The organism is Actinacidiphila yanglinensis (assembly GCF_900107965.1).
GTDB classification, from domain to species: Bacteria; Actinomycetota; Actinomycetes; order Streptomycetales; family Streptomycetaceae; genus Actinacidiphila; species Actinacidiphila yanglinensis.
The window spans coordinates 57,672-114,190 of the sequence record NZ_FNVU01000029.1; the positions used below are offsets into that span (position 1 = coordinate 57,672).

At 71.1% G+C, this 56,519-nt stretch carries 54 protein-coding genes and 3 pseudogenes; 34 read left to right on the plus strand and 23 right to left on the minus strand.

The annotated features are described in order from the left end of the window. Positions 1–152: 152 nt before the first annotated feature. Positions 153–356 (minus strand): hypothetical protein, encoded by a 204-nt coding sequence (locus C4U44_RS41330; protein ID WP_146088442.1) that lies wholly within the window; start codon positions 354–356, stop codon positions 153–155. A gap of 630 nt (positions 357–986) precedes the next feature. Beyond that, positions 987–1,238 carry a hypothetical protein gene (locus C4U44_RS41335; RefSeq protein ID WP_146088443.1) on the minus strand — a complete coding sequence of 84 codons (252 nt, stop codon included), beginning with the start codon at positions 1,236–1,238 and terminating at the stop codon, positions 987–989. Positions 1,239–2,212: 974 nt separating this feature from the next. Here C4U44_RS41335 and C4U44_RS38140 point away from each other — a divergent pair. Next, complete coding sequence (locus tag C4U44_RS38140) at positions 2,213–3,010, plus strand: MIP/aquaporin family protein (RefSeq protein WP_103890712.1); 798 nt, start codon at positions 2,213–2,215, stop codon at positions 3,008–3,010. A 169-nt stretch (positions 3,011–3,179) separates the two neighbouring features. Here C4U44_RS38140 and C4U44_RS43070 read toward each other — a convergent pair whose 3' ends face one another. Next, the gene (locus C4U44_RS43070; RefSeq protein ID WP_235032651.1) at positions 3,180–3,476 is read right to left on the minus strand and encodes an SGNH/GDSL hydrolase family protein; all 297 of its coding nucleotides are present in this window, start codon (positions 3,474–3,476) and stop codon (positions 3,180–3,182) included. A 203-nt stretch (positions 3,477–3,679) separates the two neighbouring features. Between C4U44_RS43070 and C4U44_RS41340 the strand changes: the two genes are divergently transcribed. After that, positions 3,680–3,874, plus strand: a complete 195-nt coding sequence (locus tag C4U44_RS41340; protein WP_146088444.1) for a DNA ligase-like domain-containing protein — start codon at positions 3,680–3,682, stop codon at positions 3,872–3,874. 283 nt (positions 3,875–4,157) lie between these two features. After that, positions 4,158–5,189, plus strand: a complete 1,032-nt coding sequence (locus tag C4U44_RS38150; protein ID WP_103890714.1) for a cation diffusion facilitator family transporter — start codon at positions 4,158–4,160, stop codon at positions 5,187–5,189. Between the two features lie 61 nt (positions 5,190–5,250). Here the strand turns inward: C4U44_RS38150 and C4U44_RS38155 are convergent, their stop codons facing one another. Then, positions 5,251–6,027 carry an ATP-dependent DNA ligase gene (locus C4U44_RS38155; RefSeq protein WP_103890715.1) on the minus strand — a complete coding sequence of 259 codons (777 nt, stop codon included), beginning with the start codon at positions 6,025–6,027 and terminating at the stop codon, positions 5,251–5,253. Positions 6,028–6,046: 19 nt separating this feature from the next. Next, positions 6,047–6,331 carry a hypothetical protein gene (locus C4U44_RS41345; protein WP_146088445.1) on the minus strand — a complete coding sequence of 95 codons (285 nt, stop codon included), beginning with the start codon at positions 6,329–6,331 and terminating at the stop codon, positions 6,047–6,049. Between the two features lie 283 nt (positions 6,332–6,614). Here C4U44_RS41345 and C4U44_RS38160 point away from each other — a divergent pair, with 283 nt between their 5' ends. Continuing rightward, positions 6,615–7,373 carry an alpha/beta fold hydrolase gene (locus C4U44_RS38160; protein ID WP_103890716.1) on the plus strand — a complete coding sequence of 253 codons (759 nt, stop codon included), beginning with the start codon at positions 6,615–6,617 and terminating at the stop codon, positions 7,371–7,373. Between the two features lie 534 nt (positions 7,374–7,907). On the opposite strand, the gene C4U44_RS41780 is transcribed toward C4U44_RS38160, so the two are convergent. Continuing rightward, positions 7,908–8,138 (minus strand): ATP-dependent DNA ligase, encoded by a 231-nt coding sequence (locus C4U44_RS41780; RefSeq protein ID WP_160145197.1) that lies wholly within the window; start codon positions 8,136–8,138, stop codon positions 7,908–7,910. A gap of 163 nt (positions 8,139–8,301) precedes the next feature. On the opposite strand from C4U44_RS41780, the pseudogene C4U44_RS43075 reads away from it, so the two are divergent. The 5 genes and pseudogenes from C4U44_RS43075 to C4U44_RS41785 all read left to right on the plus strand — a co-directional run. Beyond that, positions 8,302–8,463, plus strand: a pseudogene (locus C4U44_RS43075) ((2Fe-2S) ferredoxin domain-containing protein); the annotation flags it as partial. 236 nt (positions 8,464–8,699) lie between these two features. Continuing rightward, positions 8,700–9,641, plus strand: a complete 942-nt coding sequence (locus C4U44_RS38170) for an undecaprenyl-diphosphate phosphatase (protein WP_103890718.1) — start codon at positions 8,700–8,702, stop codon at positions 9,639–9,641. Between the two features lie 729 nt (positions 9,642–10,370). Next, positions 10,371–10,925 (plus strand): GNAT family N-acetyltransferase, encoded by a 555-nt coding sequence (locus C4U44_RS38175; RefSeq protein ID WP_103890719.1) that lies wholly within the window; start codon positions 10,371–10,373, stop codon positions 10,923–10,925. Then, positions 10,924–11,243 (plus strand): annotated as a pseudogene (locus C4U44_RS43080) (transposase); the annotation flags it as partial. The gene C4U44_RS38175 and the pseudogene C4U44_RS43080, both read left to right, overlap by 2 nt. 4 nt (positions 11,244–11,247) lie before the next feature. After that, on the plus strand, positions 11,248–11,574 hold the full coding sequence (locus C4U44_RS41785; RefSeq protein ID WP_160145198.1) for a hypothetical protein: 327 nt from the start codon (positions 11,248–11,250) through the stop codon (positions 11,572–11,574). A gap of 182 nt (positions 11,575–11,756) precedes the next feature. Here C4U44_RS41785 and C4U44_RS38185 read toward each other — a convergent pair whose 3' ends face one another. Next, the gene (locus C4U44_RS38185; protein WP_103890720.1) at positions 11,757–12,287 is read right to left on the minus strand and encodes a MarR family winged helix-turn-helix transcriptional regulator; all 531 of its coding nucleotides are present in this window, start codon (positions 12,285–12,287) and stop codon (positions 11,757–11,759) included. After that, on the minus strand, positions 12,284–13,927 hold the full coding sequence (locus tag C4U44_RS38190; RefSeq protein WP_235032652.1) for an FUSC family protein: 1,644 nt from the start codon (positions 13,925–13,927) through the stop codon (positions 12,284–12,286). The genes C4U44_RS38185 and C4U44_RS38190 overlap by 4 nt, the downstream gene beginning before the upstream one ends. Before the next feature lie 600 nt (positions 13,928–14,527). Here C4U44_RS38190 and C4U44_RS38195 point away from each other — a divergent pair. The 3 genes from C4U44_RS38195 (at position 14,528) to C4U44_RS38205 (ending at position 17,069) form a co-directional block, all read left to right on the plus strand. Next, positions 14,528–14,977 carry a hypothetical protein gene (locus C4U44_RS38195; protein ID WP_103890722.1) on the plus strand — a complete coding sequence of 150 codons (450 nt, stop codon included), beginning with the start codon at positions 14,528–14,530 and terminating at the stop codon, positions 14,975–14,977. 121 nt (positions 14,978–15,098) lie between these two features. Next, positions 15,099–15,341: a hypothetical protein gene (locus C4U44_RS38200; protein WP_146088447.1), complete on the plus strand. Its 243-nt coding sequence runs from the start codon at positions 15,099–15,101 to the stop codon at positions 15,339–15,341. Positions 15,342–16,100: 759 nt separating this feature from the next. Then, positions 16,101–17,069 carry an SGNH/GDSL hydrolase family protein gene (locus C4U44_RS38205; protein WP_103890724.1) on the plus strand — a complete coding sequence of 323 codons (969 nt, stop codon included), beginning with the start codon at positions 16,101–16,103 and terminating at the stop codon, positions 17,067–17,069. Positions 17,070–17,389: 320 nt separating this feature from the next. On the opposite strand, the gene C4U44_RS41350 is transcribed toward C4U44_RS38205, so the two are convergent. Both C4U44_RS41350 and C4U44_RS38210 read right to left on the minus strand, forming a co-directional pair. Then, on the minus strand, positions 17,390–17,740 hold the full coding sequence (locus C4U44_RS41350; protein ID WP_146088448.1) for a hypothetical protein: 351 nt from the start codon (positions 17,738–17,740) through the stop codon (positions 17,390–17,392). 276 nt (positions 17,741–18,016) lie between these two features. After that, on the minus strand, positions 18,017–18,412 hold the full coding sequence (locus C4U44_RS38210) for a hypothetical protein (protein WP_103890725.1): 396 nt from the start codon (positions 18,410–18,412) through the stop codon (positions 18,017–18,019). A 129-nt stretch (positions 18,413–18,541) separates the two neighbouring features. On the opposite strand from C4U44_RS38210, the gene C4U44_RS38215 reads away from it, so the two are divergent. Further along, on the plus strand, positions 18,542–19,234 hold the full coding sequence (locus tag C4U44_RS38215) for a hypothetical protein (protein WP_103890726.1): 693 nt from the start codon (positions 18,542–18,544) through the stop codon (positions 19,232–19,234). Positions 19,235–19,338: 104 nt separating this feature from the next. Next, positions 19,339–20,178 carry a S1 RNA-binding domain-containing protein gene (locus C4U44_RS38220; RefSeq protein WP_235032653.1) on the plus strand — a complete coding sequence of 280 codons (840 nt, stop codon included), beginning with the start codon at positions 19,339–19,341 and terminating at the stop codon, positions 20,176–20,178. A gap of 405 nt (positions 20,179–20,583) precedes the next feature. Here C4U44_RS38220 and C4U44_RS38225 read toward each other — a convergent pair whose 3' ends face one another. Beyond that, entirely contained in the window at positions 20,584–20,982 is a 399-nt protein-coding gene (locus C4U44_RS38225; RefSeq protein WP_103890728.1) for a hypothetical protein, read from the minus strand. Positions 20,983–21,263: 281 nt separating this feature from the next. Further along, positions 21,264–21,527 (minus strand): hypothetical protein, encoded by a 264-nt coding sequence (locus C4U44_RS38230; RefSeq protein ID WP_200823553.1) that lies wholly within the window; start codon positions 21,525–21,527, stop codon positions 21,264–21,266. Positions 21,528–21,640: 113 nt separating this feature from the next. Between C4U44_RS38230 and C4U44_RS38235 the strand changes: the two genes are divergently transcribed. Together C4U44_RS38235 and C4U44_RS38240 are read left to right on the plus strand one after the other, a co-directional pair. Further along, on the plus strand, positions 21,641–22,825 hold the full coding sequence (locus C4U44_RS38235; RefSeq protein WP_103890729.1) for a cytochrome P450: 1,185 nt from the start codon (positions 21,641–21,643) through the stop codon (positions 22,823–22,825). Between the two features lie 23 nt (positions 22,826–22,848). Further along, positions 22,849–24,303, plus strand: a complete 1,455-nt coding sequence (locus tag C4U44_RS38240) for an amino acid adenylation domain-containing protein (protein ID WP_103890730.1) — start codon at positions 22,849–22,851, stop codon at positions 24,301–24,303. 169 nt (positions 24,304–24,472) lie between these two features. Here C4U44_RS38240 and C4U44_RS38245 read toward each other — a convergent pair whose 3' ends face one another. From C4U44_RS38245 to C4U44_RS38265, 5 genes are all read right to left on the minus strand, one after another. Then, complete coding sequence (locus C4U44_RS38245) at positions 24,473–26,050, minus strand: condensation domain-containing protein (RefSeq protein ID WP_103890731.1); 1,578 nt, start codon at positions 26,048–26,050, stop codon at positions 24,473–24,475. A gap of 90 nt (positions 26,051–26,140) precedes the next feature. Further along, positions 26,141–29,350, minus strand: a complete 3,210-nt coding sequence (locus C4U44_RS38250; protein ID WP_103890732.1) for a non-ribosomal peptide synthetase — start codon at positions 29,348–29,350, stop codon at positions 26,141–26,143. Further along, the gene (locus C4U44_RS38255; RefSeq protein ID WP_103890733.1) at positions 29,343–31,130 is read right to left on the minus strand and encodes a non-ribosomal peptide synthetase; all 1,788 of its coding nucleotides are present in this window, start codon (positions 31,128–31,130) and stop codon (positions 29,343–29,345) included. The genes C4U44_RS38250 and C4U44_RS38255 overlap by 8 nt, the downstream gene beginning before the upstream one ends. Continuing rightward, positions 31,127–32,764, minus strand: coding sequence for a condensation domain-containing protein (locus C4U44_RS38260; RefSeq protein ID WP_103890734.1), 1,638 nt, complete (start codon positions 32,762–32,764; stop codon positions 31,127–31,129). Before C4U44_RS38260 ends, C4U44_RS38255 begins: the two co-directional genes overlap by 4 nt. 33 nt (positions 32,765–32,797) lie before the next feature. Next, on the minus strand, positions 32,798–33,106 hold the full coding sequence (locus C4U44_RS38265; protein WP_103890735.1) for a YciI family protein: 309 nt from the start codon (positions 33,104–33,106) through the stop codon (positions 32,798–32,800). 85 nt (positions 33,107–33,191) lie between these two features. Here C4U44_RS38265 and C4U44_RS38270 point away from each other — a divergent pair, with 85 nt between their 5' ends. Then, positions 33,192–34,295, plus strand: a complete 1,104-nt coding sequence (locus C4U44_RS38270) for a hypothetical protein (RefSeq protein WP_146088449.1) — start codon at positions 33,192–33,194, stop codon at positions 34,293–34,295. 193 nt (positions 34,296–34,488) lie between these two features. Here C4U44_RS38270 and C4U44_RS38275 read toward each other — a convergent pair whose 3' ends face one another. After that, positions 34,489–35,673 (minus strand): hypothetical protein, encoded by a 1,185-nt coding sequence (locus C4U44_RS38275; protein WP_146088450.1) that lies wholly within the window; start codon positions 35,671–35,673, stop codon positions 34,489–34,491. Positions 35,674–35,965: 292 nt separating this feature from the next. On the opposite strand from C4U44_RS38275, the gene C4U44_RS43085 reads away from it, so the two are divergent. Together C4U44_RS43085 and C4U44_RS38285 are read left to right on the plus strand one after the other, a co-directional pair. Beyond that, entirely contained in the window at positions 35,966–36,676 is a 711-nt protein-coding gene (locus C4U44_RS43085) for a class I SAM-dependent methyltransferase (protein WP_146088451.1), read from the plus strand. After that, on the plus strand, positions 36,673–37,467 hold the full coding sequence (locus tag C4U44_RS38285) for a hypothetical protein (RefSeq protein WP_103890739.1): 795 nt from the start codon (positions 36,673–36,675) through the stop codon (positions 37,465–37,467). The genes C4U44_RS43085 and C4U44_RS38285 overlap by 4 nt, the downstream gene beginning before the upstream one ends. Positions 37,468–37,531: 64 nt before the next feature. Here C4U44_RS38285 and C4U44_RS38290 read toward each other — a convergent pair whose 3' ends face one another. Beyond that, positions 37,532–38,245, minus strand: a complete 714-nt coding sequence (locus tag C4U44_RS38290) for a histidine phosphatase family protein (protein ID WP_103890740.1) — start codon at positions 38,243–38,245, stop codon at positions 37,532–37,534. Positions 38,246–38,271: 26 nt separating this feature from the next. On the opposite strand from C4U44_RS38290, the gene C4U44_RS38295 reads away from it, so the two are divergent. The 10 genes from C4U44_RS38295 to C4U44_RS38340 all read left to right on the plus strand — a co-directional run bounded on the left by C4U44_RS38295 (position 38,272) and on the right by C4U44_RS38340 (position 47,673). Continuing rightward, on the plus strand, positions 38,272–38,790 hold the full coding sequence (locus tag C4U44_RS38295; RefSeq protein ID WP_103890741.1) for a DUF402 domain-containing protein: 519 nt from the start codon (positions 38,272–38,274) through the stop codon (positions 38,788–38,790). A gap of 28 nt (positions 38,791–38,818) precedes the next feature. After that, entirely contained in the window at positions 38,819–40,006 is a 1,188-nt protein-coding gene (locus C4U44_RS38300; protein WP_103890742.1) for a nucleotidyltransferase family protein, read from the plus strand. Further along, the gene (locus C4U44_RS38305) at positions 40,003–40,884 is read left to right on the plus strand and encodes a hypothetical protein (RefSeq protein WP_103890743.1); all 882 of its coding nucleotides are present in this window, start codon (positions 40,003–40,005) and stop codon (positions 40,882–40,884) included. Before C4U44_RS38300 ends, C4U44_RS38305 begins: the two co-directional genes overlap by 4 nt. Then, complete coding sequence (locus tag C4U44_RS38310) at positions 40,881–41,714, plus strand: alpha/beta hydrolase family protein (protein ID WP_103890744.1); 834 nt, start codon at positions 40,881–40,883, stop codon at positions 41,712–41,714. The genes C4U44_RS38305 and C4U44_RS38310 overlap by 4 nt, the downstream gene beginning before the upstream one ends. Next, entirely contained in the window at positions 41,714–42,331 is a 618-nt protein-coding gene (locus C4U44_RS38315; protein ID WP_103890745.1) for a dTMP kinase, read from the plus strand. The genes C4U44_RS38310 and C4U44_RS38315 overlap by 1 nt, the downstream gene beginning before the upstream one ends. Continuing rightward, on the plus strand, positions 42,328–43,587 hold the full coding sequence (locus C4U44_RS38320; protein ID WP_103890746.1) for a (d)CMP kinase: 1,260 nt from the start codon (positions 42,328–42,330) through the stop codon (positions 43,585–43,587). The genes C4U44_RS38315 and C4U44_RS38320 overlap by 4 nt, the downstream gene beginning before the upstream one ends. Further along, positions 43,584–44,372, plus strand: a complete 789-nt coding sequence (locus C4U44_RS38325; RefSeq protein WP_103890747.1) for an alpha/beta hydrolase — start codon at positions 43,584–43,586, stop codon at positions 44,370–44,372. The genes C4U44_RS38320 and C4U44_RS38325 overlap by 4 nt, the downstream gene beginning before the upstream one ends. After that, positions 44,369–45,514 carry a glycosyltransferase gene (locus tag C4U44_RS38330; RefSeq protein WP_103890748.1) on the plus strand — a complete coding sequence of 382 codons (1,146 nt, stop codon included), beginning with the start codon at positions 44,369–44,371 and terminating at the stop codon, positions 45,512–45,514. Before C4U44_RS38325 ends, C4U44_RS38330 begins: the two co-directional genes overlap by 4 nt. Positions 45,515–45,637: 123 nt before the next feature. Next, positions 45,638–46,408 carry a class I SAM-dependent methyltransferase gene (locus C4U44_RS38335; RefSeq protein WP_103890749.1) on the plus strand — a complete coding sequence of 257 codons (771 nt, stop codon included), beginning with the start codon at positions 45,638–45,640 and terminating at the stop codon, positions 46,406–46,408. A gap of 173 nt (positions 46,409–46,581) precedes the next feature. Beyond that, positions 46,582–47,673, plus strand: coding sequence for an LLM class flavin-dependent oxidoreductase (locus C4U44_RS38340; RefSeq protein WP_103890750.1), 1,092 nt, complete (start codon positions 46,582–46,584; stop codon positions 47,671–47,673). Here the strand turns inward: C4U44_RS38340 and C4U44_RS38345 are convergent. Together C4U44_RS38345 and C4U44_RS38350 are read right to left on the minus strand one after the other, a co-directional pair. Further along, a complete protein-coding gene (locus tag C4U44_RS38345) occupies positions 47,647–48,408 on the minus strand; it encodes a hypothetical protein (protein ID WP_103890751.1) in 762 nt (253 codons plus the stop codon). The two genes, C4U44_RS38340 and C4U44_RS38345, sit on opposite strands and share 27 nt — an antisense overlap. Continuing rightward, on the minus strand, positions 48,392–49,846 hold the full coding sequence (locus C4U44_RS38350; RefSeq protein WP_103890752.1) for an MFS transporter: 1,455 nt from the start codon (positions 49,844–49,846) through the stop codon (positions 48,392–48,394). Before C4U44_RS38350 ends, C4U44_RS38345 begins: the two co-directional genes overlap by 17 nt. A gap of 590 nt (positions 49,847–50,436) precedes the next feature. On the opposite strand from C4U44_RS38350, the gene C4U44_RS38355 reads away from it, so the two are divergent. Continuing rightward, positions 50,437–50,781, plus strand: a complete 345-nt coding sequence (locus C4U44_RS38355) for a DUF2750 domain-containing protein (protein WP_103890753.1) — start codon at positions 50,437–50,439, stop codon at positions 50,779–50,781. Here C4U44_RS38355 and C4U44_RS38360 read toward each other — a convergent pair. Next, positions 50,778–51,606, minus strand: a pseudogene (locus C4U44_RS38360) (IS5 family transposase). The gene C4U44_RS38355 and the pseudogene C4U44_RS38360 overlap by 4 nt on opposite strands. A 121-nt stretch (positions 51,607–51,727) precedes the next feature. Here C4U44_RS38360 and C4U44_RS38365 point away from each other — a divergent pair. Both C4U44_RS38365 and C4U44_RS38370 read left to right on the plus strand, forming a co-directional pair. Further along, entirely contained in the window at positions 51,728–51,922 is a 195-nt protein-coding gene (locus C4U44_RS38365) for an integrase core domain-containing protein (protein ID WP_103890754.1), read from the plus strand. 320 nt (positions 51,923–52,242) lie between these two features. After that, positions 52,243–54,483, plus strand: a complete 2,241-nt coding sequence (locus C4U44_RS38370) for a helix-turn-helix domain-containing protein (protein ID WP_103890755.1) — start codon at positions 52,243–52,245, stop codon at positions 54,481–54,483. A gap of 289 nt (positions 54,484–54,772) precedes the next feature. Here C4U44_RS38370 and C4U44_RS43095 read toward each other — a convergent pair whose 3' ends face one another. Further along, positions 54,773–55,411, minus strand: a complete 639-nt coding sequence (locus tag C4U44_RS43095; protein WP_103890756.1) for a CGNR zinc finger domain-containing protein — start codon at positions 55,409–55,411, stop codon at positions 54,773–54,775. Between the two features lie 166 nt (positions 55,412–55,577). On the opposite strand from C4U44_RS43095, the gene C4U44_RS38380 reads away from it, so the two are divergent. Beyond that, complete coding sequence (locus tag C4U44_RS38380; protein ID WP_103890757.1) at positions 55,578–56,291, plus strand: alpha/beta fold hydrolase; 714 nt, start codon at positions 55,578–55,580, stop codon at positions 56,289–56,291. A gap of 90 nt (positions 56,292–56,381) precedes the next feature. Further along, a partial coding sequence (locus tag C4U44_RS38385; protein WP_407642949.1) for an alpha/beta fold hydrolase occupies positions 56,382–56,519 on the plus strand: 138 nt, incomplete at its 3' end.

Below are 56,519 nucleotides of genomic sequence, written 5' to 3' on the forward strand. Positions count from 1 at the left end.
GCCGCTCGAGGTTACGACGGCTGCGACGCCGTCGTCGTCCCTCTTCCCTCCCCCAGTCCCGAGGGCGGTGATCTCCGTGTCCCCTGGGGCAGTCAGTACCTCTGCCGCCGGCAAGTGGGAGTACGAACGAGTGACTGCACGGGCTGGATCGGCTACGCGTCCAGCCATTCTCCGACGCGGACTCTGGGCGGCTGGACCCGGCAGGACCCTGGTGCGGCAGCTGTGGTCTCGTAGTGGGCGGCGGCAGCGAGGACGGCACGCAGGTCTTTCGCGAAGCCCTCGGGCACGGGGAGAGTCTCCTTGCGAGCAGCTGCGGCGACGGCGCTGAGCACGCAGGCGGTGGCGTCGGAGACCATGGCGCTCCAGCGCCGGGGTGTCTGTGACAGGTTCAGTCGGCCCCACTTTGGCCATGACCGACATTCGTTCCGGCCCCATCCCCGGCGGGACGCCAGCAGCGGAGCGAGGAACGAGACGGCTGCCTCTGGCTGCGTCTTTGTCTGTGGCGCACTCCCCGGCAACGCCCGGAATTCGAACGTCTGGTGGGGCCAACTTCCGTGTCGGAGTGGGGCCCAAATCACCTGTCACGAACAGCCGGGGGATGTCGGTCAGTGCGCGCAGGGTGCGCAGGATGGTGGTGGTCTCGGCGTCTATGGTGACCGCGTCGAGCAGGGCGCGGCCGTCGGGGATGACGGTGGTGTAGGGGCCAGGAGCTCATCGGCACGGGCCTCGATCCGGACGGCTTCCCACAGTTGAGCCTCGCGTGCGGCGGCCGCGGCGAGCGCCAGCTCCGCCACGATCGACGTCGCCCGCAACATCAGCTGAGCTGAACCGAAAACAGTGGAGCCGCGCCCTTGCAGGGGCAGCTCCACTGCCTTCGGCTACGACGGGCAAAAAAGCGCGGTGGAGGCGGGTTACCAGCGGTCAGGGTCTGCCCGGAGGAGCCCTTTTCACTGGTGTGGTCCCGCCATTCCCTGGTCGGACATGGGTTAGTTATGGATGGTGAAGCACACGCTGTTCTTGTAGTCAGCCGGGGAAGTCGTGGACGCCGCCCCGCCGCAGAAGAGGGAGCCGTTGGAGAACGACCACCACACGTTGAGCGTCGCTGAGTGCTTGCCGCCGGTAGTCGTCTCCCAGTAGCCGTCATCGTCGTCTTGACCGTAGATGTACTTGGCCAGAACGCCCTTGCTGGTCGCGGCTGTGACGACCTCGTGGTCGACGTAGGTTCCGGCCCCGCTCACCGAGACGCAAACCGTCGAGTTGCACGCCGAGGCATTGAACGGCTGAACTGTGCCGGGCAGCGAAGCGTGCACCGTCCCGGATGCCGGCGAGGCGGCGGCGTCGCCCTGCCCCGCCGCGGTCGGCGACACGGCTACCGCGGCGGGTGCACCAGACATCCCGAGGGCAAATATGGCTGCTGTGCCCATTGCCGTAAGCGCGTATTGTATCGTCAACCGGGATTCCTCCTGTTGTTCCGGTGTCCTGTGCTAGCGACCCGACTGTAGGCTTCCTCATCCGCCTGGCATCGTCCCCCAACTAGATGGATTTCATGCGGTGAATGCACTATCAACTTATGGAGTGCTCAAATCCGCTTTCGTCGTCCTCTTGCGGAGTGCTCAAATCCGCTTGAGTCGTCCTCGTTGAATCCCTGCCCTGAGCGTTATTTATCCCCGGGTCCTGCAACTCAGCCTCGGTCGCGCCTCGCTCGCGTCCGGCGAGGATGCGGCCAACGTGGTCCAGCGAGACGGTCTGGGAGATGAGCCGCAGGCGCGGGTCGTCGGTGGGATCGAGCGCGGCCCGGCGCACGGGGACTGATCGGAACCCTCCAATCGCTGGCATATCCCCCCATGCCTGATGAGTCGCTTGAGCGCCGAATAACCAACTTGCCCCGTCGGCAGCCACGGAACGGACATCGTCGGGCGCCGGCCGCCGGCCCGCCCGGGGCCTCCAAGGCGCTCGATGCGGTCCTGTCGCGCCGCCAGCGATTCGCAAGCGGCTCGCCTTCTGCGTCTTGTCCGTGACATCCACTGACGTGGCGTCAGTCCCCGGGCCCCCCGGAACCGGTTCCCGGCGTGTGCGCCGGGCAATATCGGGTCGGACCGCGAGGAGCAGCGATCATGGGGAACGCGGCCGGGAGAACACCGCTCAGGCACCCCGGGACGTGTGAAACCGAGACGAGGGAGTCCTGCAACGTGCCGATCCGCCGGAGCCGCGCATGAAGAAGGCCCCTCGGCACCCGCCGATCCCGCTGCGGCGGGCCGGGGACGAGTTCGTGCTGACCGCGGCCCTGCTGTTCGTCGTGGTGACGGCGGCCCGCTGGGTCTTCAGCCCGTCCTCGGACCTGTACGTCTCGGACCTCTATGTGGCCGTCCCGATCGTCGGCGTCGTCAGCGCGGTCACCCTGGTGCTGCTCATCCTCAGCCCGTTCGGCCGCCGCAGCGGCGGGCACATGAACCCGGGCATCACCGTCGCCGTATGGCTGATGGACGTTTTTCCCGGCCGCAGCGTGCTGCCCTACGTCACCGCGCAGCTCGCCGGCTCGGTCACCGGCACCGTGCTGGCCCGGCTGGTGTGGGGCGGGGCGGTGTCCTCGCCGGCCGTCGACTACGGCGCGATCCGCCCGGCCCCGACCTGGCATCCGGCGGCGGTCTTCATCGCCGAGACCGGCTGCCTGATCGGCCTGACTCTCGTCATCGGGTTCTTCCTCGCCCATCCCCGCCGGGCGCGCCTGCTCCCGTACACGATCGGGGTGGCCATCGCGCTGATCATCGCCTTTCTCGGGCCGCGCAGCGGCGGCTCGGCCAACCCGGCCCGCCAGTTCGGCCCCAACACCATCGCCGGGGAGACCGTCGACCTGTGGATCTACCTGGTCGCGCCGATCCTGGGAGCATGCCTCGGCGCCTCGGTGCACCACCTGCTGATCCGCCGGTTCAACACCCACAAGCCCCTGACGTACAAACTGGGCGGCTCCGGGGACGGGTCCGCCGCCGGGCAGCCCCCGCACGGTCACTGACGGCCCGGGCCGAGCCGCCGCCCCGCCCCCACAGCCACTGGCGCCCCGCTCGGCCGGCTCCGAATCGCCGCCGTGATGCGGACAGTCGCCCCCCAGGTGTGCTGTGGCACCGCATCCCATGCGAGAAGCTTGCAGCGTAGGGGTGCCCAGTCCTGCCGACGGACCGTCGCTACTCCGTGATGGGCAGGGCCGCGGCGACCAGCTTGGTCATCTCGTCGTGCCCGTACCCGTTGGGGTGAGCCGCGCCCCACAGGGCATGCTCGGAGAGGATGGGAGCCGGGATCGGCCAGATCCACCGGTTGGGGGTCTGCAGCTGGGAGGGCTCGTGCCCCCTGAAGGCATCGTAGGTGTCGACATAGGCGACCTTGAATGCGGGATCGTCGGCGACATCGGCGACGGCGCCCTCGATGGCGACGTTGAACTCCTCGAATTTGCCGCGCAGCCACGCGAGGTCAGCGTGGTTCATCGGCCCGAGCTGGTTGCTCAGGAGAGGAATGGGGGATCCGTCGTACCGGCACTTCGTCTCGTCCTGGGGAATGGCAGCGGGGTATCCGACGACCGCGACCTCGGCATGCGGGGCCCGTTTGTGGATCTCCAGCAAGGCCTTCTCGATCTCTGCCGCTGCCTCGTGGATCGTGAAGTTGGCTTCGTTGCGCTCGTTGGCTGATCATGGGCCAGGTCGTGCTCGACGGTTGCGACATCTTCCCGTGGAGCGGGCACCGCGGCGGCCTGGTCGTGCTCACGCAGCGTCCGTATCGCCGTCGTCGGCGACGGATGCTCGCAGACATGACCTCGGCGTTCCCCGAAGTCACCTCGGCCGCCGCGGGATTGCCTCCCGATGTGGCGCTTGACGGCGTTATATGACCTGCGCGTGTGTCTCAGCGGTCTGTTGTCTCACGCTCAGGCCCTAAGCCTCAACGTCGCCGGCCACCAGCTCGGTCACCTGCCGCCCCACGACTGACCGACCTCCTGCCCCATCGCGGCAGCGCGCGCCCGACTCCCCAGCGTGGCACCGTCCTCACGGGGCGAAATCACCGCGGGTGAAAGTGGTAACGATCCCCACTGCAGCCTTTGGAGAAAGCCCCTCGGGCACGGTTCACTGAACGTCCCGCCGCACTGAGGAGCGCGGCCAATTCCCGGGGGATTCGTGTCTGATCACGACGACGAACACACCGATCACGTCGAGGGCGCTGACGGCCACTCCAGGCATGCACACGGGGTGTCCGCTAACGCCGACAGGCGCTGGCTGACGATCGCCCTGGCACTGATCGGGGTGTTCATGTGCGCCGAGGTCGTCATCGGCGTGATCGCCAACTCCCTGGCGCTGATCTCGGACGCCGCGCACATGCTCACCGACGTGGCCTCGATCATGCTGGCCCTGGTCGCGATGAAGCTGGCGGCCCGGCCCGCCAAGGGCATGTACACCTACGGGCTCAAGCGGGTGGAGATCCTCTCGGCACAGGCCAACGGCCTGACACTGCTGCTGCTGTCGGTGTGGCTGGCATATGAGTCCGTCCACCGGCTGATCTCCCCGCCCGACGTCACCGGCGGCCTCGTCCTGGCAACCGCCCTGATCGGCATCGCGGTCAATCTCGCGGCGACCTGGGCGATCTCCAAAGCCAACCGCACCAGCATGAACGTCGAGGGCGCCTACCAGCACATCCTGACCGATCTGTTCGGATTCATCGCCACCGCGATCGCCGGCGCCATCGTGCTGACCACCGGCTTCGCCCGCGCGGACGCCATCGCCTCCCTGCTGGTCGTGGTCTTGATGCTCAAGGCCGGCTACGGACTGGTCCGCGACTCCGCCCGGGTCTTCCTGGAAGCCTCTCCCGCCGGCGTCGACCCCGACGCCCTCGGAGACCGACTCGCCTCCCAAGACGCCGTCGTCGAAATCCACGACCTGCACGTCTGGCAGATCACCTCGGGGCAGAACGCCCTGTCCGCCCACGTGCTGGTGGCCCCGGGCAGCGACTGCCACCAGGTACGACGTCGGCTCCAGCAGCTCGTGGCATCCGACTACCGCATCGACCATGCCACCTTGCAGGTCGACCACGTCGGAGACGACGCCAACCAGCTGCACACGATCAGCGGGGCAAGCCCGGCAACCCCGGCCGGAGACGACCACTGCGAAGACGCCCACGGACCCGTCCACACCCCCCACCCCCACGAGCACTGACCCGCCCCACTTCCTCCCAGCGACGTCGTGCTCCGTTCGGGAGGTCAGGCCGATATTTCGGTCAGGGTCCGAAGCCGGTGACGTCCGCGGGGGTGAGGTCGGGTCGGTCGCGGACGATCCGCACGGGATGTCTCCACCGGCCGGCCGCGTCCAGGGAGACGTCGGCGGAGACCTCCACCACCAACTCCGATACCGCCAGGTCCACGTCGAGCGGCTCGGTGCTGCCCCAGGCGGCGGAGAAACGGCGGCCCTGCCACGGATGCCCCTCGCCTGCGGGGGTGAGCAGCGGCCCGAGACGGGCAGCGACGGCGGCGGGCACCGTGGTGGAGCGGCCGGCGTACCGCAGCCGGCCCTCGCCGTCGTAGCGGCCCAGCAGGACCGTCCGCGGCCGGCTCGGGCGGCCGGTCACCGCGGCGACGATCCCCTCCGCGGTGTGCCGCACCCGCCACTTCCTCCACCCCTGCGCCCCTTGACCCCCGGGCCGGTACCGCGCCCGGGTGTCCTTCAGGACCAGGCCCTCGATACCGAGGGGAACCCAGTCCCTCAGCCACTGCTCCGCCACGGGCGTCTCGGACGTCGACGGGCACAGGTTGAACGGCGGCTCAAGGAGCCGGGCGGCGAACAGCGCCTCCAGGTCCGTTCGGCGCCGCGCGTACGGCATCGTCAGGTAGTCGGTGTCGGACCAGCGCAGCAGGTCGCAGACGACCGCGGTCGCCGGGGCCTGGTCGGCGAGCCGGGCCACTGCGGCCGGTGTGCGGTTCAGCCGCGGCGTGAGCCGCTCGAACGCGAGGCGGCCGTCGACCCAGATGACGAGCTCCGCGTTTATGTGAACTACCACGGATGTCTCACCGAGCGGGCTACAGGCCGGGATAACAACCGTCCAGCCCCGCGTCGACCAAGCGATCGTCCACGCCTTCGAGCGGATCCTGACCGGTCAGCCGCAGCGCACCAGCGGAGCCCTCACCATCACGACGCTGTGCACCGAGGCCGGCATCTCCCGCGCCACCTACTACCGCTCGCCCCTGGTAAAGATCATCACGGCCCTGTTCAACGCGCCCGCCCCACCCCGGCCGCAAACCGGCATCCTCGCCGCCGAGATCACTCGTCTCAAGCACACCGAGCGAGAACTGCGCTCCCGCCACGCAGCCGAGCGAGAGGAACTGCGCGCCACCTCGCCACCTACGCCCAGCACATCCGGGTCCTCACCCTGCGCCTGACCGAACTCGAAGCCGCCAACGCCACCCTGCGCGGACAACTCGGCACCACCATCACGAACCTCCCCGCGCCGTGATGAACCCGACATCAGAGCCTGTTTAAACCTTCTGATTTGATGCGCTTAGGGTGGACTGTTACCGGCGTTGGCCTCCGGGTTGTTTTCTGAACCGGTGCCGATCCGTCGAACCAGCATCGCAACTGAGAGTGACCATGACACCTGACAGCCAGTTGGCGTACGACCTCAAGGGCACGGGACCGTTGCTCGTGGCAGTCCACGGCATCACCGAGAACCGAAGCTTCTGGGATCCCGTCTGCCTGCAGCAGCACTTCCGCGTGCTGCGCGTCGACCTGCGTGGCCATGGGGACTCGCCTCGGATCTCGCCGTTCGGGATTGACGAGTCGGTGGAGGACATCCATCATCTGATCGAGTCGCTGGGCGAGGATCTGACTGGGGACCAGCCTCCGTTCATCGTCGGCCATTCCCTCGGTGGAGTGATTGCGACGGCCTACGCAGCTCGTTATCCGACCCGGGGTGTGGTCAACGTTGACCAGTCGCTGAGGGTCGGCCCGCTGCCTGCGGAGATAGCCAGCGCTGTGCGGGGAGAGGGTTTCGCGGACTTCGTTCGTACGGTTTTCGCCTCGCTGCACGGTGAGCTGGACCCTGTGCTCGTGGCCGACATCGAGCGCCGCCGCATCCTCGACCAGGATGTGTTCAGCGGTTTTTGGACCCCGTTGCTTGATTGGGACGCTGACACCCTGGCAGCGTGGTCTCGACGGACCACGAGTCTTCAGCCTGGTGTCCCATACCTGTCTTTGCATGGAACGGACCCCGGTGGTGACTACGCCGACTGGCTCGCCGACCGCATCCCCGCCGCCGTGACCGAGCAAACACCGAAGCGCACGCACTATCCGCACCTGGCACAACCCGAATGGTTCGTCTCCCGCGTCCATAAGTTCTTCAGCGCCTGAGTGCCTGGTTCGATCCTGAGCTACGCGTTTTCCCGGCTCAGGATCGAACAGTGCTGGTTTCGGGTGCTTGTTGCTGGCGCATGGTGCAATGAAGTCGCCGGCAGGCTTCGTGGGCGGTGGGAGAGTGGTGCTCAGGGCCGCGGTCCGGGCTCGGTGACCTGTTGGTGGCACTGCTGACCGTCAAGGCCGCCCCCGAGAGCTGAATGCATGCCCCGGTGCCGCGCCTCGGCGCCGTGGTCATGGTGGCGAGCACCGTGATACCCGGGCCGGTGATCGGTCCTGCGGACCGATGGGCCGACGAGGCACCCGCTCCTGCGGGCGCGTCGGCCCTCCCCGGCCAGCGTCGGTGGGTCACAGGTGCTGATCGAGCAGTCCAGACTGCCCACGGCAACAGCCAGCATCGGCTCCGGCAGCGTCCACACCATGATCGACAGCGTCCACACTGGCGTTCCGCTCCCAGGCGCGGCGCGCTGACCAGTCAAGCGGGCGAGGCAGAAGTCGTGAGACGCCGAGCCCTTGAGACAGGCTCGCAGGTCACATAACGCCGTCCAGGACCGCCGGCGCCGGCAACCGCTCCAGCGGGGCGGCGATCTCCGGGAAGAACCGGGTCATGTCCGTACCGCGCCGGGAGCGCACCAGCACCGTGCCGTCCTCACGGTGCGCCAGGATCGCCCGGAACCCGTCCCACTTCGGCTCCGCGACCGTGTGGGCGTCCAGGGCCCACTCGTTGACAGGCGCGGCCAGCATCGGGTCCGGGATCTGCATGTGCCGACGCCTACCATGCCCCACCGACCGTGATCGGGGATGCCGGCGCGAGGCGATCGCGGTTCCCCTGGCCGGGCTAGCTCCGGCTCCGGCCCCGGAGACAGATGAAGCAAAGGTCCACCTCGAGCGGCTCCGCACTGCCCCAAGCGGCGGAGAAGCGGCGGCCCTGCCACGCCCGGTCTGGCTCGGCCTGGTCAACGACGCTGACGCCCCGCGGGACATCGCCGCCTGGATCCAGGCAGGCGGCCCGGGCCTGGTCACCCCGCCCGGCATCCTCGCCCTGTACACCTTCAGCCCCTCGCGGCGCGTCCGCCAGGTACTCGAGGCTGAGACCGCGAGCCGAGGTACCCCGGTGGCTCAGCAAGCTCTCCCGAAGGGAATTCACAAAGCCACCGCCATGTGTCATTCGGCTGGAATTCACCCGACGTTGCTTGTGACCCGATTCGGCGCCTCCTACTTTCACTGGAGCGTCTACAGTCGTGTAGTCGAAATTGGTCCGGCGGCGCCGCCCGCCCGTGCCGCTCACGCCCCCGTCCGCTCCAGCCCCCGAGGACTGCGCCTGTGTCCGATCTGTCCTACCTCCAAGCCGTCACCATCGGCGCCCTCCAGGGCGTGACCGAGCTGTTCCCGGTGTCCAGCCTGGGCCATTCCGTGCTGGTTCCGGCCTGGATCGGCGGCTCCTGGCACCACCTGGTGACCGAGAACGCCTCCAAGGACTCCGGGTCCTCCCCGTACCTGGCGTTCATCGTCGCGCTCCACGTGGCGACCGCCCTGGCCCTGCTGACGTACTTCCGCAAGGACTGGGTGGCCATCATCAAGGCGCTGTTCACGACCTTGCGCACCCGTACGGTGACCACGTCCACCGAACGGCTCGCCTGGCTCCTGGTGGTGGGCACCATCCCGGTCGGCATCACCGGCCTGGCCCTGGAGCACACCTTCCGCACGCTGTTCGCCAAGCCGGAGGCCGCGGCGGCCTTCCTGACCCTCAACGGCGTGATCCTCTTCGCCGGCGAACGCCTGCGCCGTGGCGCGGAGGCGCGCGCCGCGATGCCGGAGCCGGGGCTGAGCGCGGGCCCTGGCGCGGCCACCGAGGCGGACATCCGCAGCCGCGGCGCCCGGCGCCGGCTGGACACCCTCAGCTACCGCGAGGCCGGCGTCATCGGCCTGTTCCAGACGCTGGCGCTGCTCGCCGGGATCAGCCGCTCCGGCATCACCATGGTCGGCGGGCTGCTGCGGGGGCTGGACCACGAGGACGCGGCGAAGTTCTCGTTCCTGCTGGCCACCCCGGTGATCTTCGCGGCCGGCGTGCTGAAGCTGCCGAGCCTGGCGGGGTCGGCCGGCGACCACATCCACGGCCAGATCGCGGTGGGCTTCCTCACCGCGGGCGTCTGCGCGTACGCCGCCGTGCGGTTCCTGTCCCGCTGGTTCACCACCCGCACCCTGACGCCGTTCGCGATCTACTCCCTGGTGGCGGGCGTCGCCAGCATGATCTGGTTCGCCTGACGTGACGGGCCGTGCGCGGGGCACGTCAGCTTCGATCGCATCACCGACCCCTTGCGCCTCCGGCTGGGCGGTGCGGGCCGTCACGGGTGTGAAACGGGTCGAGCAGGAGGCCACGGGCGGCATCTAGGCTGGGCAGTAACGTATGCGCCGTCAGAGCGTCGGCCCGCTCACCCTGGTTGTGGAAGGGGGTGAGCGCCGATGACCGCACCACCCCTACCCGGCGCACTGGGCGACCTTGCGCCAGTGCTGAACCACTGGGGCCTTCGTCCGCCGATCCACCCCGTACGAGCGCCCCGTCCCGGCGCTGCCGGGCCTCGTCGCCTCCTTGCTCCGCCGCCCCCTGTGATTCACCATCTGTAATCAGGTGGCTACGGCACTGGGGGTGGGCGATGTCGTCGGGTACGGGCGGGGGCTATTGGGCGGACAAGGCGCTGCCCAGCGTGTTCAAGCACGATCTCCTCAAGCGGTATCTCCCGCAGTTCGGTGGCATGACGGGCACACAGTCCCGCGACCGGCGTGTCGTCTATCTCGACGGATACGCGGGCGAGGGCCGCTACGAGAACGGCGACCCCGCCTCCGGGGAGATCGCGTTGCGGGTCGCCTCGTATCTGCGAAGGTCCGGGCTGGTGCTGGCAGCCGGACTTCTGTATTTCTCCTGGTCAACGGCACCCGCAGCGGGCCGCCGAAAAGACGTCACGACGGCGGTCCGCTGTCCTACACTTCCTCCGCATGACGGTCCACATCCGCGAAGCGCGACCCACCGAATACGGCGTCCTCGGCGAACTGACGGGCCAGGCCTACCTCCAGGACGGCCTCCTCGACTTCGGCGAGAGCGACTCCTACCTCACCGAGCTGAGGGACGTGGCGAAACGGGCGGCCGCGGCCACCGTTCTCGTCGCCGTGGCCGACGACGTCCTCCTGGGCGGCGTGACCTTCGTCCCGGGCCCCGGCCCGATGGCCGACCTCGCCGCCGAGGACGAAGCCGAGATCCGCATGCTCGCCGTCGACAGCGCCGCCCGCGGCCGGGGTGCCGGGGCGGCGCTCGTCCGCGCCTGCATCGACCGCGCACACGCCCTCGAAGGCTGCGGGAAGATCGTCCTGTCGACGCAGCCCACCATGGAATCCGCCCACCGGATCTACCAACGCCTCGGCTTCGTCCGCACACCCGACCGGGACTGGAATACCTTGCCGCAGCTGGACGGCATCACTCTCCTCACCTATGAGCTGACACTCCGACACCTCCGCGACACAACATGTGGAGATGCCACCGCGGCCCGGCACTAAGGCCGTCGCGAAGATCACCGATGACCGGGACGAGCTGCTCGCGTTCTATGACTTCCCGGCCGAGCGCTGAGTCCACCCGCGGACCACGAATCCCATCGAGTCGACCTTCTCCACCGTCAAACTCCGGACCAAGGTCACCCACGGCGCCGGCAGTCCAGTCGCAGCCCTGGCCATGGTGTTCAAGCTCGTCGAATCCGCCCAGGCCCGCTGGCGGGAGATCACCGGAGCGCACCCGGTCTCACTCGTCGGGCCGGGACCCGGTTCGAGAACGGCCTGCTGGTCAAACGCACCGAGAGCCACGCGGCGCGAGGAGAATGACCGGATGACCGTCTCCGACACGTACGGCACGAACACCTACACGGCCAAGGAGCTGGCCGACCTGCTCGCCGACCGACTTGACGTGACCTTCGCCCAACGCGAGAGCGACTACCTCGGCGTGTACTTCCTGGCCACCCTCGTCGACACGACCCGCCTCCAGGTCCAGCCGAACGCCATTCCCGGAGACGACGGGGAAGACGATCTCTACGACGACGAGCACCCCGACGTGTCGGTGCTCCTGCTCATCACCTCGTCAGCCGCCGCCGAGCCTCTCAACGACGAGCTCTCGGCGGTCGAAAGCCTCACCAGGCTCCGATCAACTCGAAGCTGAGCAGCTGCCGATCCACAAGTCTTGACTGTTGCTCGTATCGGTTGCACGAGGGGACTCTCCTGATGGTGCGGGACGGGCTGGTGGGTGGTGAATACGGGCATGCCGAGGTCGACCACTGGTCTCGATCCGGAAGTCGTACAAGCTGCGCAGCACGGCGTTGCCGTGCCGGATCGTCCCCAGAATCAGGCGCGGGGCAGCCCGAGCCGCCCTTCGAGCTGGACCAGGAGCTCGGCGAGGAGGGCCGCGACCTGTCGCTGGTCGCCGTCCGGCAGGCCGGAGAGCACGGCGGTCTCGTACCGCAGTTGGTCTGGCATGACCGAGTCGATCAGCTCGCGGCCGCTTGCGGTCAGCCGCACCCGCGTCACCCTGCGGTCCCTGGTGTCGCTGCGGCGGTCCACCCAGCCGCGCTCCACCAGGAGCTTGAGCCGCTTGGTGACAGCGGCGCCGGAGGAGAAGGTTTCCCGCGCCAGCTCGCCGGGGGTCAGCTCATGTCCGGTTCGCCGCAAGGTGCCGAGAAGGTCGAACTCGGGGCGGGTGAGCTCGGCGCGGCGCAGCGGGGCGTCCTCCGCGTGCTGGAGCAGCGCGGCGCAGCGGTTGATCCGGCCGATGACCTCCATCGGTGCGGTGTCCAGGTCGGGGCGGATCATCCTCCACTGGCGAACCACCCCGGCCACCGTGTCGTCGGCCGTCCCGCCGTCTCCCGCTGCCGTCATGCGGCCGCGCCCCCTCTGGTTTCCGTCGCGGTGCCGCCGCCCCCGAGCCCCTGGGCGCGCACCGTCTGGGCGAGCGTACGGTGTCCGCGGTGCTGGATGGCGAGCACGTCCTGCGCGGGCAGCGGGGACTGCCACCACTCGCCGGACGCGATGTCCAACAGCTCGCGCAGCTCGACCAGCGCGAAGGCCAGCCGCCGCCTGGCGGCCCCCAGTACGCCCGGGTCCGGGTCCGGCTGGTCGAGCGCGCGCTGGGCATCCTGCTGGGCGGCGTGGGCCCCGCTCAGCGCGACTGCCAGGATCCGGCTGGGGCGGCGAGTGACCACCGCCATCGCGGCGGCCATCCCGATGACCGCCCCGACCAGGGTGTCGACGACCCGGTCGGTGAGCAGCACGCCGGCCGACTGGGGCCGGGCAAACTCCACGATCAGGAGGGCCATCGGGGTCACACAGATGCTTCCCAGCCAGTAGTTGCGGGGCATGAACGCCTCGGCGGCGAAGGTGAACGCCAGGACGGCGAGGACCAGGGCGGTTTTGCCGGTGTCGGTGAGCGGGGTGATCGCGACGAAGATCAGCACGCCTATCACGTTGCCGACCACCCGCTGGATGCTGCGGCGCCAGGATTGGCTGACGTTGGCCTGGGAGACGGCGGCGGCAGTGACGATGGCCCAGTAGGGCCGTCCGACACCGAGGCCGAACGAGACGTAACCGGCCAGCGCACAGCCAACGAAGGTGCGCACGCAGACCGGGAAGAGCAGGCCGCTCGGTCGCATCCGGCGCAGGAGGGGTGGCCCGGGGAAGGCGTTCTCGACCTCGACCTTGAGCAGGTCGGTGTCGTGATGCGGATGGGCCGGTCGCGGGACGGGCCCGGTACCGCGTAGCAGGTCGGCCCACTCGGCGAGCGCGCCGGCGTCGGCCGCAGTCGGGCTGGCGAGGGCGATCTCGGCGCGGACCAGCAGGCGCTCCAGGGCCAGCCGGTCGTCGGTGCGGTGGCCGCTGAGCAGCAGGTTCTGCCAGCCGAGCCGTATGGCGGCGGCCGCGCCGTCGCGGATCGGCATCGCCTCGGGATCGCCGGGGGGCAGTCCCGTGTAGTGGGCGGTCGCCCGCAGCGCGCTGCGGACGGCACGGCGCTCGGGGCCCTGCGGGCGGAAGAGCCCGGGGGCCATGGTCACCAGGTAGGCGAGGGCCGCCGCGCCCATGGTCAGGGCGAGGTGGCCCGGCACCTGGCCGATGGTCTGGGGTACGAACACTGCGGCCGAGCTGACGAACGCGAAGATCACGTGTGCGGGCGGCCCGATCCTGGTGGCGTCGCAGAGCAACTTTTGCAGTGCGGCCAGGAGCGCGCCGACGGTGATCAGCGCCATGGTGCTGTCGACGAGCGAGGCCGTGACAAGCGCGGCGGCGAGGCTGGCGACCATGCCGAGGATGACGCCGACCATGGTTCGGGCGCGCTTGGCATACGGCCGGTGGTGCGCGTAGGCGGCGCAGAGCGAGCCAGCCATCGTGTACATGGCCAGGTCCAGCCGGTCCAGGCAGAGCAGGACCAGGTTGGGGACCGCCGAGGCGACGACCGCGCTGACGGCGGGTTTGAACCAGATATCCGACGTCCGGCCCACACGCAGGACCCCGGCAGTGGGGAGCATCCGTGGTTTTCCTGGCGGAATGGGGGCGGCTGCGCTCATGCAACAAGCGTACAAGTGTTTTACCTGGAAAACAAAACTTCCCCTCGTGGAGAGCCCGCCGGCCGGTACCACGCCTCCACGGGGCGCGTACGCCGCTCACCGCGCCCTTGGTCGCGTCGATCAATGCCGGGGGCCGCGCGCACCCGCGGTCGCCTCTCTCCGTAGCTCCGGCCCTACCCGGCGCGGTGGTGTCAGAGCCCAACGCGTCGGTCAGTGCCAAAGTCGGCGACGTCCGCGGGGGCGAGATCAGGTCGGTCGGGGACGCGATCCGCACGGGCCTGCCTCTGCTACAAGCGACCAAGGAGCGGCGTCGTTTCAGAGGGCGGACTTCCGCGGGGGTCTCTCCTCGACAGCGGCCCCACGCCCCGATCCGATCCGCCGCGCCCGGCACGCGGGCCGGAATCCGGTCGGGTTCAGCGAGCGCAACGAGCCAGCACGGGGCGTCACCTCCCCTATGCGTACGTCCCGTTGGCCCTGGCTATGCTCCTTCTGCCAGTGTGGGCGATCACGCCTGCGCCCCGCCGGGCGTGCACAGGATCCGGGGAGTCGGAGAAGCAACTCATGCACATCAAGGACAGCGAGCTGACCACCGCTTTGTCGGCACAACTGCAGGAGGATCTCGCCGCGGCGGCGTACGCGCGTCTGAATACCTCGCTCAGCGCCGCCCGTATGCTCACACCGCTCGGCAATTATCTGGTCGCCAGGCCCGCGGCCCGATCCGCGGCCCGCAAGATCACCGACGCCACCGACGTACCGCTCGATGCGGCCATGGTCCTGGGAATCACGGCGGACGCCCTGCACGTGTGGAAGGCGGACCCGATGCTCAACCAGGTTCACGACCACATCGGTTCGGTGCCGCTGTCCCGCATCACGGCGATACGGGTGGACGACGGCCGTACCTGGCAGGACGTGACGATCACCCTCGACGACGGCAACGAGATCACGCTCCAAGCACGCGGCGCGGTACACGCGATCGTGAGCGCCTACGACCAGCGAGGCCCGGGAGCCTGACGAACGACCCTCCGACGGCCCGAAGCCGCAGGTGGAGCAGGATGCCTTTGGCGACTGGCGAAGGCGCTCTCGATACGAGCGGCGACCAGGACCTGCATGCGGCCAGGAGCGGGAGCGCAGCGTGCGGCGGTTGGAGCCCGGTGCGCAGGTGGCCTTCGACGGCCGCACCTGGCAGGTCGGTGCCCTGGTGGGTGCCACGGTGCGGCTGATCGACGAGGAGGGGATCACGGCCTCGGTGCCGGCCTCGGTGCTGCTGGCCGACCCGGGCTTTGAGGTGGTGGGTGTGCCACTGGGCGGGGCGCCGCAGTGGGGGCGGTTCCAGAGTGTTCCGCTCCCCGCGGGGTCCCGTACGGTGCTGTGGTGACCGGCAGTTCGGGTGGTTCGTGTGTTGTTGCTCCGGCTGTGCCTGGTGAGGCCGGTGCGGTGACGGCGTTGGCTGCGTTGGCGCCTGTCGATGGTCGACCTCGGCTCCCTGCCCATCGCCGGCGCCGCGGCTCCCAGCCGCTGGCTTCGTAGAACGCGCCGAACGCTGGCAGGACGAGGGCGGCGAGCACGGCGGGGACTTCGGCGGTCGGCGTAGCCGACTGAGATCTCTCGAACCTGAGACAGCGTCACTCACTACGGGACAACACCCTCGCGACAGCGCCTCGCCGCCCAGAACACAGCCACTGATCAGCAACAACAGCCCCGCGACCAACTGTCTGTCACAACCACTGTCAGGAACGCGAGAGATCGCAGCCACCTCCAGGCCCCCCGCAAGGCCGTCGTCCAACTCACCGAACCGGACGGATCGCAGACCATCGTGAAACCGGGGCTGTTCGTCGACAACTGCTGGCGCCGGGCCGACAAGCTGAGCGAAGAGCGGCGCGCGGAACTCGACTCCCTCGGCATGCGCTGGTAGGCGCGAAACAGCACGCAGGGCGGGCCTGATGTGGCTCCTTGAAAATCCCCACAGGTGCTTGGTGGGACCCCGCGTGCGCTCAGTGGATCTCCTCACCCACAGGGACCTGACGTGCGACATCGACCAGGGGGCGCGGGTTCACTCCTGTGAGGCATCAAGCCGTGCTCGCTCTGAGTCGATCTTGCTCCCGGGGGGGAACGTCCTCCCCGCTGAGGAGGATTCGTGCCACGCTTCTTGTCCAGCTTCGCCGTCGCCGGCACCGCGGCTGCGCTTCTCGCCGCTTTGCTCGCGCCGGGCGCCGCCCAGGCCGCCGCCCCTGCCTCCGGCCGAGCGGCCGACCTGTCGTGGGTGGCGCTGGGCGACTCCTACACCGCCGGCGTCATCCAGGCCACCGGCGACACGTACGAGAACCCGCCCGACGGCTGCGCCCGGACCATCGAGTCCTACCCCGAGGTGATCCGCCGGGATCTCGGTTCACTGGTGAGCCTGCGCGATGTCAGTTGCGGGGCCGCCACGGTCAAGGATGTCTACGAGACGAAGCAGACGCCGCTGGGTCGTCCGCTGCCGCCCAGCGGCACGGATCCCGACGCCCCGTTCACGCCCGTCGCGCCGCAGATCGACGCCGTCGCCCCCGACACCGATCTGATCACCGTGGGGGCCGGAGGCAACACCGTCGGCTTCGGCGAGATCCTCATCAGGTGCCTGGCACTGGGCGCCGAACACGGTAACCAGGGCACCCCCTGCAAGGACGAACTCGACGCGAGCCTGTCCGGCCGGCTGGACCAACTGCGCAAGGACTACGGGCAGATGCTCGACGCCCTGCACACCAAAGCCCCCTTCGCCCGCATGGTGACCGTCGGCTACCCGCACGTCATCCCCGAAGACGCCACCAGCTGCACCTACGGGGATCTGCGGCAGTTCGGCACCATCACCACCGGCGACCTCGCCTGGGCCCGCACCCACATCCTGGAACCCCTCAACGCCGCGATCGCCCAGGAGAGCGTCGCCCACAACGCCACCTTCGTCGACCTCTACCCCTCCACCACCAACCACAGCGTCTGCGACAGCAACCACTGGGTCGACGGCATCTTCAGCAGCCTTATCCCGCTGCGCTACGCCTACGTGCACCCCAACGCCAAGGGCCAGGCCAACACCGCCAGCCAGGTCGAGGACGCCATCCTCGGAGGATGACCCGGTGCGGCTGGCGCGACCGCGGCCGCACCGCCGGTCCCGCCAGCCACCAGGACCTCCACATCCCCGTGGCCGCAGCCACAGACCGTGGCAGCCCCGTCTCGCGTCGTTCGCCCCAACTGCCCACACGGTTGAAGAGCGGATTATGTCGCGCGAGAAGCGGCACCGGCCGCTTTCAGGCTCTGACCGCAATTTCGTGAGCGGCCTGACGGTGATCAGCGATCACGCGCGAGGGCAGCAAGGCCCAAGCCCTTTGGCCGGCCCGCCGGAGGACCTTCCTGTCCTCGCGCAAGTGCTGGTCAGTCCTGGGCGCTTCGTGTCTACCAGAGCCCGCCGTGACGGTGGCGAACCGGAGGGATATCTGCGTCGTCAAGGTCGTGGCCGGCGAGGTGCAGTCCGCGGATTCGTTGGGCTTCGAGTCGCCCCTTGAGCCGGGCCCGGCCTTCAGCTGTAGCGATCTCAGTCGAGAACGAGGCATCTCTGAAGTCCAGCAGCCACCACTGCCAGGAGGTGATCCGACGCAGCATCTTCGTCGGAACAGGGCGACGGCCTTCGAGGGCGGCGCGGGCCAGTTCGCCATGCGTGTAGCGCAGGTGGTATAGGGACATGGACACGGTAGCGCCGTCTTCGACGTGGAGTTGTCTGGGAGTCGTGCGGACGGTTCTGGACATCGAGAGCCTCCGTAGGGCCCTCTGGGCTTTCCAGAGGTACCTACGGGGGGTGCGTAGCGGTCAGCACGACTCAGCCCCTCGTCGGTCGGACGGCCTACCAACAGCACGGTAGTCGCGCGGAGGCCTCGAGGCCTGGATTTTCTGCTCGCCCCGTCACGGAACTGCGACCAGAGCCGCTTTCAGAGAACCTCATCAGGCCCGGGCGCCAGGTGTCCGGGCCCGCCCGCGTTACCCGGTCTGCTGTCACCGATGAGAGATGCGCTGTCACGAGACTGACTACTCGGCGGTGTTGTCCAGCGCCTGGACGAGTCCGCGTTTGGGCATGTTGGCCCCCGCGCGGTGCCAGGTCGGTCCTTGCGGACCGTGGGCGGTCAGGTCCTCCAGCGAGGCCACCAGCAGCGGTATCGCGTCCGACCCGGCTCGGTAGGGCCGGTAGCTGGAGTGCCATTGGTCTGCGGTCAGTTCGAGGACGAGGTTGATGCAGGTGACCAGCGCCGGGCGGGACATACCGGTGAAGACGGCGGCGACCTGCGGAGTGCCCGAGCGGCCAGTGGGCGGGAACAGCGTGCGCCAGTGCAGCTTGTCCGTATCGCCGATCATCGCGTTGTGGCGCCTCCCGTCGTAGACGGTGCGGGCGAAGTACTGCTCGTAGCGTGCCAGTTTCTCCGCCACCCGCTGCGGGCACTCCGTGCCCCGGTCGACCTCGATCTTGTGGGCGTAGTTCTGAGCTGACCGTTGACCGATCGAGCCCTGCCCTGAGCCGGTGCGGGGATTGTCACTGGTGTCGGCTTGGATGAGGCCATGTCTGTGTATGAAGTGACCCGCCGGTTGCCGGAGATACCGACTGTTCGGGATCGTTCCCGAGCCATGGCGATGCTGGACGCCATCCTGAGCCCGGGCTGGGACTCGCGGTTCTACTCCTTCGATTCCCGGTGGTCGCCCACCGAGGAGATGGCCTCGATGCGGGACGGCTGCGGGAACGAGTACTCGATCGTCTTCTCTTCGGCTGGGGCGTATGCCCGCGGGTTCGACCACGAGTCGCCGATGAGCCCCTATCGAGACAATCCTCTGGCGCCGTGGCCTGGCCTGGTCGACTCGGTCCCTGCGGTCTTCCGTTCCTGCGTGGAGGAGCCGGCCTTCAGCGAGCCTGATGGGACGCCCCGGGCAACAGTGTGCTTCTGGCGCGAGCAGTCCGACGTCGCCTGGCGATCGGGGGACGTCGAGGTTCCCGCGGAAGGCAGGGAGGATGCCGACGGTGCCGATTGGCTGTTCGACGTCTTGGTGGACGGACGGCCTGAGGCATACCAGCAGTTCGCCGAGGAGTACTACGAGATCACGGTCGACCTCGTCGCTGTGCGCCATGTCTATGCTCTGCGACAGCTCTCGCAGAGCATCGTCTCGTCACTGAACCCGGATGTGAACCTGGACGACCTCGCGGAGGACATCGCCCAGATCGGCTATGCCGTCACGGATACGGATGTGGTTCTGGACTGACCGTATGGCCGCCCAAAAAATGATCCCTTCCGGGCGACTGCGGGCGTCGGGTCTTGGCCTGCTGTCCTCTCGGCTGCTGGTGTGCTCAGGGCTAGGCTTCGCGCATGTCCGAGTCAGCCCCCGATCCTCGCCTGCAGTCTTTGCTCAACCGGCTCCAGCCGGGACCGGTGCGAAGAGTGAAGGTCATCGGGTTCGACGGGGCGGATGTCCTAGTCAGCCTGGAGGACACGGAGGGGCGAGGTGTCGAGCTTGGGCGGATTCCCCGGCATGAGGTCTCGATGCGCCGCTTTGACGACCCCATGGAGATCCTCGGCGTGGGCGAGGAGATTGAGGCCGAGGAGATCGGACGGTGGCGGGAGGGGCAGCTTCACCTGTCCGCCAGGGCCTGCGAGAACCCGGAGTTGAGGTCGTTCCTCGTCGGCATACAGCCCGGCCGGATTCTCTCCGGAACCGTGTCAGAGGTCCACAACTTCGGGGTCTTCGTCCACCTGGACGGCGAGCCTGAGGGCCTGTGCACTGGGTTCATCCGGGTGCCGGACCTGTCGTGGTCGCGGATCAATCACGCCTCGGAGGCCGTCGCAGTCGGGCAACGGGTCACCGGTGACGTGATCACGTCCGAGACGCGTGAGGGGCAGGTCACCGTCTCGCTGAAGGCTCTGCTGGAAGATCCGCTCATCCGTTTCGCCGACCGGGTCGGCCAGGTCGTTCGCGGGCCGATCACGAAGATCATTCCGTTCGGTGTGTTCGTGCGGGTCGCCGACTGCGTGGAGGGGTTCCTTCACCTGTCCGACTTGGCCGAGGAGCCCGTGGAGAGCCCTGACCAAGTCGTCAGCGAGGGCGAAGTGATCACGGTGCGGGTTGCCGAGGTCGACCTCCAACGTCATCGTGTCAGCCTCCGCGCGGTTATGACCGGCGGGGACGCCCAGCCAGGCCGATTCGTGTGACATTGGCGGAGGCCTCCAGGGCCTCGCGCAGGCGGGCGTTGTCGACGGCGAGATGCTGGATCTGGGCGGCCGCGAACCGGATGTTCTCGGCCGGCATCCGGTCTTCAGGTGCACCGGCATCGGCGGCCTGCCACCGCAGGGAACCTCGTGCTCCATCGGGCCGACCCACATGGCTGCCTTCCCGAGCAGCACGGTGCCGCTCAAGCGATTCCTTCCGCAACGAGTGCCGGTGGAAGCCTGGACCACCTCGAATGCTTCGCCGGGATGGGACGCCGACTACCGCCGGGGCACAGGCACTGGCCGGTGCCACCACCAGGGTCGACGAGCCGTTCCCGTTCGCGAGCGACCCCGCGGTGCTCACCCGCCAGTAGTTCCGCGAGCGGTTCGGCGCCCGCGGGCGATGGGCTAGTGCGATGCCATGAGCAGCCCGAGGAGCAGGTATCCGCCGAACTCTGCTGTCAGGGCCGCGAGGACTGCTGCGATGCCGATGGCGAGGGAGAGGGCGATCCATCGCAGCGGGGCGTGATGCAGACGCGCCGGCAGTCGCAGGGAGGCGATGCTGGCGATCGTGGCGGCGCCGATGACCCAGGTGGGGCGCGCCAGCATCCAGGTCAGGGTGCGGTCGGCGGCGATCCCGTCGGTGCTGTGGAAGCGCAGGGTGTAGACGGCGGCGAGGATGCCGGTCACGACCGTGGCGATGATGGCGGCGGCCCGCGCGCCCTGGTGCCGTCCCGGGTCCGGGCAGGTAGCGTGATGGCCGGTCGGCCGCGGCGGGTACGGCGGGGGGACGAACGGGAAGCTCATGGCTTCACCGTAGGAAGCGTCGGTGGCCGGGCGTATCCGTACGGGTACTCAAGTTGCGGGCCGGAAACGGCCCGGACACCTCGCGTGCAGAGGCGGCAGCCGGACAGCATGAACCTTACGGATCGGGCAGGGACCTCTCCCCCATGCCCGTCTCGGCTGATCATCGTACGGACCGAACACTCAACTCCCTCAAGGACCCGACAACACAACTGCACAGCACCGGCGATCCACCCAGAAACACCTGCACACACCCAGCACAGCCAAGATCAAGGAAGCCATGATCATCGGCACGTCATAGGTGTCGGGTGAGCCGGCTCGATCTGCCAGTCCCCCGCATCGGCCGCCACCGCGGTGTGGAAGGCGAGTACGACGTCGACCAGGGCCAGGCCGTGCTCGCGCAAACCCGTCTTCGCCGCGGCCTTCCGCCCCGTCGTGCGACCGCCGGCGAATCCGTTGAACGCGGACAGCAGTCCGGACGCGGCCGCCTCCGCAAGACCGGCCGTCGTGCAGAACCAGCCGTCCTCGAAGACGAGGCACCACCCCAACGCATCTGCGGCAGGAGGCAGTTGAAGACGCCCGACCCGATCCGCGCCCCGACTATGCTGAGGGCCGTCACCGAGTCCGGCACCACAGCACCGCCCGACGGGAGTGGATCGGCGTGCATGTCGAGGCAACCGGCTGCCCGTACCACGCCGCCACAGCCGCCCACCCCGATCCGTGCGCGGACTACCTGGCCCTCAAAGGCGGCGCACCCGTCGAGTGGGACACGTTCCTGGGCGTGTGGGTCGTCACCGGATACGCCGAGACGGCACGACTGCTGCGCCACCCCGCACTGTCATCGACCTGGCCCGCCCAAGGCAGCACGGCGCTGCACGAGGACGCCCCGGACGGGGGCAACGGCCCGCGCACCCATCCCGACGTGCGCCGCTGGTTCATGTTCGACGACGAACCCCGCCACCTCGCCTTGCGCAAACTCGTCGCACCGCTGTTCACCGACGCACGCATCGACCAGATACGCCCGTTCGTCGAAACCACCGTCACCACCCTGATGGATGCCGCCGGTTCCACGTTCGACGTCATGTCACAACTGGCGATCCCGCTGTCCGGCCGTGTCGTCTGCCACGTCCTGGGCCTGCCCGCCGACCTCGCGCCGCGCCTGCGCTCCTGGAGCCAGGACATCGACGCCCTGCTGCACGCCGACTACCTCCCCGAAGCCCGGGAACGCGGCGAGCACGCGCTCGCAGAGATCACGCAGGCCGTCGACGCCGTCCTGCGCACCGGCGCCCCCCAGCACACCGGCATCGGCCTGCTGGAGCGGGCCCTGCGGGCTGGGCAGATCGACCGACGGGACGTGACGGCCACCGCGAGCCTGCTCCTGCACGCCGGGTTCGAGACGACCTCCACCTTCCTCGGCAAAGCCGTCCGGGCCGCGATCCACTCCGGCACCTGGCACCAGCTGACGGCGCTGGAGCCCGCGACGGCGGTGGAGGAACTGCTCCGGTTCGACACCTCCGTGCAGCAGGTCGCCCGCGTGGCCCGGGAACCGGTGGAGTCCGCCGGCCGGAAAATCAAGCCCGGGGACCTCGTACTGCTCATGCTCGGCGTCGCCGATCGTGACCCGGCGCGATTCCACGACCCGGACCGGCTCATACCCGGACGGCACCTCGCCTTCGGCCTCGGCGGCCACTACTGCCTCGGCGCCCGCCTGGCCCGCCTGGAGGCCCAAGCGGTACTCCGCGCACTGGCGGGGCGCCCTGGCGCACCGGTCTTCGCCGCACCACCGGTCAGCCGGCCCCACCACGGGGTGACGGTACTGGAACGACTGGACGTGACATTCGCGTGAGCAGCGGCAAGGGGGACATCTGAATGCGCACCATCTGGGATGTGGTCACCGAACAGTGCGCGCGCACACCGGAAGCAGTCGCCGCAGTGGGCCGACGGCTTTACACCTACGAGGACGTGACCCAGCGTGCCGCGACCCTCTCCACCACCCTCCTCGGCGGCATCCCGCCCGGGTCGCTCATCGCCCACGACATCCCCGACCCCGTCGGCGCCGCGATCCTCATGCTCGCCGCCGCCCGCCGCGGCTGCCCGGTACTCCCGCTCCACCCCGACAGCCCCCGCGCCCACCGCGCCAAGATCCTCGCCGACGCCCGCCCCACCGTCGTCGTGCAGTCCACCGAAGAGGCCCGGTTCACCGCGGTGGAGCCCGACCCATCGCAGGAACCGGCCGCGGCCGCCCCCGCCGAACTCGCCGGCACCGCCTACGTGATGTACACCTCCGGATCCACCGGCCAACCCAAAGGCGTCGCCATCCCCCACCACGCCCTCCTGGCCCGACTGGCCGGACTGGCGCGAACACCCGGACTCGCCGCCGGCGAGTCCATCCTCGCCATGACTGCCCTGACCTTCGACATCTCCATCGCCGAGCTTCTCCTCCCGCTCACCGTCGGCGCACACTTCATCGCCGCCCCCCCACAGGCCCGGACCGACCCCGACGCCTTCACCGCGCTCCTCACCCACCACACCCCCGACGTCGTCCAAGCCACTCCCAGTTTCTGGCGTCTGGTCACCGCGGCCGGATGGCACACCGCGCCCGCCCAGCGCGTCTGGTGCGGCGGCGAAGCCCTCACCCACGACCTCGCCACCCGGCTCCTCCCCCGCACCACCGAACTCTGGAACCTCTACGGCCCCACCGAAGCAACCATCTGGGCGACCGCCGCACGCATCCGGACCCCGGACGCCATCACCCTCGGCCACCCCCTGCCCGGCACCGGCCTCCTCCTCCACGCACCCACCACGAACGACGCTGAACCCCAGGAAGGCGAACTCCTCCTGTACGGCGACGGGCTGGCGACCGGATACCTCGGCCGCAACGACCTCACCCACGAACGCTTCCACTCCCACCCCACCCCCCACGGTCCCCAACGCGCCTACCACACCGGCGACCGAGCCCGACGCCTCCCCAACGGCCAGTTCCTCTACCTCGGCCGCACCGACCACCAGATCAAACTCCGCGGCCAACGCATCGAACTCGGCGAGATCGAAGCCACACTCCAAGAACACCCCGCGATCACCGAAGCCGTCGTCCTGCTACGCCATCCGGACCGGCCCGAACACGCCTACCTCGAAGCACACATCACCACCACCACCGAACTCACCACACCCGATCTACGCCAATGGGCCCGCCACCATCTCCCTTCCACCCACCACCCCACCCGCTACACCACCCACACCGCCCTCCCCCGCACCACCAACGGAAAAACCGACCGCATCGCCCTCACCCAGCGCGCCACTTCGAGACAGCCAGACCGGGAATGACACACCGGGGGTGACAGATCAGAACGGGGTGCGCGATGCCGTCCATCCTGCCCGTGGGCCAGGCCGCGTACCGGGCGGACCCCTGTCGCGTTCCTGGAACTCCACACGGGACGACGCGTCCGGCCCGGCAACCCGCTCAAGAACCGTCGCAACCGCGCCGGCCGAGGTGTCAGGCCAGATCGGCCAGGCCGCCGAAGGCGGCCCGGAGTTCGGTCCGCAGGGCCTCGGCGCTGCTCCCGGCGACCACGTCCGCGCGCCAGGCGACCAGGACACGCCATCCCCCGTCCGGTCGGGGGATGGCCTCCACGACCAGGTCGAGACCCGTACGCGGCTTCGGCACCCGGACCGGATCCAGCCACATGGCCTCACCGAGATGCGCCCGGGGGGGCTCGTTCTGCAACACCACCCAGGTCTGGAACCACGGGTGCCGTTCCCGGTCCGGGCCCAACAACCGGACGAGTTCGTCGAACGGAGTCCGCCCGTGCTCCATGGCCGAGGTCAGCGCCTCGGCCGTGCTCCTCATCGACTCCCCCGGGCTCTGCCCGCACACGCCCCCCAACACCAGCGCCACCGGGTTCACGAAACAGCCGACCACCGGCTCCAACGCGGTCACGGACCGGCCGGCCGTCACCGTACCCAGGCACACGTCCGGCACGCCGAAAGCCCCCGACACCGCCCGGCCCACCGCCGCCGCCAACGCCGCACCCGGGGGACCGCCGTACGAAGCCGCCACCCGCGTCAGCCGGCCGACCGTGTCCCGGTCCAGGCCGATCTCCGCCTCGCGCCGCTCCCCCTCCGCGGTGCCCGGGGCGGGGAGGAACGGCCGTGGCGGACGGCTCAACCGGTCCCGCCAGAACGGGAGGTCGCTCTCCAGCCATTGCGCGGCCTCGGACCGTTCCCAGCGGCTGTAGGAGGCGTAGCCGACCGGCACGGGCCGCAGTTCCTCTCCGCGGTACGCGGCAGCGAGATCATCGATCAAACGCCTCTCCGACCACCCGTCGAAGGCCAGGTGGTGCACCTGGAGGCAGAGGAGATGACGGCCGTCGCCGAGCGCGCACAACCGCGCGCGCAGCGGGGGCGCGGCCTCCAGGTCGAACGGTGTCTCCCACCAGTCGGCGAACACCCCAGCGGCCACAGCCTCCAGGGCCTCCGGGCCGCCGGGACCCGCCTGGTCCCCGGGGCCCAACGGGGGCACGGCACCCGACAGGGCCTCGGTCGGCCGCTGTTCGAGGACGAGTTCGGCCGTCGGCCGAACCACCTGGCTCACTTCGAGGTCGTCGGCGTCGATCGGGTAGATCGTACGCAGCACCGGATGGTGCTCGACCACCCTCAGCAGGGCGCGCTCCAACCGCTCGGGTTCCCAATCGCCGGCCAGCAGGTAGGCGAGTTCGATCGTGCCGTCCACATGACCAGGCGTGAACTGCTCCTGCAGCCAGAGCCGTTCCTGGGAGTGCGCCAACGGGGCCGGCCGGCCGTCGTCACGCGGGAAAGGCGTCGCCCGCACGGCCGCGTCCGCGGCCGGACCGTCTTCCAGGGCGGACAGGCCCGCCAGCGTCGGATCCGCGCTGATCCGGCTCAACGGGACACGGTGGCCCAGCCGCTCGGACAGCTCGCGCTGGAGCATCACCAGGAGGATCGAGTTTCCGCCCGCGTCGAAGAAATCCTCATCGTCACCGGCCGGTTCGACCTCCAGCACGGCCCGCCACGCCTCCACGACCAGCTCCCGCCGTGTTCTCGCCCCACTCATCCGAAAATGTCCTCACTGCCAGGTCCGTGCAGTCGTCTTCCTGAGGGCCGTCACCGGCGGGTTCGCGCGCCCACCGCGGCGGTGGCCCGGTCACGGCGCCACTTCCTCGGAGAGCAGCCCCCGGGCCAACCCACCACCCGTGGCTCCCTGCGGCCCGGAGACCGCCGCGACGGCGGCCCGGGCCGCGTCGGTCGCGCCGGGCCGGGACCGGATCACGTCGGCCAGTTGCCGCACGCTGGGCGCGGCCACGAAGTCGGACATGTGCAGGGGGATGTCCAGCGCCTTGCGCAGCAGGGCCAGCGCGCGGGCCGCGCCGAGGGAGTCGCCGCCCTGGTCGAAGAACGACGTGTGCGGTGCGACCGGTTTGCGCAACACGGCCTGCAGGGCCAGCAGGACGGCCTCGGTGACCGGGCAGTCCTCCGGCCCGTCGTCCGCGGGCCGCCCGGCCTCAGGCGACTCCGCGAGGTGGGCTTCCACCTCCGTCAGCAGCGCCCGCGTATCCGTCTTGCCGCTGGACAGGCGGGGCAGCTCCGGCACGCTCAGCAGGAGCGCGGGCACCATGTAGGCGGGCAGCACCGACGACAGGTGGGCCCGCACCTGGGCCGGGTCCGGTGCCGTGCCCGGCGGCCCGACCAGGAACGCAGCCAGCCCGCTCTGCCCGTTCCGGTCGAAGGGCACCACCGCGCACTGCGCCACGCCGGGGCACTGCCGGGCACGGGCCTCGATCTCGCCGGGCTCGACGCGGTGGCCGCGCAACTTGATCTGGGCGTCCCGGCGGCCGTGCAGGCGCACGCGCCCGTCCTCGTCCCGGGAGGCGATGTCGCCGGTGCGGTACCACCGCCTCGGGCCGTACCCGAAGTCGTGCACGACGAACTGGCGCGCGGTCAGGTCGTCGTGGCCGAGGTAGCCGCGGGCCAGGCCGACCCCGCCGATGAGGAGTTCGCCGCGGCAGCCGGGCGGCATGGGCCGCAAGTGCCGGTCGACCACGTGGAGTTCGGTACGGGCCAGGGCGGTGCCCACGGTGACCGGGCCGGGGGCGCAGCGCCAGACCGTGGACCAGACGGTCGTCTCGGTCGGCCCGTAGACGTTGAACACCGTGTCGGCGGCGGTCAGGAGACGGTCCTTGAGGTCCCGAGGCAGGGCCTCGCCGCCCGCGAGCGCGACCCTGGGCCGCACGGTGAGGTGGTCCAGCAGCAGCCGCCACACACTCGGAGTCGCCTGCAGGACCGTCACTCCTGTGTGGGCGACCAGTTCCGCCAGCAGCGTGGGGTCCTCGGCGGCGCGGTCGTCGGCCACCTCCACGGTGCAGCCGGCCAGCAGCGGGGCCAGCAGTTCCGGCAGGGACACGTCGAAGGTGGTGGCGGTCGCCGCGGCCACTGAGTCACCGGGTCCGAGACCGGTGAAGCGGGCCCACTCGCGGACCAGGTTCGTCAGCGCCTTGCGCCCGACCAGTACACCCTTGGGGGTACCGCTGGAGCCGGAGGTGAAGAACACGTACGCGTCGCGGTCGCCGCGACCGTCGACGGGGCCCGGCGGCGCCGGATCCCGGCTCCCGGCCCGCACGGGCTCCACCGACGGGGTGCGAACGGGCTCTGCCCCCGCCGGGGTGAGGACGGCGCGCAGCCGCGCCGCGCTCTCGATCATCCGCAGCCGTTCCGCAGGCAGCCGGGCATCGAGCGGTACGTAGACGGCGTCGAGCGTGAGCACCGCCAACAGCGCGGCCACCGTGTCGGTGCCGCGCGGTAGGCGTACTCCGACGCGGCTACCGGGCACCACCCCTGCCGCGCTCAACGCGTTCCGCAACTCACCTACGCGATCCAGGAGTTGACGGCCTGTCAGCATTCGGCCCGAGGAGCGGGCTGCCACCCGGTCCGGTGGGGCGTCAAGGCGCGCGACGATGTCCTCGACCACGTCGCCCGGCACGTCGGTACCGGCCGGGCCACCCGCACTCGTGGCATCCTCTTCACCGGGGAGCAGCAGCGGCACCTCGCCCAGCCGCAGTCCGGGGTCGCTCGCCCAGGCGGCCAGGAAGACGGCCAGCCGGTCGGAGAGCCTCCGACCGTGCTCGAGGGTGAACAGTTCCGTGGCGTACTCGACCATCGCGGCGAGCCGGCCGTCGGCCTCCTGCCAGAACTCGACGGTCAGGTCGAAGGCGGCCGCCATCTGGTCCACCCGGTGCTTGCCGGCCTCCGCTCCGGCCAGTTCCAGTTCGGCGCCCAGGGTGTTCTGCAGCACGCACAGGACCTGGAAGAGCGGGGTGCGGCCCGGGACGCGCGGCGGCGCGGCCGCGCGCACGATGCCGTCGAAGGGCAGCCCCCGGTGGACGCAGCCTTCGAAGAAGGAGTCGGCCGCTCGGGCGACCAGTTCGCCCAGTGCGGGGTCGCCGTCCGTGCCGATCCGCACGGGCAGGGTGTTGACGAAGAAGCCGACCAGCGGCTCGAACTCCTCGCCGGGCCGGTCGGCGACCGGCACGCCGATCACCAGGTCGTCCTGGTCGGCGATCCGGCTGAGGAAACCGGCCAGCACGGAGTAGAGGGCCACGAAGAAGGTCGCGCCCTGCTGCGCCGCCACGGCCTTCAGCCGTTCGGCCGTGCCGGGCGGCCACAGCAGCCGGCTGCGGTCCCCCGCGTACGTGGGCCGCGCGGGCCGTGGGTGGTCGTAGGGCAGGTCCAGTGCCTCGGGGGCGCCGCGCAGGGTGTCGCGCCAGTAGGCCGCGGCCTCCTGTGCGCTCTCGCCGTCGCTGTCGGCCGCGGACCGCAGCGCCGCGGGCACGTCGGCGGCGGCCAGTGGCAGCGGCTCCAGCGCCCCCGGGTCGGCGGGCGCCCCGGGGGTGTAGAGGATGCTCAGCTCCCGGGTCAGAACCTCGATGGACCAGCCGTCGGCGACGAGGTGGTGCACGCGCAGCAGCAGCAGGGCCCGGCCGGTGTCCTCGCGCAGCAGGTGGGCGGTGAACAGCGGGCCGTCGGTGAGGGAGAGCGGCGTGCCGGCCAGTGCGGCGCGGCGGGCGGCGACCGCGTCGGGGGAGGAGGGTTCCTCCGCGGCGAGCACACTGTCCGGGGCGGGCCGGATCAGCAGGCGCGCGCCGTCCGGCGTGGGGACGCAGACCGAGCGCAGCAGTTCGTGCCGCCGCACGAGCACGGTCAGGGCGCTGTCGAGCGCCGCTTCGTCCAGGGGGCCGGTCAGCCACCACCCCTGGTTGATCAGGTGGACGGCGCCGGTTTCCTCGTACTGGTCGAGGTACCACAGCCGCCGTTGTTCCGGGGTCATCGGCGCGGTGGTGGCTGCGGGCCGGTCAGTCATCTGCGGCCCCGGCCTGGCGGAGTTCGTCGATGCTGGCGGCGATCGTCGACAGGACGGGGGTGCGCAGCAGGACCGCGGAGGGAAGGACGACCTTCAGGTCGCGTTTGATGCGGCCCTGCATGCGGAAGGCCAGCAGCGAGTGGCCGCCCAGTTCGAAGAACTGGTCCTGCACGCCGACCTGCACGACGCCGAGCAGGTCCTGCCACAGCCGCACGAGGTACGCCTCAGTCGGGCTGGGCCCGACCTCCCCGGGGGCGGCGTGGCCGCGTGCGTCGGCGAGGATCTGCCGCAGGGCGTCGAGGTCGCGTTTGCCGTGCTCGTTCGCCGGCATCTGCGCCAGCGGCACGAACCGGCTGGGCACCATGAACTCCGGGAGGAGCCGGGCGCAGTGCGCGCGCAGCGCCTCCGGGGGCACGTCGTGGTCGAGGACGACGAGCGCGGCCAGGCTGCGGTCCTCGCCCTCGCCTTCGGGCAGGACGGCGGCGTGGTGCACGCCGGGATGGCCGAGCAGAGTGCGCTCCACCTCGCCGCGCTCCACCCGGTAGCCGCGGATCTTCACCTGGTCGTCGGCGCGACCCAGGAACTCCAGGGCCCCGTCGTCGCGATACCGGGCGAGGTCGCCGGTGCGGTACCAGCGGCCGGGCCCGGCACCGGGCATGTCGGTGCGGAACCGCTCCTCGGTCAGGTCCGGCCGGTCGAGATAGCCCCTGGCCACGCCGGGGCCGGACACGTGGATCTCGCCGACCTGCCCGGGGGCCGGCTGCCGGCCGTCGGCGTCCAGCAGCCGGATCCCGACCCCGTCCAGAGGGGTGCCGATCGGCACGCCGTCGTGTTCGGTGTCGGTGAGGGTGACCTCGTGGGCGGTGCAGGTGGTGGTGATCTCGGCGGGCCCGTAGAGGTTGAGCAGCCGCCCCCGGAAACGGCCCGACAGAATCGCCCGGCAGGTGGCGGGCAGCACGACGTCGCCGCCGACGTGCAGCAGCCGCAGCGCGCAGAACGCGTCCGGGTCCTCGCGCACCACGTGGTTGGCGACCATCGTCGGCACGAGCATCGCGGTGATCCGCAGCCGGCGCAGTTCCTCCTGGAACCCGGCGGCCAGCAGCTCGGGGACGGTGGGCAGCACGACCACCGCCGCGCCCTGGCGCAGCGCGTGCCACATCTCGAAGTGGAACGCGTCGAAGGACAGGCTCGAGACCTGGCCCACACGGTCGTCGGGGGTCAGCGCGGGCAGGGACCGGTTGCGGGCGAACCAGACAATGTTGCGGTGCTCCAGCACGATGCCCTTGGGCGTGCCGAGCGAGCCGGAGGTGAACAGCACGCTGGCCGCGCCCTCCGGACGGCTTCGGTCCTGGGGGACGGGCGCGGCGGCGGGCAGCGCGCCGGGCCCGTAGGGAATGGTCACGGCGCCGTGGGCGTCGAGCCCGCGCTTCCAGGCAGGGTCGGTCAGCACCACCTTCACCCCGCTCTGCGTGAGCATCAGGTCACGGCGGGCGTCGGGGTAGCGGCTGTCCACGGCCACGTAGGCGGCACCGGCCTTGAGGATGCCGAGGATCGCGGCGAAGACGTACACCGACCTGTTCATGTGCAGGCCGACGCGGTCCTCCCGGGTGATGCCGCGGGCGACCAGCAGGGCCGCCACGTCGTCAGCGAGGGCGCCCAGTTCGGCGTAGGTCAGGGACCGCTGCGCGTCGGCGACGGCGAGCCGGTCCGCGTGACGGCGCACCGACTCCTCGAACAGACCGGTGAGGGTCGCGGCGTGCGGCTCGGTCGGGGCGGTCATCGGTCGGCCTCCAGCGCGGGGGTGTCGGTCCATCGGTCGTACGGCCGGCGCAGCAGGGCGGCCCACGTGTCCAGCAGGGACCGGACGGTGTCCTGGTCGAGCCGGGAGGCGTCGAACCGGGCCTCCACGAAGAAGGTGCCCGGCTGCTTCTCCACCAGGCTCAGCAGCAGGTCCCAGTAGAAGTCGGACGCCGACGGCAGAGCGACGGGAGTGGCCGACACGGCCGTGCCCAGGTCGATGCCACGCGGCGGCTTCACCGCGTCGAAGAAGATCCGCACCCCGCTCTGCGGGCCGGTCGGCCGCGGGTCCTCGTCCATCGCCCGCACCGCCATCGGCAGCGGTCCGTGCCGCAGCCCGGCGATCAGCGACTGCCGGGTGCGGCGCACGACGTCGTCGAGGCTGTCCCCGTCGTGGACTTCGGCCGGCACCGGCAGGCAGTGGCTGATCCGCCCGACCAACCGCATCGTCTCGGCGGTGCGGTTGATCACGGGCAGCAGCGGAGCGAGCAGCGGCGCGCCCGTGGTCCGGAACTGGGCGACCGCCGCGGTGGCCAGCGCGACAGTGAGCGGGAACGTGCCGTAGGAGCCGGCCGCTGCGAGGAGGTTGGCGTCCGCGTCCGGGCCCAGGCGGTGTTCCAGGATCACCGAGGCCGGCGCGGTGCCGGGCGCGGGTGGGGCGACGATACGGGACAGCCGCGGCCGCCCGTCGCCGACCTCGCGCCAGTAGGTGTCGATGCGTTCGGCCGCCGTGGACTGCGCCCACGACCGCTTCCACGCCTCGTGGTCCAGGGCCTGGATGGCGGGCGCCGGCCCGGGCGGCTCTCCCTCGCCGGTCAACGCCCGGTAGTGGGCTGTCAGTTCGTCCAGCACGGTGTTCATCGCCGTGTTCTCCAGGACGAAGTGGTCAGAGATGACGAGCAGTTGTGTCCGGCCGGGCCCGCGCAGCAGCACCAGGCGCAGGAAGTCGTCGCCGTCCCAGTCGAACCGCTGGGCCAGTGCCTGCTGGGCGGCCTCGGCCAGCGTCTCGTCATCGTCCGAGGCGAGGTCGCGGACCGCGGTGTGCGCGGCGGCGGGCGCCGGGCGCGGGGTCTGCCACACGGTGCCGTCCCCGTCGGGGGCGAAGCCGGTGCGCAGCACCTCGTGGTCGGACACCACCGCCTGCACGGCCTGCTCCAGCAGCCCGGGATCCAGCGCCCCGGTCACCTCGAAGCACTCCCAGATGAAGAAGGGCGCCGGGTCCGGGTCCTGCTTGTCGACCCGGTACTGGCGCTGCTGGGCCTCCGTGGCCGGCGCCGTGCGGACCGGAAGGCGGGTCATGGGTGGCAGTCGCAGCCGGGAGTCGGATGCCCGCAGGCAGGCGTCGGTGAAGACGTCGAGCCGGCGGGCCGCCAGCAGTTCGGTGGCCGGCACCTCGTAGCCGAGGGCCTTCGACACGCGTGCGGCCAGCCGGACGGCGTCCAGCGACTTCGCGCCGAGGTCGAAGATGTCGTCGTGCAGGTCGACCGGCCGCCGGAGCAGCCACGCGGCCTCCCTGCGCACCAGCGCCGCGACGGTCCCCCGGGGGGAGCGGTCGGCGTAGGACGCGCTGTCCTGCCGCGGGCGGTCGGGGGCGTGCCGGGTGTCCCTCGTGTTCACGGTGTCCTTGGTCCATTCCTGTGTGGTCCGGGGTCAGTGGTAGTCGGGCAGCGCGTGGCGGAGTTCGTCCGGGTCGGCGTCCGCCCAGCGGCTCGGCTCGAACTCCACGACCTCCAGCTCGGCGATGCCTTCCGCGACCAGCGGGTCCTGCCGCGCCATGTCCTGCACGGCGCCGCTGTCGCAGCGGACACCGACGATCAGGCCGCCCCAGTACGAGACACCGCGCCCCGACACGAGGAACTCGCCGGTGGCGTAATGCGCGTCCAGGTACGCCTGGTGACGGTCGATGAGCCCGGGGACCGACGAGGGCGGGGCTGTGTAGCGCAGTTTGATCACGTACATCGGCGGCACCTTTCAGCCGTGACGGTGGTCGGATCGCGCCATCCGCGGCCGGCGGGGTGCCGGCTGTCGGCGGCCACTGCCCACAATGGCCCAACGAGACGCCGGGGGTGCGGAGTTGGTGAACCGGAGCGATCCGGCGTCGGTGGACGCGCAACCCGGGGTGCTGGAACTGGGCGCCCGGCTGGCCGGCCTCTGGCAGGAGCCCGGCGGCCGGGCCGCCGATCTGGCCCGGCTGCGCCACGTCGCCGTCGGCTCCGGTCCCGCCGCCGGTCCGCGTGGCTGCCGTCCGCTGCCGCCGTCGGCCGCCCTGGCCGGCCTGCTGCCCGGTGCCGAACGCGCGGCACAGGCGTTCGGCTACACCGTGACGCGCGCCGCCCTGCCCGGGCCCTGGGCCGCGGTGGCCGGATTCACCTGCCGGGAGCACGGCGCGATCATCGTGAACCTCGACCGGCCCGGCGCCGCGTCCTACCGGGGCGACGAACGGCTGCGGCTCGCCGAACTGACGCTGAACCTGCTGCACGAACTCGCCCACGTCATCGACCCGTCGGACCACCCCTTCGCGCGTCCCGGGCCGCCGCGCCCCGGTGAGCGGCGGGCGATGCTGCTGGCGGAGGCGGTGGCGTGCGTGGCCGCCGAGACGCTGGCGATCGAGTTGGCCGCGGACAGGGGCGGAGAGGGACCGGGGGGCAGCGACGGCGTCGGGGGCGGTCAGGAGCCGACCGGGGACGGAGAGTCCGCGGCCGCCAAGATCGGGGGTGCGCGACCGTCCACCCGGCAGGCGCTGGCCGGTGGCGGGCAAGTCCGTTACCTTGCTGCCCTGTTGAGCGGCGCGGACCCGCTGACGGCCGACGAGACCGCGCGGGTGCGGTCCCGGGCCGGGCAGGCCGTACGGCTGGTGCTGACGGCCCACCGGGCGGAACCGTGGAACCCGCCGAGCGGGGCCGTGACGACGGGTCATGTCCTGCGGATCGACGGGCATGAGGTCCCTCTGCGCTGCGGGCCGGCGGAACACGGCGGCGAACCTCCCCATCCGGTGGCGGCCGCGGGCGCGCACTGGAGCCGGCTGCGGGCCGCCGCGCTCGCCGCCGAGGCGGCCCGCGAAGCAGCCGCGCCGCCCACGGAACCGGCCATGGGACACGACAGGCCGAACGGCTCAGCGGGCGCCGGACAGGACACACGCAGCCGCTGACCGGGCGGCGACGTGCGGGCCGGCGCGAAGCCGGCCCGCACCTGGATCACTCGTCCTCTTCGGTGGGGATGACGATGACGTCCATAGTGGCACCTCCCTTCGCGAAGGCTCCGGCAGGCCGGAACGGGCGGGCGGGTCCTGGCCACCGGCCACCTGGGCGGGGCCGGCCACCAGGAGTCCAGGAGGGCCCTCATCAGGCCTCGGTGCGGAGGGCGTCCGGCACCGGCGAGGGGTACAGCGGCACCCGGCACGGCTTGGCGACGCGCACGTCGGCGTAGGTGTGTCGGCCCTGCTCGACGTCGGGCAGCTTGGTCAACCGGAACCGGTCGAAGTCGATGGCGGAATCCGTGCCGACCACGATTTCCGGCAGCCGGGTGGGATGCACGCCGATACGCACCTGCATCTTCTTCAGGTACTCGATCTGCTTGATGATGCAGTAGTTGCAGTCCAGGCAGGTCGGAATGTTTTCCGACCAGGCGAACCACGAGGACGTGGATTCCAGTTTCCGATGACCCGACGGCAGCGTGAGCAGATTGTAGTTGCTGACGAGTTCGTGGACATACACGTTGCTGCGCGTCAGCATACGGACGAAGTTGATGTCGCCGGTCGTGCCGCGCTCCAGCACCACGCTGTTGTTGGCGATTCCGAACTGGTAGCCGAGCGCCACCAGGACGTCCAGATTACGGGGCGCGCCGAGGCCGTGCACCCAGCAGTCCAGGCCGTGCAGCCACGCGCCGGCGCAACTCGTCTTGTGAAATGTCTTCACGCCGAGTTCGTCGCAGAATTCGATCAGCTGGCTCTCGATCGGCAGCTCGATCTTCTTCCGCTTCTTGGAATCGTGCAGCCCGCCCAGGACGAGCAGACCCGTGTGCTCGGCGGCAACCTCGCTCAGCCGGCGCAGCATCGCCGGATCGTCATTCCGGTTGCGGATGATCGGGCGGGTGAAGACCAGCGTGTTGGGGAAGATCCGCTTGATCGCCGCGATGAACCGCACCCGGTCGTCGAAGGAGATCCCGCCCTCGTCCAGGCCGGTCAGCGAGTAGAACACCACGACCTTGTCCACGTGCGCGACGCCGTGCAGCTTCTCCAGGACCGCGTCGTCGTAGCCGGCCTTGGTGAAGATGGCGATCGGCGCCCGGTGCGTGGCGAGTGACGTCAGTTTGGCGACGGTGTTGTCTATCTGTTCCGGAATGAACGGGTCCCCGTACGTGTCGTTGACGGAAACAGGGATTTTCCGCGTCCACTCGGGCGCCGCTTCTCCGGCGTCACTGTGCATGGGGTCGAACTGGAAGGCGTCCGCCGACCCGAAGGGCAGGTCCTCACCGGAAAGTACTGCCGATCCTAAAAGTTCCACATCAATCGGACTGCTCGGCTTCATAAGCCGAATCCCCCTTATGAGCCCACTGCCGCAGGCGCTCCAGCGCTCTGCAAAGTGGTGCAAGTGCGCGATTGGATTTCCTGAACCTAGGTGGGGTTTGCAGGAGGAATACAGACGGTGGAACCATCATGGCCTTAATCGTTCGGATTCTGTCTTGAATCGATCGATCTATGGTCAGTCCCAGCGGTCACCGGTACCGTGATCCCGGACTGGTCCGATTCGTGGACAATGGGGGGTGGCCGTTCGTGGCGCTGATCGGCGGAGTTGCGTCCCGCAAGGCAGGTGGCGCCGCGTGAGTTTTACGAGCGGGCCTCTCGACGCCTTCGCGAGCGAGGATGTTTATCGCGCCCAGCAGTCGGTGTACCGCACCGGGTCCGGTCCGGACGCCCGGGACGTGCTGAGCGCCGCCGTCGGCCGGCTGAGCCCCGGCGACCTGCTGGAGGCCGGCTGCGGCGAGGGCGCGCTCGCCCGGCACGCCATGGCGTGCGGCCACCGCGTGGTGGCGGTGGACGGTTCCGCGCGCATGGTCGAGCTGGCCCGGGCCGAGGGAGTGGACGCCCGGGTCTGCGTGTTGCCCGAGCTGCCGTTCCCCGCCGGTTCCTTCGACCATGCCGTGGCGGCGTGGGTCCTGCACTACCTGACGGATGATCAGGTACTGCAGGCGCTGAGGGAGTTCGCCCGGGTGGTGCGTCCCGGCGGCACGCTGGTGCTGGCCACCAACTCCGACCGGCACATGGCCGAGTTGTGGGCCCGCCTGCCCTCGGCGCGCTACCGGCTGACGTTCCCCGCCGAACGCGCCGCCGACCTGCTCGCGACGATCGGGGCCCGGGCCGAGGTCACCGAGGTCGAGGGCACCGTGGTCTTCCAGGACGACGCGCAGGCCCGGCGGTTCCTGCGCAACCAGGTCCGGCCGGCGAGCGCGGTGGACCGCATGGCCGCCATCGAGGGCAGCCTCACCGTCACCCGCCGGGCCGCGGTGATCGTCGCGGAAGTGCCCCGGTGACCGCCCGGGCGCGCCTGTGGTGGCTGGGCCCGTTGGTACCTGCCCTGGAACCCGCGTGGCACAAGGGGCTGCTCCTCCATCCTGTACGCGGCACTGGGGGCGCCACGGTCCTGCGCGACGGCGGCGGCCGGCAGACGGTGGTGCTCGCCGACCCGCTGCAGCCGCGCGAAGCCGTCCCGGAGCACGACGGGGAGGTGTGGGCGCTGGAGCGCGGCACCGCGGCGCCGGGCCCCGGACCGGGCCCGGGGATGCGCGGGGTCGTGCTGTGGGGGCGCCCGAACGAGCGGCTGTTGCCGCTGGCCGCCCGGCTGCGCGCGCAGGGGTTCGGCGCCGCGCTCCGCGCCGACCTGGTGCTCGGCCGCAGCCGGGAGGAGGCCGGGGAACGGGCCGACCGGTACAGCGAGGAGTACGCGCCCGACGAGGCGGCGGCCGGTGCGCTGCTGCGCGCGCTCGCCAGGCACCAGGCTGACGGGCCGCATCACGACGAGCCGGCCGGGAACGGGACGGGCCGCGTCGAGGCGCGTAGGAGCGGGCCGCATCAGGACGACGAGCCGCCTCTCGGGATTCCCCGGGGCAGCTACCTCGTCGACGAGGGCACCGCCTGGGTGGGCCCCGGCTCCCCGCGCATCACCGGCGGGCAGTGGTCGTTCACCTTCATCGGCACGCCGGAGCGCATCGGGGCCGCGCTGGCCCGGGTGCTGGACAGTGGTGTGGAGGCGTGCTGCCTCGGGGGTTCCGCGGCGGAGGCCGCCCTGCTGCCCGAGCTGATCGACCGGATCGAGGCCGGATGAGCAGCCTGGTGAGCGGACAGGTCAGTGCCTGGATCGGCGGCCGGACGAGCTACCGGATGCCCCGTCAGCCGCGGTTCCCGGACAGCCGCTGCCAGTCTGCCCCCGCCCGCCCGTCCGCGGGCGCGAGCGGATCGGCGATCAGCCGCCGGTGGCCGGGAACGGCGGCTCCCGGCGCGAACCGGTACACCAGCGCGCCCCCGTGCGGCAGCGCGTGGCCGGGCCCCTGCGGCAGTGCCAACGGGTGGGCCCGCCAGGAGTGTTCAAGGACCATCCGGGCGGCCAGGATAGCCTCGCCGTGGCTCACCGCGACCAGCGCGCCACTGCTCAGACCGGTCAGCGCAGCTGTCACCCAGGCGCCGACCCGGTCCCGTACCTCCCGGAGGCTCTCACCGCCCTGCGGCCGCCAACCCCACGGGTCCGCGCGCATCAACTCCCTGGCCCGGGCGTGCCGTTCCGCCGCCTCCTTGCCCTCGGCGCCCGCGAACCAGGTGCCCCAGTCCCGTTCCGCGAGGTCCGGGCACGGGGTGATCTCCCCGGGCAGGCCGAGCAGTTCGGCCGTCCGCAGGGTCCGCTCGGTGGGTGAGGCGCATACCGCGGCCACCTCGAACCCGGCCTCGGCGAGCCGACGTCCGCAGGCCCGCGCCTGCGCCCAGCCGTGTTCGGTCAGCGTGCCGGGCGTGCCGTCCACCGGCGCCGGAAGTGAGAGGGTGGTGTGCGCGCACGCGCCGTGCCTGACCAGGACCAGCTGCCGGGCACCGCGCACCACGCCCACCCCCATGGAGACCGCTGCAAGGAGAGTCCGCTGTGAGGCAGTCTGGCACGGCGCGCGCGCTGGTGGCCCAGCGGATCTACGACTTCGAGCCGGTCGCGGCGACCCTCGTCGGCGACGTGCTCTACTCCGACCAGGAGTACTGGCGCCACGCCGGGAAGCGACGCTGCTTCTGGCTGCTGGAGGAGGACGTCCAGCTCGTCTACGAGCCGTTCGGGTGGCAGGGCGAGTGGTACGTCGACCTGGTGTCCTTCGAGCAGGCGGAACGGGACGGGCTGCCGCTGTTCACGGTGCGGGACCGGTACGTGGACGTGGTGGTCGAGGGCATGGGCCCCACCTACCGGCTGATCGACCTCGACGAGGCGGCGGCGGCGCTGCTGTCGGGCGAGCTGAGCGCCCCCGCGCTGGCACGCACCCTGGTCAAGGCCCAGGAGTTCACCGACCGCTACCTGCACCGCGGCGCGGTCTTCCCGCCGCCCGCGCTGCACGGCCTGTTCGATCCCGGCCACGCGTACCCGCACTGGGCGAGCCGGCCGGTGCGGCTCAGGGCCTGAGCCACGCCCGCGGGGAGGGCGGTGCCGCATGAGCATCGTGCCTCCCGGCGCCGCGCCCTTCCTGCGGCCCCTGTACGGGGCGGACGACGAGGCACCGCCGGACCCGGCGGTGGTGCTGGACGGGGCGGCGCTCGACGCGCTGAAGGAGACCAAGGCCGCCTACACGGCGCTGCACGCCTGGGCGGCCCGGTCCTTGCCGCTCGACGCGGCGGCGCGGGCCGAACTGGACCGGCTGCGCACCCGCGAGGCCGTCCTGGACCGGGAACTCGCCGCCGCCTCCGGCCACCTCACCGCGGCGGGGATCGAGCACGTCCTGTTGCGTGGCCACGCCCTGGGCACCCGCTACCCGCCGGGCCGGGTACGGCAGTACAACGACGTGGACCTGCTCCTGCGCGACGGATCCGCGCTGCCCGCGGCCCTCACCGCGCTGCGTCCCCTGGGCTACTTCGTGGCCCGGCCGGTGGTGTGCCGGCGCGACCGGGCAGGGCTGTGGGCCGGGGCGGCGCTCAACCGCCGGGTGGAGGGGCTCGGCCACCCCATGTACCTCGACATCACCACGCTCGGCCCCGGCCTGGACCGGGCCGCCGCGCTGCCGCTGCCGGCCGGCGCCTGGGCCGGGGTGCGGGACCTGACGGTGCTCGGGACCGCGGTGCCGGTCCTCGGCAGCACGTGGCAGGCCGTGGTGTTCGCCGTCGAACTGGTGGAGCGCGCCGGCGCGTTCATCGTCCGCGACCTGCTGGACCTGCTGGCGCTCGACCGCGGCGGGACCGACTGGGACGCCGTCGCCGCCGCGCTCGGCCGGGCCCCCGCTGCGGCGGCCGCCGCCACGGCCCTCGCGGAACTGCACGTCCTCGCCCGCGCGACCGGGGTCCCGGTCGGGGAGTTGCCCGTACCGCTCCGCGCCGCCCGCGCCCGGCCGCCGTTCCCCCTGCGGGGCCGCCGCGGGGCCGTACGGACCCTGGATCGCCTGGTCGCCCGGGCGCGCGCGCACCACCCCGCACGCACCCGGCGGGCCGTCGCACATTTCCCCGTCCGGGCGTGGTTCGCGCTCGGCCTGCCGGTGTTCGTGCTGCCGCCGGCCGCCGGCCGCAAGCCACCGGGCGGCGCCGTGCTGCGCGCCGTCGGCCTGCCCGGCCACCGCGCCCTGGTCTACCCGCTGGTGCCGCCCGGATACTCCCGGGCCGCCTTCGTCCCACCGGCTGAGGAGCAGACATGACCACCATCCGGTACGGCGACTGGGCCCGGCTGTGGCTGGCCGAGCTCGAAGGCCGCAACGGCCGCCCGCTGCCCGATCCCGCCCTCGTCAGCGCCCGCCTGGAGCGCGCGTTCGCCCGCACCGAGCCCGTGCACGCCCGCGCCGACGACGGCTCCGCCGCCTTCGCGGGCCGCTCCGAGCACCGGCACCCGCTCACCGGCCGGCCGCAGACGGTGCTCGGCCATCTCGCCGCGGACGGTCCGCAGGCATTGCGCGCCCTGCTCGGCCTGCTGCCGGAGGGCGGCTCCGCCGCGCTGGAGACGGCCGGCTCACCCGGCGCGGAGGTCTCCGAGGTGTTGCGCGAGGCGTCCTTCGCGCCCCACGTGCTGACCCTCCGCCATCTCACCGACCCCGACCTGCCCGCCGCCGAAGGGCCGTTGGACATCCATCCGGTGCGCCCGGCAGAGCACGACTTCGTCTACGACTGTTTGGTGACGGCGCTGGGCCGCGGGCTGCAGGACGCCCCCGCGGCCACCGACCTGCGGGAGTGGGCGCGTGCCAAGTTCCGGCTGGCCGATCCCGCCTGCTGCCTGGTCGGCACCCTCGACGGGCGGCCGGTCTGCCACGGCCTCGGCGTCCCGCGGCCGGACCGCTACTCCGACATCGAGGTGCTGTACGTGGTGGACGTCTTCGTGATCCCCGAGGAGCACTCCCGGGGCTTCTCCCGCACGGTCTCCGGCGAGTTGCTGCGCGTGGCGGCCGGGCGCGGCCACCGGGTCCTGGAGAGCGACCTGGTCGTCGGGCCGCACACCGACCGGCTGCTGGACGGCCTGCGCGGCGCCGGGTGGGTCGCGGACCGGCTGCGCTGGCAGCGGGTCGCGGAGGTGGGGACCCGATGACCGCCACCCCGCAGGCCGCTCCGGCCGCGTCCCGGCCCGGGCCGAGCTGCTGCCTGCTCGCGCAGACGGTGGAACCGCTGGTCGTGCACGTGCCCGAGGGGGCGGCCCCCGCGCCCGGCACACCCTGGCTGATCATGGTCCACGCGCCCGGCGAGAACCGGACCGGCAACAACTACTGGCAGGTGCAGGCGGCCCGCCACCTCGCCGCGGCCGGCGTCACCGTGGTCCGTTTCGACCTGGCCGGATACGGCGAGAGCCTGGCGGCCAAGGACGTGGGTGTCTGGGAGCGGCAGATCGCGGAGGCGGCCGCGACCGCGCACTCGCACGGTGCCTCCGCCGTGCACGTGGCCGCGCGCGGGCTGCACGCCGCGCTCCTGCCGGGCCCGGTACCGGGGTTGAGGATCGCCGTCCTCCCTCCGGAGCCGGAGGAACTCGCCTGGTGGCGGCTGCACGAGGAGCCGTCCGGGGACGGGGAACGTGCGGGGGGCCGTCAACCGTCCGCTGACTGGGAGGCGTCGCCCGACGCGCCGGCCGACGAGGTGGACTTCTGGGCCGCCTGCGGTGTCGAGACCCACCTCCTGGGCGGCCTGACCGTGCCCGTCCGCGTGATCGGCGAACTCGTGGAGCGGCTGCGCGCGCCCGACGCCGCCCGCGGCTGGGACCTCACCTTGTGCACCGAGGGCGGCCGGGCCGGCGACCCCTGCCGGATGGTCGCCGGCCGGCACGGGCTGGCCCGGCTCGCGGCGGACCGGCACGGGCTGCAAGCCGTGCTGCGGAGCGCGTTGGCGATCGGGACCCCGTCGGGGGCCGGGACGGAAGGAGCACGGTGATGGCACGCGGAGGGCTGATCGCGGTCAGCGGGATCGACGGCAGTGGCAAGTCCACGCTCGTGTCCGGGCTGGTCCGGCGGCTGGCCGGGCGGGGGCGGACCGTCCGTTCAGTGGCCGCGCTGAAACCCCGTGACCGTTCGCCCGTCGACTGGGCGTCGCGCATCCCGCAGCCGGGCGACGCGCAGGCCCGGGAGCGGTGGATCGCCGGGTATTTCACGCTCGTCCTGGCGTCGAACGCCGCGGAGGTGGTGGCCCCCGCCCTGGACCGCGGCGAGTGGGTGGTCGCCGACCGATGGGCCCTGGACCACGTCGCCAACCAGCGGTCGTTCGGCCTCGGGCTGGAGGAGTGGATGACGTGGCTCAAGGCGCTGCCGCAGCCGGACGTGCACCTGCTGGTGGACGTCCCCCCAAAGACGGCCGCCCGGCGGATCGCCGCCCGCGGCAAGGACCCGGGCGTCGGCCACGGCCGCGACTTCCTCAGCCGGTGCCGCGGCCACATGCGGCAACTCGCGGAAGAGGGCGCCTTCGGGCCGGTCACCGTCCTGGACGGGAGCGTGAACGAGGCGGCGCTGCTTGACCTCGCCGACGCGGCCGTACCGTCCGGGGAGGCGCGGTGACCGGGCGGCACGTCGTCACCCTCGACGGGCCGAACGGCGTGGGGAAGACCGCCGTGGCCCGCGAACTCGCCCGGACGCTCGGGTGTGCCTGGCTGTCGATCGGCATGGTCTACCGGGCGCTGGCCGCCTCCGCCGCCTGCCCCGACTCCCCGCTCGAACTGCGCTGGCAGAAGGCGCCCGACGGCGCCCTCGACCCGGTCGTGGAGGTGGCGGGCACGGCGTTCCGCGAAACGGACCTGACCGCCGAGCCCTTGGGCTCCGCCGCGTCCCGGATCGGGGCGGACCCCGCCTGGCAGCACAAGGTGAACCGGGTGCTGCGCGCCGCGGCCGCGGACCGCCCCGTGGTGGCGGAGGGCCGCGCGGGGCAGGAGATCTTCCCCGACCCGCTGCTGTCGGTGTTCTTGTGGGCCGACGCCGGGGAGCGTGCAGCGCGCGCGGCGGCGGTCAGCGGCGTGCCCCACGACCCACGGCGCGAGCGCCGGGACCGCACGCGCGTCGCCGAGCCGCTGCGGGTCAGGTCCGGCTGCCTGGTGTGGAACTCCACCCGGTTCACCATGGACACCACGGTCGCCGCGCTCGCCCGGCGGGTGCGGACGGCCCGAGGCGAGCGGGACTTCACCGTCGCCGTGACAGGACTGCGGGGTGAGCACCGCACGGCCACCGTGCGCTGTGTGCCGGCGGACCGCCCGGCCGACGCCCTCCTGACTGTTCCGCCCGGTGGCAGGGAGGAGCAGCGGCTCGCGCTGGCCGAGGCGCACGCGCCGCTCCTCCGCCACGGCAGTGACATCGTCTCCGTGGGCCGGGTGCCCGGCAGCCGCGAGGACGCCCTGCTCGACGCGGTGGGCTGGCCCGCGAACCGCCGGCTCACCGCACGCTGGCTGCTCGACCACGGGCACTTCGCCGTGCCCGCCGAAGTGCTCGCCCTGGCCGGCCCCGACTGGGTCACCACCACCACGGCCCTCGGCAGGGCCGGTTCCGACGCGCCCGCCGCGCTCGAGGCCCTGCAGGGCGCGTGGTGGCTGCCCGTTCCGGCTGCCGCCGCGCACCCGCCCGGCACGGGCGGGGCGTCCGCCGCAGCGGAACGGGCGGAGCGGGACCTTGAGACGGCGCTGCGGCAGCGGCAATCGGCAGACGCCCCGGCGCCGCCCTTCGACCTGGACGGCTGTCGTGACTCCCGGGCTGCCCTGTGGCTCACCGCGGCGGCTCCCGACGCCCTGACGCAGTTCGTGCTACCGCAGTGGGAAGGCGGCCGATGAACGGCGAACGCACCGTCGTCCGCGAACAGCTGTGGGTCGGTCCCCCGGGGCGGCGCTGCCTCGTCGTCACCGACCGCCCCGCCGCCGGGGACGTCCTCGGCACGGTCTGCCTCGCGCACGGCCTGACCGGTGACCGGGCCGGGCCGCAGGACCTGCTCGCGCGGCTGTCGGCCCGATTGTGCGCGCGGCTGGGCGTGCGCGTCGTCCGGTTCGACATGACGGGTTCCGGCGACTCCGAGTGCGACTTCGCCGCCACCCGGTTCAGCGGTATGGCCGGGGACTTCGTCCGGGTGGCCAGGGCGACGTGCCCTGCGGGCGAGCCACTGGTGTGCGCGGGGATCAGCATCGGCGGCGTGCCCGCGGTGATGGCCGCCCACGAACTCGGCCTGCTCGACGACGGACCGAGACCGGCCGGGGTGCTGCTGCTGTCGAGCGACCTGATCCAGGGCGTGCGCTTCGCGACCGACGGCGTGACGGCGATCCGCGGCGGGGAGTTCCACCTGCCCGCCGCGTTCTTCCGGGAGCGGGAGACCATCCGTCCCCGCGACCTGCTGCTGGCCACCGGGCTGCCCTTCCTGCTGTGCTACGGCACCCAGGACGCCAAACTCGCCCGCGAGGCAACCTGGTTCACCGGGCACGGCGGGACCGTCCGCGCGGTGGACAGCGACCACCTCTTCGAGAGTTCCGCCGCCCGGCGCGTACTGGCCGACGCCTGCGCCCGCTTCCTCGTCTCCACCTTCTCCTCGTTCCTGTCGACCAGCGATGTCCGGGAGGATGCGCAATGACCGTCACCTTGTGCCTGATCGTCCGTAACGAGACCGCCTACCTGCGCGGGTGCGTGGAGTCCGCGCGGGACTTCGTCGACCAGGTCGTCATCGTGGACACCGGCTCCACCGACGGCACCGTGGACATGGGCTGGCAACTCGCCGACGCCTTCTGCGAAGTGCCCTTCGACGGGGACTTCTCCGCCGCCCGCAACGAGGCGCTGGTACGCGCCGACGGCGACTGGATCCTCTTCCTCGACGCCGACGAACGGATGATCGGCGGCGAGGCCGAGAAGCTGCTGGGACATCTGAAGGAGATCGGGCCCGACGTGCTCGGGCTGCGCCTGCTGCGCTACAACTTCTTCGCCACCGGCGGCTTCTACACCGGCCGGGAGCTGAAGGTCTTCCGCAACCTGCCCGAGATCGAGTACCGGCGCAAGATCAACGAGTCGGTGGCCGCGAGCATCGCGGACGCGGGCGGCCGTGTGGAGCCGGCGCCGGTGGTGATGAACCACTTCGGGCACTGCCGCCCGGTCGAGGAGCGGGACGAGAAGGCGTACCGCTACCTGTCCCTGATGGACCGCCAGTTGCGCGACAACCCCAAGGACGCGGTGCTGGTCGGCTACAAGGGCCTGATCATGCGGACGCTGGGCCGCTTCGAAGAGGCCGAGGACTACTCCGGCCGATCGGTCGGCCTCGACCCGTCCTCCGCCACCGTCTGGCTCTTCCGCGGCCACGTGCTGCGCTCGCTGGGCAAGGACGGGGAGGCGCTGGAGGCATACCTCAAGGGGCTGGCCGTGGCGCCCGGGAACGCCGCGCTGCACAACATGGCGGGGGTGCAACTCGCCGCACTGGGCCAACTCCCCGACGCCGCCGAGTCCTTCCGCACCGCGCGCCGCCACGACCCCCAGCTCCTGCACACGGACATCAACCTCGGGCTGCTCGCCCAGGCCGGCGGCGACTGGGCCGGCGCGGCCGAACTCATGCGGAAGGCGGGCGCGGCCAACCCCGGCTTTTATCACGACGAGTGGGCGGGCCGCGCGGAGCGTGACCCGTTCCGCGCCTTCTACTACGAGACGGTGCTCGGCTACGCGGGCCTCGGCTACCACCTCGGCTACTGCGAGCAGCGCGCGAGCGGCACCGTCCCGCCGTCCGGCCGCTGACCGGGCGTCAGGTGTGGCGCGGGACCGTACCGAGTGGACCCGGCCCCGCGCGGGCGGACCGGCCACCGGCAGACAACGACAGATCAGACAACGACAGACGACGGAACGGGAAGGCGGGGACAGATGACGGCCGACAGCGCCGCCGAATTCGACAAGATCGCCCGGGAGTACGACGAGTCGCGCGGCGGCAGCGCGCGGGCGGAGGGCTTCGCGGCGCAGCTGGCACCGCTCCTGGACGCCCGGCGCGCGCTGCTGGACGTGGGCGTCGGCACCGGCATCGTGGCCGCGGAACTCGCCCGGTGCGGCATCCCCACCCTCGGCGTCGACCTGGCGCCCGCGATGCTCTCGCTGGCCCGGCACCGGCTCGGCGCCCGCGTCGCGGTCGCGGACGCTGCCCGGCTGCCCGTGCGTTCGGCCTCCGTGGCCCAGGCGGTCTCCACGTGGCTGCTGCACGTCGTGCCGGACCGGACGGCCGTCTTCGCGGAAGTGGCGCGGGTACTGGAACCCGGCGGCCGCTACTACGTGATACCCGCGCGCGGCCAGCGACCCACGGACGACATCGGCGCCGTGGTCAACGAGTTGGAAGACCTCCTCGATCCGGCCCGGACCCGCCAGGACGGCCCGGAAGTGCTGGCACCGGCCGCCGAGTCCTGCGGACTGAGATTCCTCGGCCCGTTCGGGCAACGCGCCAAGGTCTTCGAGGAGTCCCCGCAGGACATGGCCGAGGCACTGTCCACCGGCCTGTTCTCCGGCGCCTGGACCGGCGGCGCCCAGGCCGCGGAAGCGACGGAGCGGGCCTGCGCGAAACTGCGCGCCCTACCCGAACCGGCCCGGCCGCGCGCCCGGGAGGTGATCGACGCGGTCCTCGTCTTCGAACGCCCACCGGGACGCTGAACCCCCACCCCCCGCCCTCCCGGGTACCCCCGCCCCGAGCCCGCCCGAACGGCGCCCCCGGGCTGCGCCGTTCCGAAACACCCACCGGTCCACGTGCCCGCCCCTCCGCCCAACCGCCCTACGCCCCAACCCCGCTCGCCCCACCGCCCCGGCGGACCCACTGAGGAGGCCCCATGTCCCCAGCACTCTCCTACTCCTGGTTCCTGCCGCTGGGCCCCGACGTGCACCACATCGGCACCTGGCCGGCCGAGTGCAGCACGCCGTCGCTGGACCGCCTGGTGGACATCGCGCGCGCCGCCGAGGACGCGGGCTGCCAGGAGATGCTGGTGCCCACCAGCTTCCACAACGACCTGGAGACCTTCACCACCGCCGCCGCCGTGCTCGGCCGCACCACCCGGATCGGGATGCTGCTCGCCGTACGTCCCAACCAACTCCACCCCGTGCAGGCCGCCGCGGCCGTCTGCGGCCTGGAATCCCTCTTCCCGGGCCGGGTCCGGCTCAACGTGACCACCGGCGGCTGGGCCGAGGACCGCTGGCTCGGAGACTTCGAGAGCAAGGAGGTGCGCACCGACCGGCTCGAGGAATGGCTGGAAGTGCTGCACCAGGTCCTCTACGACGACACGCCCGTGCGCCACGAGGGACCCTTCTACACCGTGGAGGGGGCCGCCCTGCAACGGCGCCCGCGGCGCCGCATCCCGCTGGCCATGTCCGGCTCCTCACCCCGGGCCCGGGCACTCCTCGGCCGGTTCGGCGACGAGTACCTGATGTTCGCCGGCCCGCTGCCGAAAGTGGCCGCGGAGGTGGCGGCGCTACGGGCCACCCCCGGCATCGACCGAAAGGTCCGGGTCACCCTGCGCGCCCACCTCGTCGTACGCGAGGACGAGCAGGAGGCATGGGCGGCGGCACGGGAGATCGTCTCCCGGGTACAGCCCGCCGTCCGGGCCACGATCCGCGCCCAGCGCCCGGACACGCGCTCGCAGCGGGCCGGGCAGAACGACCTCGCCGCGCGCGACGACCTCCTCGTCGGCCCGAACCTGTGGGCCGGCATCGGCACCGGCCGGTTCGGCGCGGCCGTCGCACTGGTCGGCACCCCGGCGGACGTCACCGACCGGCTGCTGGAGTTCCGCGCCGCCGGCGTCGACGCGTTCATCCTCTCCGGCTACCCGAAACTGGAGGAGGCCCGGGTCCTGCGCCGCCTGCTGGTACCCGAACTGGCCAGCCGCGGCCTGGCCCCGGAGTCAGTGACCGCCAACCGCACGGCGTAGCACCTCGACCGTCCCCGGGTGCGCCAGCGGCGCGTCGGCGTCCCGCACCCCCTCGGACACCGGGAGCCGCGTGACACCGGCCCGCGCGTCCACCACAAACCCCAGATCGTCGCGGCCGTGGGTGTGCAGCACCTGGACGGGGATGCCGAGCGCGGGCCGCCGAGCGCCGAGGTTGCCCGTCAGCAGCGCGATCCAGGTCGCATACCGGCCCACCAGGCTGTCGGCGACCAGGCCGGGATCCTCGTCCTCCTCCAGGACGTCGCCCAGCCGCTCGGCCACGGCGGCCCGCAGGAACACCGTCGCCGCCGCGAACAGCCTCCCCGGCTCCCCCGCCCCGAAGAGCCCGGTCGGCACCTCCGTCGCGGCGCCCAGCCCCGCCAGCAGGTCGGCGACCGTCCCGGACAGATCCTCTCCGGTGACGGCGAGAGGGTCGACGAGCACCACCGCCCCCGGCGGGACACCCTCTGCGGCCAGCGCAGCCGCCAGGTGGACGGCGAACGGCGCGCCGTTGCAGTTCGCGACGACGGCGCGGTACGGGCCGCCGCCGGCATGCCCATGTGCGACGGCCCGGGCATGCGCGGCGACGTCCACGGGTCCGTCGCCGGCCACCCCGACCAGCGGATCGACCCGGATCACCGGCGTGCCGGAACCGCTCGGGAACGCCGCTTCGAAGGACATCTCGGAGGCCAGGCCGGTGAACTCGACCACCAGCACGGCGTCATCGCTGGTCGGCACCCACGCCTCCCTCGGCGTCGACGGCGGGATCGAGCCCGTACGGCGGGGCCGGTGTGCTGCCGGGGGCCTGCGCCTGCGGCTCCTGCGGCCCGGGCGGCTGCTCCCCGTCCTTCGGCCCGTCGGCCCGGCCCGCCTGGCCGGCCTGAGTCGGCTCCTGCGCCCCGTCCGGCTCCTCCGGCCTCGTGGCGATCGCCCAGCCCACGGCCGGGGCGGCGCCCACCGCGAGGGCGGCGAACATCAGGCACATCAGCAGCCAGCCGGCGATCTTGACGCTCTCCATCAGCGCGGTCAGCACCACCGGCCCGATCACGGACTGCACCGTGTACCCGATCGAGAACACCGCGCCGTACTCGCCCTGGCTGTGCCGCGGCGACAGGCCGTACTGGAGCCCCCACTGCGCTGAGGAGGTCAGCAGCTCGCCGACCGTCAGCAGCACCGTCGCCACGACCAGCAGGACCAGCGCCAGGGACATGGAACCGCCCAGCGCGGAGACACCGATGACGGCGCAGGACAAGGCCAGGGCGACGCTGCCCTGGCGCAGTTTGCGGCCGGCCCCGAGCGGGGTGTCCGCGCCCTCGCTGGCACGCACCTGGAAGACGATGACCAGGATCGTGTTCAGCCCGATCAGCCAGGCCGCCATCGCACGGGGCGCGTCGGTCTCCGCCACGATCCACAGCGGAAGAGCCAGCGTGAGAATGGTGTCGCACACCGCGGTGAGCCCGCACAGGAACGAGACCACCACGAACGGCCGGTCCCGCAGCGCGCTGTTGCCCCGCAGCGAGCTCTTCTTGCCGCCAGGGGACTTCCCCGGCCCCACCCGCAGGTGCGGCAGCAGCAGCATCAGCGCACTGTTGGCCACCGACACCGCCGCGAAGCCGTAGAAGAGCAGCAGGTAGGCGTCCTTGGTGTCGCGGGCGATGGCCAGGCCCGACAGCGCCACACCAGCCGTCATCCCGATGTTGATGACACTGCGGTTGTACGCGAACAGCCGGACGCGGGTCTCGGAGTCGAGCAGTTGCCCGATGTACGCCATCTTGCCGACGGCACCCGCGCGTTCGGCGATGCCCAACAGGACGACGACGGCCGCGTACCCGCCGAAGGACGTCACTTTCGTCGCGACAAGGAGCAGCGGCGCCTGGAGGAAACCGGTGAGGACGGCCATCTCCCGGGCACCGATCCGGTCGGTGAGCCGGCCCGCGACCGGCGCGGCGAGCATCCACACCACGGCGGCCAGCGTGACACCGAGCCCCACCCGGAACACCGACAGCCCGACGATACGGTGGAAATAGATGGGAGTCCCGGAGGAGTAGAACCCGAAACCCGTGCCGTAGAGCGCGGTGGACAGCGCCAGGACACGCGGCGGCCCCGGATCGGGTAACAACCGCGAGACCAGCCCCTTGGGCTTCTGCTCGGGCGTGGCCCCACCACCCTCAGCCATGCAATCCCTCCCCCCCGGAAACCGGCCACGGACGACCGGTCGACGATCCGCACAGGCTAACGACAAACGTCCTGAGCACCCACCACGTACCAGAAACCTTGGCCGAATCCACTCCCCCACGCGACGCAACTCCCCCCCACCGCCGGGGCGATCAGCCGACGCGGCAGCGGAACGCGAGCGCCATGCTCTACCCGTCGAAGACCACCAGGCCCGCGGTGACTACCCGAATCAATCGGCCGCGCTGAAGGCAGTCGCGCCGAAGCTGGGCATCGGTTCGGCTGAGACGTTGCGGAACTGGGTGAAGCAGGCCGAGCGGACACCGGACCGGGTGGACCGCAACTCGTCGCCACCGCGCCGAATCGCTGCTGGGTCGCGGACCTCACACATGTGTCGACCTGGGCCGGCGTCGTCCACGTCCCCTTCGTCGTGGACACCTTCTCCCGCCGCGACGTCGAAACGGACCCAGCTCGTCCTCGACTCCTTGGAGATGGCACTGTGGCAGCGCGGCCGCGACGAACAGCCCCACGTTCGGGGTGAGCTGTTAGAACTCCTAACGAAATGGGTCTTGGGGAACACTAGGCTCGGTGGCCATGAGTCAGAGCGGTTCTCAAGCGGCGGCATTCTTCCGAGACGTCCGTGAAAACAGAGTGGTCTGGCTTGTCCGGGATGACGACGGAAGCCCGACTCACCTCTCCGCGGACGGCACGCGAAGTTTTCCCTTCTGGTCGACCTCGCCCCGGGCTCAGAGGGCGGCGAAGATCTGGGGGCGCGGGCTCCGCGTCGACTCCATGCCCTTGGACACCTGGTGCGACCTTGTACTGCCCGATGCCGCCAGGGATGGACTCGTGATCGGCATCAACTGGAGTGGGCCGCGTCTGGTCGGCTGGAGCTTCACCCCCAGGGAAGTCCTTAACCGGCTAGCGGCAGATAGCTAGCCCACGGCATCGGTCACCAGAGCGCGCAGTCGCCGCCAGCAGATGAGTACGCATCCGAGGGTGAGGAAGGCTTCGTGGATGTCGTCGCGGATCTCCCAGCGGATCCGCAGCCGGCGAAACCAGTGCAGGTGGGCGAACGCGCGCTCCACGACCCAGCGTTGGGTACCCAGCCCGGAGCCGTGCTCGATGCCGCGCCGGGCGATCACCGGCTTCACGCCAAGGTCCCAGACCAGGCGGCGGTACTTGTCGTGATCGTAGCCGCGGTCACCCAGCACCACGTCCGGGCGGCGCCGGGGCCGGCCACGCTTGCCCCGCACGGACGGCACAGCCTGGAGGAGAGGGATCAGCTGGGTGACATCGTTGCGGTTGCCGCCGGTCAGGGTGGCGGCGAGCGGGATGCCTGTGGCATCGGTGATCAGGTGGTGCTTGCTGCCCGTCCTGCCCCGGTCGACAGGGCTTCGTCCCGTCTTGGTCCCCCTTTAACGCGCGGATATGGGAGCCGTCGACGGCCGCCCGGGAGAAGTCCAGGGCGTTCGCGCTGCGGAGCCTGACGAGGAGGGCCTCGTGCAGTTACGGCCACACCTCAGCCTCGGTCCACTCGGCCAGCCGGCGCCAGCAGGTCATGCCGGAGTCGAAGCCGAGTTCCTGCGGCAGGTGCTCCCAGGCGATCCCGGTGTGCAGGACGAACAGGATGCCCTGGAACACGAGCCGGTCCGGATGCCGCTTGCGCCCGGGATGCCGGGTCCGGCGCTCAACCTTGGGCAACAGCAGCTCGATCACCGCCCACAACTCGTCATCGACTTCCCACGGCTTCGGCCGAGCCACCTCGCACCCCCGGATCGTCAGTCCCGGAGCGATCCAATCACCTCGAAGATCATTTCGTTAGGAGTTCTTACACCGCAGCGATGCGGGCAGCCAATACACCGGCTTCAAGCCGGCCGAGCACCTGGACGCTGCCGGCGTCACCGCATCGATCGGGTCCGTCGGCGACGCGTACGACAAAGCCCTCATGGAGAGCACGATCGGCCTGTACAAAACCGAGTTGATCAAGCCACAAAGACCCCGGAAGACCCTCTCCCAGGTCGAGCCGGCCACCGCCGAGTGGATCGACTGGTACTGCCACCCGACGACTCCACGGTGAAATAGGCCACGTGCCACCCGTCGAGTACGAGACGTCGCGCTCGGAGGCGGGCTCCTCCACGCCGGTGCGGGCCGGGAGGCGGTGCAGCATCTGGACGGAGTGCATGGCTCGGCGGGCGCCGCGTCGGCCGGCATGGCCGGACCACACAGGCGTCGATTACCGTGGTGCGAATTCGGTGCCCCCACCCACGCATGGTGTTTGTCTCGACAACTTACATCGTTGCGGGCGGCGGGTACTGATCTGTATCCGGGCGATGATCAGTCACCGTTTTGGGCGACGCCGTGGAAGACCGAGGCCAGGGGGCGGGGGGAGGAGAGACCGTGTCCGAAGAGATGTCGTTTGGGATTGTTTTGCGTGGTTTTCGACAGGAGCGTCTTCTGACGATTGAGGGGCTGGCTGAGGCGTCGGGGGTGAGCGTTCGGGCGATCAGCGATATGGAGCGTCTGCGGAGCCGGGTTCCGCGGCGGCGTACTGTGGCGGCGCTCGCAGAGGGATTGGAGCTGGCGGACAGGGATCGCGAGGCGCTGCTTGCTGCGGCGCGGTCGGCAGGTCCGGGCCAGTCGGTAGTCGCCGCGTGGACGGCGCTACCGAGATCGGTGGGGGACATCTCGGGACGCGAGGAGGAGATGTCCCGGCTGAGAGACGCTGCGGGGCGGGCGGTCGCCGGTGCGGGGGCGTCGGTGTACGTCGTGTCGGGGCCTCCGGGGTGCGGGAAGACCACGCTGGCGCTGAAGGCGGCGGCGGATCTGGCCGAGACGTTTCCCGACGGCTGCTTCGTGGTGGATCTGCACGGTGTGGAGAGCCCGATGGATTCGGGCGAGGCCCTATTGAGACTCTTGAAGTCCCTCGGGGTGACCGAGTATCGGCTGGCGCAGTTGGATGCGTCAGGTCGAGCAGGGTTGCTGCGGTCCCTGCTGAGCAGCCGCAGGTGTCTGGTGGTGTTGGACAACGCCCGTGACGAGGGGCAGGTGCGGCCACTGCTGCCTGCCGGCGGGCGGAGTCTCGTGCTGGTGACAAGCCGGCGGCCGCTGTCGGGCCTGGAAGACGTGGACCGACTGGCATTGTCGGGGCTGGCGCAGGCCGAGGCGGTGGACTTGCTGCGCCGGATCCTGGGGGCGCAGCGGGCAGACGCCGAAGCCGGGGCCGTGGCTGAGGTGGCGGAACTGTGCGGGCGGCTTCCGTTGGCTTTGCGCGTAGCAGGGAATTGGCTCACGGTGCGTTCCGGCTGGAGCGTCGACCATCTGGTGCAACGGCTGGCCGACGAAGAACGCAGGCTAGGGGCGCTGACCGCAGGGGATGTGCAGGTGGAGGCGGCGTTCGAACTGTCCTACCGGCAGCTGACCGGGCAGGCGGCCCGGATGCTGCGGCTGCTGAGCGTGGTCCCGAGCCCGGACATGACTGCCGCCTACGGCGCTGCCCTGAGCGGCACAGGGGTGTTCGAGGCCGAGGACGTGATGGCGGAACTGGTGGAGGCGGGCCTGCTCCAGGCCACCTTCACGGGCCGCTACCAACTGCACGACCTGTTGAGATTGTTTGCCCGCGCCCGGCTGCAGGAGGAAGGGGTTGCGGAGCGGGAAGCGGCCGATGAGCGGCTGCGCGAGTGGTTGTTGGACACTGCCATGGCGGCTGGTCGCTGCTTCAAGGACGGGCCACCGTCAACCTGGCAGGGCCTGGTCCCCTTGGCGAGTGCTGAGCAGGCCCGGAGCTGGCTGGTGAGTGAAACCGCCGCCTGGTTCGCCGCCTTGCACGGCGCGGCCGCGCGCGGCGAGCACGTCCGCGTCGCGGAGACCGCCGAAGCCCTGGACGTTCTCTGTGGCGTCTGGGACGGCTGGGGACGCTGGAGCGAGGTCTACCGCCTGTCCAGCGAGGCTGCCGCTGCGCTCGGGGACCTCCGCAGGGAGGCCTTCCATCTCAACAACTATGCCTGGACGCTGGGATACGAGGGCAGGTACCGGGAGGCCATCGACCGCGCCGACCAGGCGCTGGAGTGTGCCCGTCGAGCCGGGGACACCGCGCAGCAGGCCTGGGCCCTGATCATGGCGACGTCGCCGCACAAACAACTCGGCGAGTTCCAGGCATTTTTGGACAAGTCCCGTATGGCCATGGACCTGGCAGAAGACGCTGGTGACCACAAAAACTGGCTGGTCTCCATGCAGAGCTATCGAGCTGCCCTGCGCGATTCGGGCCGCGTCGAGGAGAGCATGGCCCTGCACGAGCCTCTCATGGCCTTGCTGGAAGCCCCCGACTCCCCGATGAGCCAGGATATGACCGATCACGTCCGCGCCAGGGCGATCTGCGGGCTCGGCCGCGACTACGCCGCCCTGGGACGATGGCGCGAGGCTGCCGAGCACTTTCGCAGCGGCCTGCTTCACGTGCAGCGCGTCGGAATTCCTTATGCCGAGAGCAGCATGCTCTTGGACCTTGCGGAGGTTCTGATCAAACTCGAAGAGACGGAGGAGGCCCGCTCCTGCCTACTCCGAATCCTTTCCTTCGGCGAGACGGCCAAGAGCCACGACGTGGCGATCGCGCAAACGATCCTGGAATCCCTGCCCGCCGAGTAGCGGCGCCGCCGGCCGATCGAGTCCTGATCTTGTTCTTTATCCAGCAAAGATCTTCCGGGCCTGCCGATGGCCTTGAGGGTCTCGGGGCGTTTGACGGTCTTGCCGACGTCGTAGCAACACCCGGTGACCGGCCGAGAGGTTGAGCGGTGCGCGGCGCCGAGCCGGCGGCACGGGGATGAGCTCGCCTTGACCCGCACCAGCAGCCGACAACCACGCCCGGTACGAGCCTGCGGTGTGGTTGCTCGGTAGGTCACGTGAGTGGTCGCCGGCTCCCGCCGTACGGGGCGGCTCACGTGTCCGTGGTGTCCGGGCTCCTCCTGGCCCGGTTACGGTGGGCGGCCTGCTTGGCGCGGTTGCCGCAGATGGCCATGCTGCACCACCTGCGGACGCGTCCTCGGGTGTGATCGGCGAACAGCAGCGTGCAGGCGGGTCCTTCGCATGCTTTGACGTCCGAGAAGTCCTCCTGGCTGACGGATCTCGCCAGCGCTTCGGCGAGGGGCAGCAGCAGTGATTCGGGCGACCGCCAGCGTCGCGTCGCCCGCAGTGCGACAGCCGGTGCGTTGCCGTTTTCCTCGGCAGTGAGCTGGAGATATCCCTCGTCGCGTGCGAGCAGCCGGTTCAAGGGCGCCAGTTCCGCCAGGGCTTCCGCGTCCAAGGGCCTGCCCTTGTGCGCGCCGACGAACGTACGGAACTCCTCGCGCAGGCTGCGGGCCTGAGCGGCGATCGCGTCGAGCTCTCCGGGCATGGCCTGCCCCCGCAGTGAGGCGAGGGTGCCGTGCGAGACCAGTGCGGCCTGCTCGAGCCAGGCGAGCAGGCCCTCGCCGTCCTCGATCCAGTCGATCCGGGTGTCAGCAGGCGTGGCGATCGAGTTGAGAAAGTCCAGGCCGGGTGTGTCGGCGAGGAACAGAGCCGGTGCGCGTTGGACCATCCTGGCTCCCCTTTCGTGGGTTCCTTTGATCCCATACGACCGTAACCGCCTTGGCTCTTGTTGACAAGTTACTCCGCGCTTCATAACCTTGAAACAAGGATCAGGGCGGTTACCGAGAGAGGCCCGCCACCCCTCCACCGGGCGGGGAGTCCGAAAGGAGCAGGCAATGTCGCAGAACGACGTCACCGCGGTGCTGGCACACGGCGCCTGGGCGGACGGGTCGAGTTGGAACAAGGTGATCGCGGGGCTGAGAACAAGAGGGGTGAAGGCGGTCGCGGCGCCGCTGCCGCTCACCTCGCTGGCCGACGACATCGCGGCGCTCGAGCGGACGCTGGAACTGGTCGACGGCCCCGTCGTGCTGGTCGGCCACGCCTACGCCGGCGCGGTCATCGGCTCCACGGCCGACGAGAAGGTCGCGTCGCTGGTGTACGTCGCCGCACTCGCACCCGACGAGGGCGAGACCGTGGCAGACGTCTTCTACCGGGCGCAGCCGCATCCCCGGGCGCCTGAACTCGGCCCCGACCGGCACGAGCTGATCCGGCTGCCCGGGGAGGCCTTCGCCGGGGCGTTCGCCCAGAACGCCTCCCCGCAGGAACAGGCCCAACTGGCCGCCACCCAGCGGCCGCTCGCCGCCGCCGCCATCCGAGTCCCGGTGGGGCGTCCCGCCTGGAAGGACCGGCCGAGCTGGTATCTCGTCGCCGAGGAGGACCGCATGATCCCCGCCGAGACCCAGCGCTTCATGGCCGGGCGGATGAACGCGCGGATCCGCACCCTGCCGGTCGACCACCTGCCCATGCTCACAGCGCCGGAAGCAGTGACCGACATCGTGTGGGAAGCCGTACAGGAGGCCGGAGCGGCAATGGCCAGCAGTAACCGCTAAACATCTACTTGGCTAGTTACATCCAAATGATCTCAAGAGATTCCGGTGGCCACCCGGCTGCCGCCGAACAGGAAGAAGAGGGTGAACGTCATGGTCGACATCGCGTACCGCACCGCGGACGTGGACGGTCTCAAGGTGTTCTACCGGGAGGCCGGGGCGCCGGATGCCCCCGTGCTGCTCCTGCTGCACGGATTCCCGTCCTCCAGCCACATGTTCCGCGACCTGATC

Coding starts and splice junctions, on each gene's coding strand:
- C4U44_RS41330 (WP_146088442.1), bottom strand. CDS start 356: ATGGTCTCCGACGCCACCGCCTGCGTGCTCAGCGCCGTCGCCGCAGCT.
- C4U44_RS38140 (WP_103890712.1), top strand. CDS start 2,213: ATGAAGAAGGCCCCTCGGCACCCGCCGATCCCGCTGCGGCGGGCCGGG.
- C4U44_RS43070 (WP_235032651.1), bottom strand. CDS start 3,476: ATGAACCACGCTGACCTCGCGTGGCTGCGCGGCAAATTCGAGGAGTTC.
- C4U44_RS41340 (WP_146088444.1), top strand. CDS start 3,680: ATGGGCCAGGTCGTGCTCGACGGTTGCGACATCTTCCCGTGGAGCGGG.
- C4U44_RS38160 (WP_103890716.1), top strand. CDS start 6,615: ATGACACCTGACAGCCAGTTGGCGTACGACCTCAAGGGCACGGGACCG.
- C4U44_RS41780 (WP_160145197.1), bottom strand. CDS start 8,138: ATGCAGATCCCGGACCCGATGCTGGCCGCGCCTGTCAACGAGTGGGCC.
- C4U44_RS38175 (WP_103890719.1), top strand. CDS start 10,371: ATGACGGTCCACATCCGCGAAGCGCGACCCACCGAATACGGCGTCCTC.
- C4U44_RS41785 (WP_160145198.1), top strand. CDS start 11,248: ATGACCGTCTCCGACACGTACGGCACGAACACCTACACGGCCAAGGAG.
- C4U44_RS38185 (WP_103890720.1), bottom strand. CDS start 12,287: ATGACGGCAGCGGGAGACGGCGGGACGGCCGACGACACGGTGGCCGGG.
- C4U44_RS38190 (WP_235032652.1), bottom strand. CDS start 13,927: ATGCTCCCCACTGCCGGGGTCCTGCGTGTGGGCCGGACGTCGGATATC.
- C4U44_RS38195 (WP_103890722.1), top strand. CDS start 14,528: ATGCACATCAAGGACAGCGAGCTGACCACCGCTTTGTCGGCACAACTG.
- C4U44_RS41350 (WP_146088448.1), bottom strand. CDS start 17,740: ATGTCCAGAACCGTCCGCACGACTCCCAGACAACTCCACGTCGAAGAC.
- C4U44_RS38215 (WP_103890726.1), top strand. CDS start 18,542: ATGTCTGTGTATGAAGTGACCCGCCGGTTGCCGGAGATACCGACTGTT.
- C4U44_RS38220 (WP_235032653.1), top strand. CDS start 19,339: ATGTCCGAGTCAGCCCCCGATCCTCGCCTGCAGTCTTTGCTCAACCGG.
- C4U44_RS38225 (WP_103890728.1), bottom strand. CDS start 20,982: ATGAGCTTCCCGTTCGTCCCCCCGCCGTACCCGCCGCGGCCGACCGGC.
- C4U44_RS38240 (WP_103890730.1), top strand. CDS start 22,849: ATGCGCACCATCTGGGATGTGGTCACCGAACAGTGCGCGCGCACACCG.
- C4U44_RS38245 (WP_103890731.1), bottom strand. CDS start 26,050: ATGAGTGGGGCGAGAACACGGCGGGAGCTGGTCGTGGAGGCGTGGCGG.
- C4U44_RS38250 (WP_103890732.1), bottom strand. CDS start 29,350: ATGACTGACCGGCCCGCAGCCACCACCGCGCCGATGACCCCGGAACAA.
- C4U44_RS38255 (WP_103890733.1), bottom strand. CDS start 31,130: ATGACCGCCCCGACCGAGCCGCACGCCGCGACCCTCACCGGTCTGTTC.
- C4U44_RS38265 (WP_103890735.1), bottom strand. CDS start 33,106: ATGTACGTGATCAAACTGCGCTACACAGCCCCGCCCTCGTCGGTCCCC.
- C4U44_RS38270 (WP_146088449.1), top strand. CDS start 33,192: ATGGCCCAACGAGACGCCGGGGGTGCGGAGTTGGTGAACCGGAGCGAT.
- C4U44_RS38275 (WP_146088450.1), bottom strand. CDS start 35,673: ATGAAGCCGAGCAGTCCGATTGATGTGGAACTTTTAGGATCGGCAGTA.
- C4U44_RS38290 (WP_103890740.1), bottom strand. CDS start 38,245: ATGGGGGTGGGCGTGGTGCGCGGTGCCCGGCAGCTGGTCCTGGTCAGG.
- C4U44_RS38300 (WP_103890742.1), top strand. CDS start 38,819: ATGAGCATCGTGCCTCCCGGCGCCGCGCCCTTCCTGCGGCCCCTGTAC.
- C4U44_RS38305 (WP_103890743.1), top strand. CDS start 40,003: ATGACCACCATCCGGTACGGCGACTGGGCCCGGCTGTGGCTGGCCGAG.
- C4U44_RS38310 (WP_103890744.1), top strand. CDS start 40,881: ATGACCGCCACCCCGCAGGCCGCTCCGGCCGCGTCCCGGCCCGGGCCG.
- C4U44_RS38315 (WP_103890745.1), top strand. CDS start 41,714: ATGGCACGCGGAGGGCTGATCGCGGTCAGCGGGATCGACGGCAGTGGC.
- C4U44_RS38325 (WP_103890747.1), top strand. CDS start 43,584: ATGAACGGCGAACGCACCGTCGTCCGCGAACAGCTGTGGGTCGGTCCC.
- C4U44_RS38330 (WP_103890748.1), top strand. CDS start 44,369: ATGACCGTCACCTTGTGCCTGATCGTCCGTAACGAGACCGCCTACCTG.
- C4U44_RS38335 (WP_103890749.1), top strand. CDS start 45,638: ATGACGGCCGACAGCGCCGCCGAATTCGACAAGATCGCCCGGGAGTAC.
- C4U44_RS38340 (WP_103890750.1), top strand. CDS start 46,582: ATGTCCCCAGCACTCTCCTACTCCTGGTTCCTGCCGCTGGGCCCCGAC.
- C4U44_RS38350 (WP_103890752.1), bottom strand. CDS start 49,846: ATGGCTGAGGGTGGTGGGGCCACGCCCGAGCAGAAGCCCAAGGGGCTG.
- C4U44_RS38355 (WP_103890753.1), top strand. CDS start 50,437: ATGAGTCAGAGCGGTTCTCAAGCGGCGGCATTCTTCCGAGACGTCCGT.
- C4U44_RS43095 (WP_103890756.1), bottom strand. CDS start 55,411: ATGGTCCAACGCGCACCGGCTCTGTTCCTCGCCGACACACCCGGCCTG.
- C4U44_RS38380 (WP_103890757.1), top strand. CDS start 55,578: ATGTCGCAGAACGACGTCACCGCGGTGCTGGCACACGGCGCCTGGGCG.